The 56,702-nt window shown below is 55.5% G+C and carries 50 protein-coding genes, 1 other RNA gene, 7 pseudogenes and 1 other annotated feature (2 of these 59 only partly in view); of the genes and pseudogenes, 30 read left to right on the top strand and 28 right to left on the bottom strand.

Annotated elements, in window-relative coordinates; translation table 11 throughout:
- On the top strand, positions 1–11 hold the final stretch of the coding sequence (gene ybcJ, locus HA45_RS03445; protein ID WP_034828230.1) for a ribosome-associated protein YbcJ. It extends 202 nt beyond the left edge of the window; the window shows 11 of its 213 coding nt (coding positions 203–213); its start codon lies off the left edge, out of view; its stop codon occupies positions 9–11.
- A 172-nt stretch (positions 12–183) separates the two neighbouring features.
- Here the strand turns inward: ybcJ and cysS are convergent, their stop codons facing one another.
- Entirely contained in the window at positions 184–1,569 is a 1,386-nt protein-coding gene (gene cysS, locus HA45_RS03440) for a cysteine--tRNA ligase (protein WP_100702335.1), read from the bottom strand.
- A gap of 218 nt (positions 1,570–1,787) precedes the next feature.
- Here cysS and ppiB point away from each other — a divergent pair, with 218 nt between their 5' ends.
- The 4 genes and pseudogenes from ppiB to purK all read left to right on the top strand — a co-directional run bounded on the left by ppiB (position 1,788) and on the right by purK (position 4,767).
- Positions 1,788–2,282, top strand: coding sequence for a peptidylprolyl isomerase B (gene ppiB / locus HA45_RS03435; protein WP_100702334.1), 495 nt, complete (start codon positions 1,788–1,790; stop codon positions 2,280–2,282).
- A pseudogene (gene lpxH / locus HA45_RS03430) lies at positions 2,282–2,997 on the top strand (UDP-2,3-diacylglucosamine diphosphatase). The gene ppiB and the pseudogene lpxH overlap by 1 nt, the downstream one beginning before the upstream one ends.
- A gap of 200 nt (positions 2,998–3,197) precedes the next feature.
- A pseudogene (gene purE / locus HA45_RS03425) lies at positions 3,198–3,706 on the top strand (5-(carboxyamino)imidazole ribonucleotide mutase).
- Positions 3,703–4,767 (top strand): 5-(carboxyamino)imidazole ribonucleotide synthase, encoded by a 1,065-nt coding sequence (purK, locus tag HA45_RS03420; RefSeq protein WP_100702332.1) that lies wholly within the window; start codon positions 3,703–3,705, stop codon positions 4,765–4,767. Before purE ends, purK begins: the two are co-directional and overlap by 4 nt.
- 43 nt (positions 4,768–4,810) lie before the next feature.
- Here the strand turns inward: purK and ybbP are convergent, their stop codons facing one another.
- Positions 4,811–7,228, bottom strand: coding sequence for a putative ABC transporter permease subunit YbbP (ybbP, locus tag HA45_RS03415; RefSeq protein WP_100702331.1), 2,418 nt, complete (start codon positions 7,226–7,228; stop codon positions 4,811–4,813).
- Positions 7,225–7,911 (bottom strand): putative ABC transporter ATP-binding protein YbbA, encoded by a 687-nt coding sequence (gene ybbA / locus HA45_RS03410; protein ID WP_100702330.1) that lies wholly within the window; start codon positions 7,909–7,911, stop codon positions 7,225–7,227. Before ybbA ends, ybbP begins: the two co-directional genes overlap by 4 nt.
- On the opposite strand from ybbA, the gene tesA reads away from it, so the two are divergent.
- The 5 genes from tesA to HA45_RS03385 all read left to right on the top strand — a co-directional run bounded on the left by tesA (position 7,879) and on the right by HA45_RS03385 (position 11,679).
- Entirely contained in the window at positions 7,879–8,505 is a 627-nt protein-coding gene (tesA, locus tag HA45_RS03405) for a multifunctional acyl-CoA thioesterase I/protease I/lysophospholipase L1 (protein WP_240629229.1), read from the top strand. The genes ybbA and tesA overlap by 33 nt on opposite strands.
- Before the next feature lie 42 nt (positions 8,506–8,547).
- On the top strand, positions 8,548–9,309 hold the full coding sequence (locus HA45_RS03400) for an SDR family oxidoreductase (protein WP_128598881.1): 762 nt from the start codon (positions 8,548–8,550) through the stop codon (positions 9,307–9,309).
- 79 nt (positions 9,310–9,388) lie between these two features.
- On the top strand, positions 9,389–10,243 hold the full coding sequence (locus HA45_RS03395) for a co-chaperone YbbN (RefSeq protein WP_100702328.1): 855 nt from the start codon (positions 9,389–9,391) through the stop codon (positions 10,241–10,243).
- Positions 10,244–10,306: 63 nt separating this feature from the next.
- Positions 10,307–11,221 carry an SPFH domain-containing protein gene (locus HA45_RS03390; protein WP_100702327.1) on the top strand — a complete coding sequence of 305 codons (915 nt, stop codon included), beginning with the start codon at positions 10,307–10,309 and terminating at the stop codon, positions 11,219–11,221.
- The gene (locus HA45_RS03385; RefSeq protein ID WP_100702716.1) at positions 11,221–11,679 is read left to right on the top strand and encodes an NfeD family protein; all 459 of its coding nucleotides are present in this window, start codon (positions 11,221–11,223) and stop codon (positions 11,677–11,679) included. Before HA45_RS03390 ends, HA45_RS03385 begins: the two co-directional genes overlap by 1 nt.
- Here the strand turns inward: HA45_RS03385 and cueR are convergent.
- Positions 11,655–12,071 (bottom strand): Cu(I)-responsive transcriptional regulator, encoded by a 417-nt coding sequence (cueR, locus tag HA45_RS03380; RefSeq protein WP_100702326.1) that lies wholly within the window; start codon positions 12,069–12,071, stop codon positions 11,655–11,657. The genes HA45_RS03385 and cueR overlap by 25 nt on opposite strands.
- A gap of 96 nt (positions 12,072–12,167) precedes the next feature.
- On the opposite strand from cueR, the gene copA reads away from it, so the two are divergent.
- From copA to ybaK, 3 genes are all read left to right on the top strand, one after another.
- Entirely contained in the window at positions 12,168–14,666 is a 2,499-nt protein-coding gene (gene copA / locus HA45_RS03375) for a copper-exporting P-type ATPase CopA (protein WP_100702325.1), read from the top strand.
- A gap of 71 nt (positions 14,667–14,737) precedes the next feature.
- Positions 14,738–15,550 carry a TraB/GumN family protein gene (locus HA45_RS03370; RefSeq protein ID WP_100702324.1) on the top strand — a complete coding sequence of 271 codons (813 nt, stop codon included), beginning with the start codon at positions 14,738–14,740 and terminating at the stop codon, positions 15,548–15,550.
- Between the two features lie 259 nt (positions 15,551–15,809).
- A complete protein-coding gene (gene ybaK / locus HA45_RS03365; RefSeq protein WP_100702323.1) occupies positions 15,810–16,289 on the top strand; it encodes a Cys-tRNA(Pro)/Cys-tRNA(Cys) deacylase YbaK in 480 nt (159 codons plus the stop codon).
- A gap of 90 nt (positions 16,290–16,379) precedes the next feature.
- On the opposite strand, the gene HA45_RS03360 is transcribed toward ybaK, so the two are convergent.
- Positions 16,380–17,249 (bottom strand): LysR family transcriptional regulator, encoded by an 870-nt coding sequence (locus HA45_RS03360; protein WP_100702322.1) that lies wholly within the window; start codon positions 17,247–17,249, stop codon positions 16,380–16,382.
- Between the two features lie 90 nt (positions 17,250–17,339).
- Here HA45_RS03360 and HA45_RS03355 point away from each other — a divergent pair, with 90 nt between their 5' ends.
- Positions 17,340–17,771 (top strand): multidrug/biocide efflux PACE transporter, encoded by a 432-nt coding sequence (locus tag HA45_RS03355; protein ID WP_100702321.1) that lies wholly within the window; start codon positions 17,340–17,342, stop codon positions 17,769–17,771.
- Positions 17,772–17,798: 27 nt separating this feature from the next.
- Here HA45_RS03355 and ushA read toward each other — a convergent pair whose 3' ends face one another.
- Positions 17,799–19,508 (bottom strand): bifunctional UDP-sugar hydrolase/5'-nucleotidase UshA, encoded by a 1,710-nt coding sequence (gene ushA, locus HA45_RS03350; RefSeq protein WP_495524937.1) that lies wholly within the window; start codon positions 19,506–19,508, stop codon positions 17,799–17,801.
- Positions 19,509–19,713: 205 nt separating this feature from the next.
- Here ushA and HA45_RS03345 point away from each other — a divergent pair, with 205 nt between their 5' ends.
- Entirely contained in the window at positions 19,714–20,910 is a 1,197-nt protein-coding gene (locus HA45_RS03345; RefSeq protein ID WP_100702319.1) for an MFS transporter, read from the top strand.
- A gap of 221 nt (positions 20,911–21,131) precedes the next feature.
- A complete protein-coding gene (ybaL, locus tag HA45_RS03340; protein ID WP_100702318.1) occupies positions 21,132–22,820 on the top strand; it encodes a YbaL family putative K(+) efflux transporter in 1,689 nt (562 codons plus the stop codon).
- Positions 22,821–23,369: 549 nt separating this feature from the next.
- Here the strand turns inward: ybaL and HA45_RS03330 are convergent.
- The 4 genes and pseudogenes from HA45_RS03330 to HA45_RS03315 all read right to left on the bottom strand — a co-directional run bounded on the left by HA45_RS03330 (position 23,370) and on the right by HA45_RS03315 (position 27,504).
- Positions 23,370–24,671, bottom strand: coding sequence for an inosine/guanosine kinase (locus HA45_RS03330; RefSeq protein WP_100702316.1), 1,302 nt, complete (start codon positions 24,669–24,671; stop codon positions 23,370–23,372).
- A gap of 57 nt (positions 24,672–24,728) precedes the next feature.
- Positions 24,729–25,687 (bottom strand): annotated as a pseudogene (gene hemH, locus HA45_RS03325) (ferrochelatase).
- Between the two features lie 191 nt (positions 25,688–25,878).
- The gene (gene adk / locus HA45_RS03320; RefSeq protein WP_100702314.1) at positions 25,879–26,523 is read right to left on the bottom strand and encodes an adenylate kinase; all 645 of its coding nucleotides are present in this window, start codon (positions 26,521–26,523) and stop codon (positions 25,879–25,881) included.
- 150 nt (positions 26,524–26,673) lie between these two features.
- Positions 26,674–27,504 (bottom strand): DUF6024 family protein, encoded by an 831-nt coding sequence (locus HA45_RS03315; protein ID WP_100702313.1) that lies wholly within the window; start codon positions 27,502–27,504, stop codon positions 26,674–26,676.
- 189 nt (positions 27,505–27,693) lie between these two features.
- Here HA45_RS03315 and HA45_RS03310 point away from each other — a divergent pair, with 189 nt between their 5' ends.
- The gene (locus tag HA45_RS03310; RefSeq protein WP_100702312.1) at positions 27,694–28,563 is read left to right on the top strand and encodes a LysR substrate-binding domain-containing protein; all 870 of its coding nucleotides are present in this window, start codon (positions 27,694–27,696) and stop codon (positions 28,561–28,563) included.
- Positions 28,564–28,611: 48 nt separating this feature from the next.
- Here the strand turns inward: HA45_RS03310 and htpG are convergent.
- From htpG to HA45_RS03275, 6 genes and pseudogenes are all read right to left on the bottom strand, one after another.
- Positions 28,612–30,479: pseudogene (gene htpG / locus HA45_RS03305) on the bottom strand (molecular chaperone HtpG).
- Positions 30,480–30,709: 230 nt separating this feature from the next.
- Entirely contained in the window at positions 30,710–31,315 is a 606-nt protein-coding gene (gene recR / locus HA45_RS03295; protein ID WP_100702309.1) for a recombination mediator RecR, read from the bottom strand.
- Positions 31,315–31,644 carry a YbaB/EbfC family nucleoid-associated protein gene (locus HA45_RS03290; protein WP_031377860.1) on the bottom strand — a complete coding sequence of 110 codons (330 nt, stop codon included), beginning with the start codon at positions 31,642–31,644 and terminating at the stop codon, positions 31,315–31,317. The genes recR and HA45_RS03290 overlap by 1 nt, the downstream gene beginning before the upstream one ends.
- Positions 31,645–31,696: 52 nt before the next feature.
- Positions 31,697–33,789 (bottom strand): annotated as a pseudogene (gene dnaX, locus HA45_RS03285) (DNA polymerase III subunit gamma/tau).
- Positions 32,294–32,354: a sequence feature (DnaX frameshifting element), on the bottom strand. It overlaps the preceding pseudogene by 61 nt.
- A gap of 237 nt (positions 33,790–34,026) precedes the next feature.
- The gene (gene apt / locus HA45_RS03280; RefSeq protein ID WP_058962246.1) at positions 34,027–34,578 is read right to left on the bottom strand and encodes an adenine phosphoribosyltransferase; all 552 of its coding nucleotides are present in this window, start codon (positions 34,576–34,578) and stop codon (positions 34,027–34,029) included.
- 152 nt (positions 34,579–34,730) lie between these two features.
- Complete coding sequence (locus HA45_RS03275; protein WP_100702307.1) at positions 34,731–35,111, bottom strand: DUF454 family protein; 381 nt, start codon at positions 35,109–35,111, stop codon at positions 34,731–34,733.
- A gap of 57 nt (positions 35,112–35,168) precedes the next feature.
- Between HA45_RS03275 and priC the strand changes: the two are divergent.
- The 3 genes and pseudogenes from priC (at position 35,169) to rsmS (ending at position 36,141) form a co-directional block, all read left to right on the top strand.
- Positions 35,169–35,680 (top strand): annotated as a pseudogene (gene priC / locus HA45_RS03270) (primosomal replication protein PriC).
- Positions 35,681–35,731: 51 nt separating this feature from the next.
- Positions 35,732–35,977, top strand: a complete 246-nt coding sequence (locus HA45_RS03265; RefSeq protein ID WP_100702305.1) for a GlsB/YeaQ/YmgE family stress response membrane protein — start codon at positions 35,732–35,734, stop codon at positions 35,975–35,977.
- A gap of 8 nt (positions 35,978–35,985) precedes the next feature.
- A complete protein-coding gene (rsmS, locus tag HA45_RS03260; RefSeq protein ID WP_100702304.1) occupies positions 35,986–36,141 on the top strand; it encodes a pleiotropic regulatory protein RsmS in 156 nt (51 codons plus the stop codon).
- Here the strand turns inward: rsmS and acrR are convergent.
- Entirely contained in the window at positions 36,138–36,776 is a 639-nt protein-coding gene (acrR, locus tag HA45_RS03255) for a multidrug efflux transporter transcriptional repressor AcrR (RefSeq protein ID WP_100702303.1), read from the bottom strand. The two genes, rsmS and acrR, sit on opposite strands and share 4 nt — an antisense overlap.
- Before the next feature lie 142 nt (positions 36,777–36,918).
- Here acrR and HA45_RS03250 point away from each other — a divergent pair, with 142 nt between their 5' ends.
- The 4 genes from HA45_RS03250 (at position 36,919) to ykgO (ending at position 41,831) form a co-directional block, all read left to right on the top strand.
- A complete protein-coding gene (locus tag HA45_RS03250; RefSeq protein ID WP_100702302.1) occupies positions 36,919–38,109 on the top strand; it encodes an efflux RND transporter periplasmic adaptor subunit in 1,191 nt (396 codons plus the stop codon).
- 17 nt (positions 38,110–38,126) lie between these two features.
- Positions 38,127–41,276 (top strand): multidrug efflux RND transporter permease subunit AcrB, encoded by a 3,150-nt coding sequence (locus tag HA45_RS03245; RefSeq protein WP_100702301.1) that lies wholly within the window; start codon positions 38,127–38,129, stop codon positions 41,274–41,276.
- Positions 41,277–41,418: 142 nt separating this feature from the next.
- Positions 41,419–41,676, top strand: coding sequence for a type B 50S ribosomal protein L31 (locus HA45_RS03240; protein WP_038648520.1), 258 nt, complete (start codon positions 41,419–41,421; stop codon positions 41,674–41,676).
- Between the two features lie 14 nt (positions 41,677–41,690).
- The gene (gene ykgO / locus HA45_RS03235; RefSeq protein ID WP_008103894.1) at positions 41,691–41,831 is read left to right on the top strand and encodes a type B 50S ribosomal protein L36; all 141 of its coding nucleotides are present in this window, start codon (positions 41,691–41,693) and stop codon (positions 41,829–41,831) included.
- Positions 41,832–41,875: 44 nt separating this feature from the next.
- Here ykgO and HA45_RS03230 read toward each other — a convergent pair whose 3' ends face one another.
- Genes HA45_RS03230 through HA45_RS03220 form a run of 3 tightly spaced genes read right to left on the bottom strand, consistent with a single transcriptional unit; the run spans position 41,876 to position 44,268 of the window.
- Complete coding sequence (locus tag HA45_RS03230; RefSeq protein WP_100702300.1) at positions 41,876–42,754, bottom strand: metal ABC transporter substrate-binding protein; 879 nt, start codon at positions 42,752–42,754, stop codon at positions 41,876–41,878.
- Positions 42,755–42,775: 21 nt separating this feature from the next.
- Entirely contained in the window at positions 42,776–43,615 is an 840-nt protein-coding gene (locus tag HA45_RS03225; RefSeq protein ID WP_100702299.1) for a metal ABC transporter permease, read from the bottom strand.
- On the bottom strand, positions 43,612–44,268 hold the full coding sequence (locus HA45_RS03220; protein WP_100702298.1) for a metal ABC transporter ATP-binding protein: 657 nt from the start codon (positions 44,266–44,268) through the stop codon (positions 43,612–43,614). Before HA45_RS03220 ends, HA45_RS03225 begins: the two co-directional genes overlap by 4 nt.
- A gap of 340 nt (positions 44,269–44,608) precedes the next feature.
- Between HA45_RS03220 and HA45_RS03215 the strand changes: the two genes are divergently transcribed.
- The 3 genes from HA45_RS03215 (at position 44,609) to hha (ending at position 45,729) form a co-directional block, all read left to right on the top strand.
- The gene (locus HA45_RS03215) at positions 44,609–44,962 is read left to right on the top strand and encodes a hypothetical protein (protein ID WP_100702297.1); all 354 of its coding nucleotides are present in this window, start codon (positions 44,609–44,611) and stop codon (positions 44,960–44,962) included.
- Between the two features lie 146 nt (positions 44,963–45,108).
- The gene (gene tomB, locus HA45_RS03210; RefSeq protein WP_034828139.1) at positions 45,109–45,486 is read left to right on the top strand and encodes an Hha toxicity modulator TomB; all 378 of its coding nucleotides are present in this window, start codon (positions 45,109–45,111) and stop codon (positions 45,484–45,486) included.
- Positions 45,487–45,510: 24 nt separating this feature from the next.
- Positions 45,511–45,729: a hemolysin expression-modulating protein Hha gene (gene hha, locus HA45_RS03205; RefSeq protein WP_007886938.1), complete on the top strand. Its 219-nt coding sequence runs from the start codon at positions 45,511–45,513 to the stop codon at positions 45,727–45,729.
- Between the two features lie 130 nt (positions 45,730–45,859).
- Here the strand turns inward: hha and ffs are convergent.
- Positions 45,860–45,956, bottom strand: an RNA gene (gene ffs / locus HA45_RS03200) — signal recognition particle sRNA small type.
- 176 nt (positions 45,957–46,132) lie between these two features.
- On the opposite strand from ffs, the gene HA45_RS03195 reads away from it, so the two are divergent.
- Positions 46,133–46,444 (top strand): MGMT family protein, encoded by a 312-nt coding sequence (locus tag HA45_RS03195; protein ID WP_100702296.1) that lies wholly within the window; start codon positions 46,133–46,135, stop codon positions 46,442–46,444.
- Between the two features lie 496 nt (positions 46,445–46,940).
- Here HA45_RS03195 and HA45_RS03190 read toward each other — a convergent pair whose 3' ends face one another.
- The gene (locus HA45_RS03190; protein WP_100702295.1) at positions 46,941–47,498 is read right to left on the bottom strand and encodes a YbaY family lipoprotein; all 558 of its coding nucleotides are present in this window, start codon (positions 47,496–47,498) and stop codon (positions 46,941–46,943) included.
- A 204-nt stretch (positions 47,499–47,702) separates the two neighbouring features.
- Here HA45_RS03190 and tesB point away from each other — a divergent pair, with 204 nt between their 5' ends.
- Complete coding sequence (gene tesB, locus HA45_RS03185; RefSeq protein WP_100702294.1) at positions 47,703–48,566, top strand: acyl-CoA thioesterase II; 864 nt, start codon at positions 47,703–47,705, stop codon at positions 48,564–48,566.
- A 69-nt stretch (positions 48,567–48,635) separates the two neighbouring features.
- Here tesB and amtB read toward each other — a convergent pair whose 3' ends face one another.
- The 5 genes and pseudogenes from amtB to HA45_RS03160 all read right to left on the bottom strand — a co-directional run bounded on the left by amtB (position 48,636) and on the right by HA45_RS03160 (position 54,579).
- Positions 48,636–49,925, bottom strand: coding sequence for an ammonium transporter AmtB (gene amtB, locus HA45_RS03180; RefSeq protein WP_100702293.1), 1,290 nt, complete (start codon positions 49,923–49,925; stop codon positions 48,636–48,638).
- A gap of 33 nt (positions 49,926–49,958) precedes the next feature.
- Positions 49,959–50,297 carry a P-II family nitrogen regulator gene (gene glnK, locus HA45_RS03175; protein WP_100702292.1) on the bottom strand — a complete coding sequence of 113 codons (339 nt, stop codon included), beginning with the start codon at positions 50,295–50,297 and terminating at the stop codon, positions 49,959–49,961.
- A 259-nt stretch (positions 50,298–50,556) separates the two neighbouring features.
- Positions 50,557–52,332, bottom strand: a complete 1,776-nt coding sequence (locus tag HA45_RS03170; protein WP_100702291.1) for a SmdB family multidrug efflux ABC transporter permease/ATP-binding protein — start codon at positions 52,330–52,332, stop codon at positions 50,557–50,559.
- A pseudogene (locus tag HA45_RS03165) lies at positions 52,325–54,093 on the bottom strand (SmdA family multidrug ABC transporter permease/ATP-binding protein). Before HA45_RS03165 ends, HA45_RS03170 begins: the two are co-directional and overlap by 8 nt.
- Before the next feature lie 24 nt (positions 54,094–54,117).
- Positions 54,118–54,579, bottom strand: coding sequence for an Lrp/AsnC family transcriptional regulator (locus tag HA45_RS03160; RefSeq protein ID WP_100702289.1), 462 nt, complete (start codon positions 54,577–54,579; stop codon positions 54,118–54,120).
- A gap of 115 nt (positions 54,580–54,694) precedes the next feature.
- On the opposite strand from HA45_RS03160, the gene HA45_RS03155 reads away from it, so the two are divergent.
- Entirely contained in the window at positions 54,695–55,735 is a 1,041-nt protein-coding gene (locus tag HA45_RS03155; protein WP_100702288.1) for a PLP-dependent cysteine synthase family protein, read from the top strand.
- A gap of 153 nt (positions 55,736–55,888) precedes the next feature.
- Here the strand turns inward: HA45_RS03155 and cof are convergent, their stop codons facing one another.
- Positions 55,889–56,702, bottom strand: the 3' portion of a protein-coding gene (gene cof / locus HA45_RS03150) for an HMP-PP phosphatase (protein WP_100702287.1). Its footprint extends 8 nt past the window's final position; 814 of the gene's 822 nt are visible here — the last part of the coding sequence; its start codon lies off the right edge, out of view — the gene reads right to left on this strand; the stop codon is at positions 55,889–55,891.

Genomic DNA, 56,702 nt, shown 5'->3' with positions numbered 1-56,702 from the left:
TTGTAGCTTAAGCATTCAGGCAATGAAAAAGGGGCGAACTGCGGTTCGTCCCTTTTGCTATTCTGCGGCTGGTAAATTCAGGTACGCATAAGCGTGAACCCTGCAACCTGAGAATTCGGGTGCTGATGACAGCGCACCCTTCAATCTGCCTATTTGGGTGCCAATAACGCGCACCCGACGATATTACTTACGACGCCAGCTCGAACCCTGCGGACCATCTTCGACAATCACGCCCAGCTCATTCAGCTTGTCACGCGCCACATCCGCCTGTGCCCAATCTTTTGCGGCACGCGCATCAGAACGCGCTTTGACCCAATGCTCGATCTCTGCCACTTCGTCATCATTCACTTGCGCACTGCTCTGCAGGAACTGCTCTGGATCCTGTTGCAGGATGCCGAGCACGTTCGCCAGCTGACGCAGTTTCGCGGCCAGTGCATCAGAGGCGGCTTTGTCTTCAGTTTTCAGGCGATTGACTTCACGCGCCATGTCGAAGAACACCGAGTAGGCTTCCGGCGTGTTGAAGTCGTCATCCATCGCGGTGCGGAAGCGCGCTTCAAACTCTTCGCCACCTGCAGGCGTAGCGCTGGCATCGGTGTGACGCAGCGCGGTATAGAGACGCTCCAGCGCCGCACGTGCCTGATTGAGGTTATCTTCGCCGTAGTTAAGCTGGCTGCGATAGTGGCCAGACATCAGGAAGTAACGCACGGTTTCGGCATCGTAATGCGCCAGTACATCGCGCACGGTGAAGAAGTTGCCGAGTGATTTCGACATCTTCTCGCGATCGATCATCACCATGCCGGAGTGCATCCAGTAGTTGACGTAATCGCCGTCGTGCGCACAGGTTGACTGCGCCACTTCGTTTTCATGGTGCGGGAACATCAGATCCGATCCGCCGCCGTGGATATCGAAGTGGTTGCCGAGCTGTTTGCAGTTCATCGCAGAACACTCGATGTGCCAGCCCGGACGACCGTTGCCCCACGGCGAATTCCACGCGGGCTCATCCGGCTTAGACATTTTCCACAACACGAAGTCCATCGGGTTGCGTTTGATTTCGGTGATTTCAACGCGCGCACCGGCCTGTAGCTGATTCAGATCCTGACGCGACAGCACGCCATAACCTTTGTCGCTCAGCACATCAAACATCACGTCGCCGTTGTCCGCCACATAAGCGTGCTTACGTTCGATTAAGCGCTCAACCAGTTCGATGATTTCAGGGATATGGCGCGTGGCACGCGGCTCCAGATCCGGCGGCAGGATACCCAGTGCGTCAAAATCTTTGTGCATTTCAGCGATCATACGGTTGGTCAGCGTTTCAATGCTCTCACCGTTTTCGTTGGCACGTTTGATGATCTTGTCATCAATATCGGTGATGTTACGCACATACTTGAGCTGATAGCCCACATAGCGCAGATAACGTGACACCACATCAAATGCAACGAAGGTACGCCCATGACCGATATGACAGAGGTCGTAAACCGTAATCCCACAGACGTACATGCCGATCTGACCAGCGTGGATCGGTTTGAATTCCTCTTTCTGACGGCTCAGGGTGTTATAGATCTTCAGCATTGAACGATTCCGTTATTAACGTTTGCGGGATACGCCTTTCCAGCGTAGCTGGGTATTGTGCCGTATTTTTCTCAGTTGTGCATCGCTCGCTTACCTTCTGTGGCTGCCTTACTGACGAGGCATCGGAATTTGTGATATAAGAGGCGTCTACAAAAATGCCCCGCCGCTTAGCAGGCGCGGCAGTTGATACTGACGACACCCGTAACAGGACGAATATAATGGTCACTTTCCAGACGAACCATGGCGACATCGTAATCAAAACCTTCGATGACAAAGCGCCGGCTACCGTGAAAAACTTCCTGGACTACTGCCGTGAAGGTTTCTACGACAACACCATCTTCCACCGTGTTATCAACGGTTTCATGGTCCAGGGCGGCGGTTTCGAGCCTGGCATGAAGCAGAAAGACACCAAAGAAGACATTCGTAACGAAGCCAACAACGGCGTGAAAAACACCAAAGGTACGCTGGCAATGGCCCGTACTCAGGCGCCACACTCCGCGACTGCACAGTTCTTCATCAACGTAGCAGACAACGACTTCCTGAACTTCCGTGACGAAAGCCTGCAGGGCTGGGGTTACTGCGTGTTCGCCGAAGTGGTTGAAGGCATGGACGTGGTTGAGAAAATCAAAGCGGTGAAAACGGGCCGCAGCGGCATGCATCAGGACGTTCCGGTTGACGACGTTGTCATCCAGAAAGTGACTGTTAGCGTGTAATGTCGCGCACGCTGTTTATCGCAGATTTGCATCTGTGCACAGAAGAACCGGCAATTACTGCCGGTTTTCTGCATTTTTGCAGGGTGAAGCGCGCGATTGTGATGCGCTTTACATCCTCGGCGATCTGTTTGAAGCCTGGATTGGCGACGACGATCCCAATCCGCTGCATGGCGAAATCGCCGCAGCACTGCAAGCCCTGCCAATCCCCAAATTCTTTATCCATGGCAATCGAGACTTCCTGCTTGGTAAGCGTTTTGCGCGTGAAAGCGGGATGACGTTGCTGCCGGAAGAGCAAGTGCTCAGCCTGTACGGCCATCGCGTGCTGATTATGCATGGCGATACCTTATGTACTGACGATGAAGGCTATCTTCGCTTCCGCGCCAAAGTGCATCAGCGCTGGTTGCAGCGTCTGTTCCTCGCCCTGCCGCTACGCATCCGCATGCGCATCGCCGCACGTATGCGCGCCGACAGCAAGCAAGCCAATCAGCACAAGTCGATGAGCATCATGGATGTTAATCAGCAAGCCGTGATCGATACGATGACGCGCCAGCAGGTGCGGATTCTGATTCATGGGCATACTCACCGTCCGGCGGTGCATGAGCTGGTTGTGCAAGGTGAAAGCGCCCAGCGCGTGGTGCTCGGTGCCTGGCATGAAAATGGCTCGATGATTCAGGTCGATGCCGATGGCGTGCAGCTGATCGAATTTCCGTTTTAAAATCGATTCCTAATAGTCGGGCGCGCCAGTGCTCGGCACTTAGCGGGATGAAGATTCATCATCTGCCCACCTTCACGCACCATTGCCCGTTTTCCGGCTACGCAACCGTTTTCCTTGCTCTCTTCTCATGCTATTCTCTGTGCCCTTCTTTACCTGCCCGCCCGGCCAGGTTCGTTTGACTATTCACAGGAGTTGACCGCATGTCATCCAACGCCACCCCGGCTCGTATCGCCATCGTCATGGGTTCTAAAAGTGACTGGCTACCATGCAGTTCGCCGAGGAAATTCTTAACAGCCTGGATGTTCCGTTCCACGTTGAAGTGGTCTCTGCTCACCGTACGCCAGACAAACTGTTCAGCTTTGCCGAAACTGCCGCAGATAACGGTTTCCACGTGATCATCGCGGGTGCTGGCGGTGCTGCGCATCTGCCGGGCATGATTGCTGCCAAAACGCTGGTGCCGGTGCTGGGCGTGCCGGTACAAAGCGCCGCGCTGAGCGGTGTGGATAGCCTCTACTCCATCGTGCAGATGCCGCGCGGTATTCCCGTCGGTACATTGGCGATCGGTAAAGCCGGTGCGGCTAACGCTGCGCTGCTGGCGGCACAGATTCTGGCAGTACATGACAAAGAGCTGGCGGCGCGTCTCGCGACCTGGCGTCAAACCCAGACTGATGAAGTGCTGAACAACCCAGATCCGCGGGTGGATGCATGAAACCGGTTTGCGTACTCGGCAACGGTCAGTTAGGCCGTATGCTGCGCCAGGCGGGCGAACCGCTGGGCATCGCGGTGTATCCGGTAGGTCTGGATGCCGAACCTTCTGCCCTGCCGATCGCCGAAAGCGTGATCACCGCAGAGATCGAGCGCTGGCCGGAAACCGCGTTAACGCGCGAGCTGGCGCTGCATCCTGCGTTTGTGAATCGCGATATCTTCCCGCGTCTGGCCGATCGCCTGACGCAGAAACAGCTGCTCGATCAGCTGAACCTGGCAACGGCGCCATGGCAGCTACTGGCGGATAAAAGCGAGTGGTCGCAGGTGTTCAGCTCACTGGGTGAACTGGCGATTGTGAAACGTCGCACCGGCGGTTATGACGGACGTGGTCAGTGGCGTCTGCGCGCCAACGAAACTGATTCGCTGCCGGATGAGTGCTACGGCGAATGCATCGTTGAGCAGGGCATCAACTTCAGCGGTGAAGTGTCGCTGGTCGGTGCGCGCGGTCAGGATGGCACCACGGTGTTCTATCCGCTGACGCACAACCTGCATCAGGACGGCATTCTGCGCACCAGCGTGGCGTTCCCTCAAGCCGATGCCGCGCAACAGCAGCAGGCGGAAGCGATGCTCAGCGCGATCATGCATGAGCTTAAATACGTCGGTGTGATGGCGATGGAGTGTTTCATCACGCCAGAAGGCCTGCTGATCAACGAACTGGCCCCGCGTGTGCACAACAGCGGCCATTGGACGCAGAACGGCGCGTCGATCAGCCAGTTTGAGCTGCATTTGCGTGCGGTGCTGGGTTTGGCGCTACCGAAGCCGGTGGTGTTTGCGCCATCGGTGATGGTGAACCTGATTGGCACCGACGTGAATGCCGACTGGCTGCAACAGCCGCTGGTGCATCTGCACTGGTATGACAAAGAAGTGCGTCCGGGCCGTAAGGTTGGGCACTTAAATCTCACCGACAGCGATCAGGCACGCCTTGCGACGGCGCTGAACGCGCTGGTACCGCTGATGCCAGAAGAGTACGCCAGCGGAATTGCCTGGGCCGTTGAGAAGCTGTAAATGAAAAGGCCGCGAATGCGGCCTTTGATTTTTGTGCACAAGATTAAGCCGCTTCGAATCGCCTGAACAGCGCCTTTCCTTTTAGCAATCGCACGCCCAGCCAGCCACCGCACACTGACAACAACAGCGCGCCGCAAATCGGTAATGCAATCCACAGCGTCCAGTCCGGTTCCCACGGGAAATCGAAGATCTTACGTTGTAATCCCCACAGCGCCGCTTCTGCGCCCAGTGCCGCCGCAATCCCCGATACCACGCCAAGCAAGGCAAACTCGCACCACAGCGTACCGCGCAACAGGCGTTTGCTGGCACCCAACGTGCGATACACCACCAGCTCCTGACGGCGTTGACGCATACCCACCTGAATCTGCGCCAGCAACAGCAGCACACCGCACACCGTCACCAATACCACCATGATCTCCAGCGCCTGGCTCACCTGCGCCAGCACCAGACCGATCTGCTTCAGCATGCTGCCGACATCCAGCAAACTCAGCGTCGGGAAGGCGCGATTGAGCTGGGCCAGTAGCGCCGGATTGCTGTCCATGCGGAAACTGGTCAGCCAGGTTTGCGGTTGTTGATCCAACGCGCCCGGCGGGAAGATAAAGAAGAAGTTCGGCCGCAGGCTCTCCCAATCCACTTTACGCAGGCTGGTGACTTTGGCGCTGAACTGTTGCGTATCACCGCTGAAGGTCAGCGTATCGCCGAGCTTCAGACCAAGGCGATCCGCCAGCTCCACTTCCATCGACACTTCACCCGCTTTCGGTGGCCAGCTTCCGGCCAGCAGCGGATTGTGGTCCGGTCGCTCCGATTGCCAGGTCAGATTGAGTTCGCGGTTCAGCGCGTTATCCATCTTCGGATCGGCTTCTTTTCCGTTCAGCTCCGTCAGACGCGCACGCACAATCGGATAGTAGGATTCCGGTTTAACCTGATGCTGATTGAGGAACTCGCGCACCTGCGGCACCTGTTCCTGCGTCATGTTGAGCAGGAAGTAGTTAGGCGCATCCGGCGGCAACTGCTGCTGCCAGCGATCCAGCAGATCGCCGCGCATCACCAGTAATAATGCCAGCAGCATAAAGGAGAGTGAAAACGCCGCCAGCTGGCTCAGCGTCATCACCGGCTGTCGCAGCAGACGATTGATTGCCAGACGCATCGCCAGATTGCGCACCACCAGCTTACGCAGCAGCAACAGCGTGCCCCAGCCGAGCAGTGACAGCAGCAGCGCCAGCATTACTACACCCGCCAGCAGCGCCCACAACATTTTGCTGCCGCCCATCAATAACGCCAGCAGGCCAACTACCACCAGCGCCATCGCGGGCAGATAAATGCGTAGCGGCCAGACATTGGCTACCGCATCGCGCCGGAGCACACGCAGCGGCTGCGTCGCCATCAGCAGGCGATATGGACGCAATCCCACCAGCAGCGAAATCACAAACATCGCGCCGATCGCCCACAGCCACGGCCAGAAACTGGCGGCAGGCAAAGCAGCGGGCAGCACCGGTTTGAGCATCGCCAGCAGAATGATCTCAATCCCCTGCCCCAGCACGCTGCCCGCGATGGCCGCCAGCAGCAATACCGCCAGCCACTGCCCGATGATCAACCGTTGCAAGGCGTTGCGTGTGGCACCCAGCGTTTTCAGCACTGCCACTAAATCGTAGCGACTGCGGCAGTAATGGCTCATCGCCACCGCCACGGCGGCAATCGCCAGCATCAGCGTCAGCAGTGCCGATAAGAGGAGGAATTGCTGTGCACGTTGCATCGACCGACCCAGCGCATCTTCAGAGTTCTCGACGCTGATCCAGCGCTCACCGGCTTTTAACTGCGGCTGGATCCAGCTGTCATAACGCGCCAGCGGAGCCGGATTGCCAGAGAATTTGTAGCGCCAGCTAAGTCGACTGCCGGGCTGAATCGCACCGGTTTTATCGACATCCGCGAGATTCATCAGCAGACGCGGCGCCGTCTGGAACGGATTAAAGCCGCCATCTGGCTCCTGAATCACTTCGCCCGCAATGCGCAGCGTGGTGTCACCAACATCAACGTTATCGCCAACTTTCAGATTCAGCAGCGCCAGCAAGCGTGGCGCGGCCAGCACTGTACCCGCCTGCGGTTTTAATCCCGGCGGATCGGTCTGCAACGTACCGAACATCGGATAGGCATCGTCCACCGCTTTCACATCCGCCAGCTGCGGGGTTTGATCGGCGAAGGTCATGGTCATAAAGCTCAGCTGACGACTGACGGAAAGCCCTTCATCGCGTGCTTTGTTCAGCCAGGCGTCAGGCGCGGGCGCGCTGCTGCGCAGGGTACGATCGCCCGCCATAAAATCACGGCTCTGCTGACTCAGCCCTTTTTCCATGCGATCGCTGATAGAGCCCAGCGCCAGCACGCAGGCCACCGCCAGCGTTAACGCCAGCCAGACGATCAGCAGCGACGGCGAGCGCCATTCACGCCAGAACCAGCGCCAAATCATGTTTCCTCCCACAGCTTGCCGTCGCGCAGGCGTAACCGACGATCGCAGCGCGCCGCCAGTTGCTCATCGTGTGTCACCAGAATCAGCGTGGTGGCGAAGTCGCGGTTGAGGGAGAAAAGTAAGTCGGCGATGCGGTCGCCAGTTTTGCGGTCCAGGTTGCCGGTCGGTTCATCGGCGAACAGCAAACCGGGACGGCCGCTAAAGGCACGCGCCAGCGCCACACGTTGCTGTTCCCCGCCGGAAAGCTGCGCGGGCAGATGATGCAGACGATCTTTCAGGCCGAGCTGAGTGAGCAGATCCATAGATTGGGCGCGGCTGTCACGATCGCTGTCACCGCGCAGCAAGGCAGGCAACTGCACGTTCTCCAGCGCATTGAGCGTCGGCACCAGCATAAAGGACTGGAACACAAAGCCCACTTCGCGCGCGCGCAACGCGGCACGTTGCTCTTCGTTCATGTTATGCAGCGGCTGGCCGAGCAGATTGACCTCGCCGCTGCTGCCATCGTCCAGCCCGGCCAGAATGCCCAGTAATGTGGATTTGCCGGAACCCGATTCGCCAATCAGCGCGATGGTCTCAGCTGGTTTGACAACCAGCTCAACTCCGGTAAGGATGGTCAGCTGATGCTCTCCCTGACCGACGGACTTAGTAAGATGATGAACTGCAACAATGTTTTCCGCTGGCATTATCCCTTCCTGTTGTTATTGCTTCTGCTGGTGTCCCGCATCGCCGCCGCCGATACCTTGCTGGTACTGGGCGACAGCCTGAGCGCCGGGTATCGCATGTCCGCTACCGCGGCATGGCCCAGCCTGCTCAATAAAACCTGGCAACAGCAGCCCCAGATTATTAACGCCAGCATCAGCGGTGATACCGCCGGACAAGGGCTGGCGCGTTTGCCTGGCCTATTAAAACAGCATCAACCCCGTTGGGTGTTAATCGAATTGGGCGGTAACGATGGCTTACGCGGCTTCGCGCCCGCCACTATCGCGCAGGATCTCAGTAAAGTGATCGACGAAGTCAAAGCCGCCAAAGCCCAGCCGCTGCTGATGCAAATTCGTTTACCCGCTAATTATGGACGTCGTTATACGGAGGCGTTTAGCGCGATTTATCCGCAGCTGGCACAGCAGTACAACATTCCTCTGGTGCCCTTCTTTATGGAGCAGGTCTATCTGAAGCCGGAATGGATGCAGCAGGACGGTATTCACCCCAATCCGGATGCGCAGCCGTTTATAGCTAACCTGATGGCCAACGAACTGGCTCCGCTAGTAAAGCAGAATTAAAGCAGGCGTGTGATTTTAAACAGGTAAAGAAATGCAAAAACAATCGTCATCACCGGCTGCTCCAGCGGCATTGGCTTAGCGGCCGCCAACGATCTACAGTCTCGCGGCTATCGCGTGATTGCCGCCTGCCGTCGTCCGGACGATGTGGCGCGCATGGAGGCGCTAGGGTTTACTGGCGTGCAACTCGATCTCGACGATGCGGACAGCGTCGATACCGCTGCCGACCGCATTCTGCAATTGTGCGAGCATCGCCTGCACGGCCTGTTTAACAACGGCGGCTTTGGTCAGTATGGACCGCTGGTCAGCGTGTCTCGTGCGCAGCTGGAAAAACAGTTCTCCACCAACCTGTTTGGCACCCATCAACTGACGATGCGCCTGCTGCCTGCGCTGCAAGCCAGCGGTAATGGGCGTATTATTAACACCAGCTCGGTGCTGGGGCTGATCTCCACGCCCGGACGCGGCGCCTATGCCGCCAGCAAATGGGCGCTGGAAGCCTGGAGTGATGCGCTGCGCATGGAAGTGCGCGATGCCGGCGTGCGCGTGAGTTTGATCGAGCCGGGGCCTATTGCCACGCGTTTCACCGACAATGTGCATCAGGGCGAGCAGGACAAACCGGTGCGTAATCCGGGTATTGCCGCGCGCTTTACCCTGCCGCCGGAAGCCATTTTACCCAAGCTGCGCCACGCGCTGGAAAGCAAACATCCGCGCCTGCGCTATCCAGTGACACTGGTCGCATGGATGATGAGCCTGCTGAAACGCCTGTTACCGGGCTGGATGCTGGATCGCATCTTGCGCAGCAACTGATCGACAAGCTAGATTTGAACTTGAAGCGGGGCAGCTTGCCCCCATATTCTCAACACACTTTCTGCAAAGAGACGTATTCATGTCACACGCTTTGATTATCGACATCAACGAATCCAACCTGCACCAGACGCTGGAACAATCCACGCAGATGCCGGTGCTGTTCTATTTCTGGTCCGAACGCAGCCAACACTGCCAGGAGCTGACGCCGGTGCTGGATCGTCTGGCACAGGAATATGCCGGTCAGTTTATTTTGGCCAAACTGGATTGCGATAAAGAGCAGATGGTGGCATCGCAGTTTGGTCTGCGCTCGATTCCAACCGTGTATCTGTTCCAGAACGGTCAGCCGGTTGATGGCTTCCAGGGTCCACAGCCGGAAGAAGCGATCCGTGCACTGCTGCAAAAAGTGCTGCCGCGTGAAGAAGAGATTAAAACCCATCAGGCGATGCAGCTGATGGAAGAAGGCAAACCGCTGGATGCGCTGCCGCTGCTGAAAGATGCCTGGACACTGAGCAACCAGAACAGTGAAATTGGTTTCCTGCTGGCGGAGGTGTTGATTACCCTGAGCCGCAGCGAAGAAGCAGAAGCGGTGCTGGCGGTGGTGCCATTGCAGGATCAGGATACCCGTTATCAAAGCCTGGTATCGCAGATCGACCTGCTGAAACAAGCCGCGGATACCCCTGAAATCCAGCAATTGCAGGAACAACTGGCAGGCGAACCCGCGAATGCCGAGCTGGCTGCTAAACTTGCGTTACAGCTGCATCAGGTCGGTCGTAATGAAGAAGCGCTGGACCTGCTGTTCAGCTTCCTTAAAAGCGATCTCAGTGCCGGTGAAGGTCAGGTGCGTAAGATGTTCCAGGAGATTTTGGCTGCGCTGGGTACTGGTGATCCACTCGCCACCCGCTATCGCCGCCAGCTGTACTCGCTGCTGTACTAAACGGTACCGCGCGCAAAACGGGCCGAACGACTCGGCCCGACAATCTGACAACCAGGAGGTTATATGTTGACTGTGATTCCCGTCATTATCGTGCTCGCGCTCGTTACGGTGTGGGCCGGTGTAAAAATCGTGCCACAAGGTTATCAGTGGACGGTGGAACGCTTTGGTCGTTATACCAAAACGCTATCGCCAGGCCTGAGTTTGATCGTACCGTTCATGGATCGTGTGGGTCGCAAGATCAATATGATGGAACAGGTACTCGATATTCCCTCGCAAGAAATCATTTCCAAAGATAACGCTAACGTCACCATTGATGCCGTGTGCTTCATTCAGGTGGTTGATCCTGCGCGCGCGGCCTATGAAGTCAGCAATCTTGAGCTGTCGATCCTCAATCTGACCATGACCAACATCCGTACGGTGCTCGGTAGCATGGAATTAGATGAGATGCTGTCGCAGCGCGATAACATCAACACCCGCTTACTGCACATCGTTGATGAAGCCACCAATCCGTGGGGCGTGAAAATTACTCGTATCGAAATTCGCGATGTGCGTCCGCCGCAGGAGTTGATCGCGGCGATGAATGCGCAGATGAAAGCCGAACGTACCAAGCGTGCTGACATCCTTACCGCAGAAGGCGTGCGTCAGGCGGCAATACTGCGTGCCGAAGGGGATAAGCAGTCACAGATTCTGAAAGCCGAAGGTGAGCGAACCTCCGCCTTCTTACAAGCTGAAGCGCGTGAACGTCAGGCGCAGGCAGAAGCCAACGCCACACGCGCAGTGTCAGAAGCGATTGCCGCAGGCGACATTCAGGCGGTGAACTACTTCGTGGCGCAGAAATACACCGATGCACTGCAGAAGATTGGTGAATCCCATAACAGCAAAGTGGTGATGATGCCGCTGGATGCCAGCAGTTTGCTGGGTTCCATTGCAGGGATCGGGGAATTGCTGAAGGAGAGCCGTCAGGAGCGTAAACCGTGATCCTGATGGAACTGATTGCCCATCCACACTGGTTCTGGCTGACGCTGGGCGGACTGCTGCTGGCCGCTGAAATGCTTGGCACCAGCGGTTATCTGTTGTGGAGCGGTTTGGCCGCAGTGCTGGTCGGCCTGATTGAGTGGTGCTTCCCCTTCTCATGGACCAGCCAGGGCGTGCTGTTTGCGGTGCTCACGCTGCTGTGCGTGTTTTTCTGGTATCGCTGGATGCGTTATCGCGAATCTTCGCAGCAACCCAATACGCTAAATCAGCGCGGTTCGCAGTTGATTGGCATGCATCTGACGTTAGAGAGCACGCTCAAAGATGGCTTAGGTCACGTTCGCATTGGCGACAGTAGCTGGCGGGTTCAGGCCACAGAGGATTTGCCCGCCGGAACCCAAGTCATCGTCACCGGCGTGGTGGGCATTACGCTGATGATTCAGCCGCGTTTTCCTTCGGTATGACGGCAGCAGCCGGCCAGATGGTTGATGATTGGGCATTCGGCACTGTCATCGCCGGGGCAGGCTTCAGCCAGTTCCAATAGTCGCGTGCGCATAGCGTGCAGTTCTTCGATATGCGCGGCGATTTCATCCGCCTTCTGCAAGGTCCGGGCTTTTACATCCGCGCTATGGCGCGCAGGGTTGTTAAACAGGGTGACTAACTCGCGACACTCGTCCAGCGTAAAGCCCACCTGACGCGCCTGACGCAAAAGATTCAGCTCATCAATATGATGCGCGGCATAGCTGCGATAACCATTATCACTGCGTAACGGTGGCGTCACCACGCCCTTCTCTTCATAAAAGCGGATCGCTTTGCTGGTCAGACCGGTCTTTTTTGCCACATCGCTGATGTTCATGTCTCTGCCTCTTGACCTTCCCCTGAATGGAAGGTTTAGGCTCTATAACTAATGCAAAGTTTGCAGACAGTCAAACCTCTCGTTAAGGAGTTTACAATGTCACACACACAATTACTGGCGCTGGACGGTTTGTCCTGTGGTCACTGTGTTAAACGCGTCAAAGAAGCGCTGGAGCAGCGTGACGATGTGGAACAAGCGGAAGTCACCCAGCAGGAAGCGCGCGTTACCGGCGCTGCCAGCGCCAGCGATTTGATTGCCACTGTGGAACAGGCCGGTTATCACGCGGCGGTGAAAGACAGCCCAAAGCCTGAGCCGTTGACAGCAACAGAGCCGCCGCCGGAGGCGCTGACAACGGAGTCGCAACCGGCAGAAGAGAACTTTCCCGTTCACCACCTGCTGATTGGCGGCATGAGCTGCGCCAGCTGTGTCAGTCGCGTTGAGCAGGCGTTACAGAAGGTGCCCGGCGTGAGTCAGGCACGCGTTAACCTCGGTGAGCGCAGCGCGCTAGTATTGGGCGATGTGCCTGCTGAGGCGCTGATTGGCGCGGTGGACCAGGCGGGTTATTCCGCTGAAGCAATCGACGATGAACAAACGCGGCGCGAACGCCAGCAAGTCAGCGCACAGCAGGCGATGCGCCGCTTTAGCTGGCAGGCCGGGATAGCGCTGCTGCTGGGTGTACCGATGATGATCTGGGGCATGCTCGGCGACAATATGATGCTGAGTGAGGCCAACCAAACGTTATGGCGATCGCTCGGCGTTATCACCTTGCTGGTGATGGTGATCGCCGGCGGCCACTTCTATCGCAGTGCGTGGCGCAGCTTACAGCACGGCACCGCCACCATGGACACCTTAGTCGCGCTGGGAACCGGTGCGGCGTGGCTCTACTCGATGAGCGTGGCGCTGTGGCCAGAATTTTTCCCGATGCAGGCGCGGCATCTCTATTTTGAAGCCAGCGTGATGATCGTTGGTTTAATCAACCTTGGTCATGCGCTGGAGCAGCGAGCACGCCAGCGGGCATCCAAAGCCCTCGAACGGCTGCTGGATCTCACGCCCGCTCAAGCGCGCGTGATTGGCGATCAGGGTGAAACATTGCTGCCGTTGAGCGAAGTGCAGCCCGGCATGCTGTTAAAACTGGTGACCGGCGATCGCGTGCCGGTGGATGGCGAAGTCGAGAGCGGTGAAGCCTGGTTTGATGAAGCGATGCTGACCGGTGAAGCGGTGCCGCAGGCGAAACAGCCGGGCGATAAGATCTACGCCGGAACGCTGGTGCAGGATGGCACGCTGCGCTTCGTGGCACGCGCCACCGGCAGTCACACCACGCTGGCGCGCATCATCAATCTGGTACGCCAGGCGCAGAGCAGTAAACCTGATATTGGCCGCCTGGCGGATCGCATCTCAGCGGTGTTTGTACCGGTGGTGGTGGCGATTGCACTGTTGGCGGGTTTGGTGTGGTATCTGGTCGGCCCGCAGCCGCAGTTGGCTTATACGCTGGTGATTGTCACCACGGTGCTGATTATCGCCTGCCCTTGCGCACTGGGGCTGGCGACGCCGATGTCAGTGATTGCGGGAGTGGGACGTGCAGCAGAACTGGGCGTGTTGGTGCGTGATGCAGATGCGCTGCAGCGTGCCAGTGAAGTCGATACCATCGTGTTTGATAAAACCGGCACGCTGACGCGCGGCACCCCGCAGGTCAGTGATGTGCTGGTGTACGGTGACTGGAATCAACAGCAGGTGTTGAGCGCCTCGGCACAGCTGGAACAAGGTTCGAACCATCCGCTGGCGAAAGCGATTCTGGCGGCAGCGCCGGATCTCAGCGACGATCCGATTAAGCAATTTCGTACAATACGCGGCAAAGGCGTGAGCTCTAAAGTGGCAGGCAGAACGCTGCTGCTCGGCAATCAGGCATTGCTGGATGAGCACCAGATTGATTACCGCGCCGCACAACAAGATATCGACCGTTTCGCCGCGCAAGGCACCACGCCGGTACTGCTGGCCGATCAGCGCCAATTACTGGGCCTGATCGCCCTACGTGACAGCCTGCGTCCGGAAAGCACGGAGGCGTTACAGCGCCTGCACCAGTTGGGATATCGGTTAATCATGCTGACCGGCGATCATCAGAAAACCGCGCAGGTGATTGCTGCCGAAGCCGGTATTGATGAAGTGATTGCGGGCGTGCTGCCCGAAGGCAAAGCGCAGGCGATAGCGCAATTGCAGCAGCAGGGGCGCAAAGTGGTGATGGTTGGCGATGGCATCAACGATGCGCCCGCGCTGGCGCAGGCTGATGTCGGGATTGCGATGGGCGGTGGCAGCGATGTGGCAGTAGAAACCGCCGCCATGACGCTGATGCGTAACGATCTGCACTGCGTTGCCGATGCGCTGGCCATTGCAGGCGCGACGCTGCGCAATATGCGTCAGAATTTGCTCGGTGCTTTTGTTTATAACAGCCTGGGCATTCCGATTGCGGCGGGCGTGCTCTATCCGTTCACCGGCCTGCTGCTCAGCCCGATTGTGGCGGGTGCAGCGATGGCGCTGTCATCAATTACCGTGGTGAGCAACGCGAATCGTTTGCTGCGCTTTAAGCCGGCAAAACGCTAATCGCCCTCTCTGCCCTGTTTTTCAGTGACCGAAATCGCTAGCATGGATTTTTGACTTCAAAAGGACAGGGCATGAGACGCAGTCTGTGGCAAAGCTTCCAGCAACTGGCCGCTACCCTCTTCCCGGCACGTTACACCTGGCCGGCTATGGATATTACTTTAGGTAACCGCCGTCTGCATCTGGCAGGCAGCATTCACATGGGCACGCGCGATATGCAGCCGCTGCCCGCCGGATTATTGCGCCAGCTCAGCAAAGCCGATGCGCTAATTGTCGAAGCGGATATCACTCAAGGCGCATCGCCTTTTGGCCATGACGATGCATCTCCCCCGCTGGCGATGCGACTGGATGCAGAGGTACTGCAGCGGCTGAATACCCTGTGCGATGAGCTTTCGCTTTCCATGGCGGTGTTCGACACGCTGCCGTTCTGGCAAATCGCCTTGATGCTGCAGGCGCAACAGGCGCAGCGTCTGGGGTTACGGCCGCAATATGGCATTGATTACCAGCTGCTGATGGCGGCAAAAGCCGCCAATAAGCGCATTATTGAACTGGAAGGCCCGGAAACTCAGATCGCGCTACTGAAGTCGTTGCCGCAAGAGGGTTTATCGCTGCTGCTGGATACGCTGGAGCATTGGCACACCAACGCCCGCCTGCTGCAAACCATGATCAGCTGGTGGCTGGATGCGCCGCCCACGCAGCAGCCGGTGGCGCTACCGACGACGTTCAGCAACGAGCTGAATGACACCCTGATGCGAAATCGTAACCAACACTGGCGCGAGTTATTGCAGGCGTTGCCAAAGGGACGCTATGTGGTGGCCGTGGGTGCGCTGCATCTGTATGGCGATGATAATCTGCCGGGATTGTTGAAGTCGCAAAGCGCGCGATAACCGTGAAACATGATGCATCTTCGATCCCTGGTACAATGCAATGCGTTTCGATTGCGCGGAGAAGTGGTTGGGTGAATGAACGGCGGATGGCAGGCAAAAAGAAGGCCAATAATACTATTGGCCCGTCAAAGAGGAATTTGTTTATGATTTTGGTTATCACCAGCATTGCTGGCGCCGGCCAATTTTCGCGCAAAGTTCAGAATTTCGCCAGTATTATTCATCAAATCTGAAATAAGAATTTTCGTAGCAAGGACAGAATATGACACCCGCCGTAAAACTGCTGGAAAAACAAAAGGTCACTTTCACGCTGCATCCGTACGACCACGACAGCCATGAAACAAATTTTGGTGATGAGGCGGTGCGTAAGCTCAATCTCGATGCGCGTCAGGTGTTCAAAACCCTGTTAGTGGCGCTAAACGGTGATGCTAAAGCACTGGCGGTGGCGGTAACGCCGGTCTCTTCGCAGCTTGATCTGAAAAAAGTGGCCAAGGCGCTGGGTGCAAAAAAAGCTGACATGGCCGATCCGCAACTGGCGCAGCGCGTGACTGGTTATCTGGTGGGTGGCATCAGTCCGCTGGGGCAGAAAAAGCGCCTGCCGACGGTGATCGACCAACAGGCGGCGGAATTTGCCACCATCTTTATCTCCGGCGGCAAGCGCGGGCTGGATATTGAACTGGCGGCGCAGGATTTGGCGCGGCTGCTGGACGCTGCACTGGCGGACGTGGCGCGCCGCGATTAATTCGGCTGCTGGATGTCGCACTGGCCGTCGTGGCACGCCGCGATTAATCCGGCTGCTGGACGCCGCACTGGCCGACGTGGCGCGCCGCGATTAATCCGGCTGCTGGGCGCAGAGTTGGTCAATCATCCAGCGCCCGGCGGGGCCCGGCGGATTGCGTCGCGACCAGATCACATCCACAGCAATGTGCTGCGGCCAGCCCGGCACCGGCAGCTCTTTCAGCACCTGATGACCAAACTGCTCCACCAGCCAGCGCGGCAACACGCTCCAGCCAAATCCCTGCTCCGCCATCTCCAGCAACAGCAAATAGGAAGGCGCCGACCACACGCGTCCGGCGGGCAGCGGCTCACGATTTTGTACCCAGGTGTTGAGCCGCAGATGGCGCAACTCGCCAAGCTGCCCTTCAGTCACCTGCTTCAGCTGCGCAAATTCATGGTCCTGATGCAGATAAATCGCCATTTCAGCCCCAACCTGTAAGCGCGCCACCGCCAGATCCGGTGGCAACTGCGGCTGGGCGCGCACCACGCCAAGATGCACGCGACCAGCCTGCAGCAGATCCAGCGCGTCTGCATCCTCGGCAATCATGCATTCAAATTCGATATCCGGATATCGCGCTTCAAAGCGGTTCAGTAGATTTTCATGGTGATCGGCTTGCCAAAAGTCAGAAATCGCCAGGCTGAGACGTGGTTCAACCCCCTGCGATAGCCGTACCGCCAGTTCATCCAGTCGCTGGCTGGCTGCCAAAATTTGCTGCACCTGCGCCAGGGCGCGCTGGCCTTGCTCGGTTAACACCGGCTGGCGACCGCTGCGATCAAATAGCGTGAAGCCAAGATCGTCTTCCAGATTGGCCACCGCGCTGCTGATAGTCGACTGGCTTTTGGCTAACGCGCGGGCCGCCGCAGAAAACGAGCCGCTGGCTACGGTTTGCACAAAGGCCTCAAGGGATTCCGGGGAGTATTTCATGGTGAACCATCGCTTTTATCGATAGGTAATCATTTTATCTTAGCATTCTGCGGTGAGAAAATGTGTCGCATCACCTATAAGGAGGTTTATATGCGTACCCGTTCGCTGAAAGAACGTTTTTGTCATGCCGCAGGATTTGAAGTGCTGGCGATTCTCACTGTTGCGCCGCTGGCTGCCTGGGCTATGGATAAACCGCTGTTTCAGATGGGCGCATTGGCGATCATGCTGTCGACCGTCGCCATGCTGTGGAACATGATCTATAACACCGGTTTTGATCGCATCTGGCCGCCGCAGGTAAAACGTGGCCTCGGCCTGCGTGCTATCCACGCGCTGGGCTTTGAAGGCGGCTTTATTGTTATCGGTTTGCCGATTGCCGCCTGGATGCTGAAGATCACGCTGCTGGAAGCGTTTGTGCTGGAAGTGGCGTTCTTCCTGTTCTTCCTGCCCTACACCATGGCCTATAACTGGATGTGGGATAAGCTGCGCCAGCGCTGGCTGACGCAGAAATCCTGTCAGGCATAAAATAGCGGCGCCCAACGGCGCCGTTGTTTAATTGTGCAGTGCGCGCGGCCAGATCCACGCCAGAATGGCTTGCGGATAGCTGCGCTTCTTCGGCTTCTCCTGCGCTTTATCGCGCTCCTGCACCTGCGCCTCTGTCAGATGCACAATCCCGGAGGGCACATAGTCGGCGATTTTCAACGGTGAGTGTGCAGTGACATAATCACGTAGCACGTCCGCATCGCGCAGTCCGGAATTACTGAAGCCCGCATGGTTCTCAATCAGCGGATAACCATCGCCTCCGCTGGCGTTAAAACTGTTGGTCGCCATGCGATAGGTTTTGTCTTTCTGCAGCGGCTGGCCGTTGATCTTCACTTCACTCACCGCTTTGCCATCCGCCACCAGGCTGATATTGCTGAACTGCGCAAAACCACCGGAGTTGGTTTTAATATTGGCCACCGTGGCAAGATACTTTAGCAACTCGTCTCCGCTCAGCGTCACCGACACCACCTGGTTACCAAATGGCTGCACCTGCAACAGATCGCGCCAGCTCAGTTTGCCTTCGGCCAGCGAGGTACGAATGCCGCCACCACTGATCACGGCAAAATCCGCCTTAGTCACGGCCATCTGCGCACGCAGGATCAACTGCCCCAGATTGGTTTGTTCGAAGCGCACCTTGTCGCGTTCGCCAACAAACACGCCGTCGCTGCTGCCAACGCTGACGTCGAGTTTCTTAGCGGCCCGCAGCTGGAAGGGCGTCAGCAACTTCATCATGGCGCTGTTCGGCGGGATCGCTTCCTGCCAGGTAAGCCATGAGACGCTGCCATCCAGATTCTTCACTTCATGCTTCAGATTGACCGGGATCAGCTGATAGCTATCCAGCGTTAACTCGCCGTTTCGGAAGGTGAAATCGCCACGACCAACGTATTTGCCCCACTCTTTCGCCTGCATGATCCACACGCCGTTTTGCCGATCGGGCTGGCAAGGCTGGCCGGGCTGATAATTTTTCACGCTGACGTTGTCTTTTTCCATGCACACCGCATCCTGCGAATGGCCGCCAATAATCACATTAATGGTGCCCGGCGGCAGGCTGCGCGCCAGCTCCACATCACCCGGCGCGTTGCTGCCGTGCTGTCCGTCGTCGTAATGCCCCATATGTGTCAGCGCGATGATGACATCAGGCTTTTCGCTGGCACGCAGTTCCGCCACCGCTTTTTCCGTCTCTTTAACCGGATCGCGGATGTCGATGTTGGCGATATTTTCCGGATTAGAGATCTTCAGCGTGTCAGTAGTGGTCAGGCCGATCACCGCGATTTTCAGTCCCATGCGGTTAAAGATCGCCCACGGCTTAAACAAACGCTGATCGCTGCCCTTTTGATAAATATTGGCGGAGAGGAACGGAAATTTGGCCCACTTCTGCTGCTGTTGCAGCACGCTGATCGGCTTGTCGAATTCGTGATTGCCGAGTGCCATCGCATCGTAACCCACCAGGTTCATGCCGCGAATATCGGGTTCGGCATTGAGCAGATCCGATTCCGGAACGCCGGTATTCACATCACCGGCAGACAGAATTAAAGCACCGCCACCTTTAGCCTGCACATCGTAGCGCTGCTTATCCATCAGCGTTTTCTGCGCCGCCAGCCCGTATTCACCCTGAGAGTTAGTCCAGTAGCGACCGTGATGATCGTTGGTGTGCAGAATACTGAATCGATAACTGCGATCCGTTTGCCATGCCTGCGCCAGCATCGGCAACAACAGCATGATCAGCGCCAGCCAGCGCCCTCTCCGCGGGAATAACAACAAAGCCGATCTCCTTATTCTGCGTATTTCCACTGTGCAGTGGACTTAATGTGCTTTATCACGCTTCTGTGTCGCACAGATGGCACTTTAACTCAAGACCAAAGGCTTATAGAGTCGTTCCGGTAATAACAAACTGATAACGATAACCGCACCCTTCAGGATTTTTATGGCAAGTGACATCGCAACCCCGACACGCGCACCGGGACGGACCGCTTTTGGCATTTTAGGTGCCATCAGCTTCGCGCATCTGCTCAACGATATGCTGCAATCGCTGTTACTGGCGATCTATCCGATGCTGCAGAAAGATTTTAGCCTTAACTTCGTGCAGATAGGTCTGATAACGCTGACCTTCCAGGTCACCGCCTCCTTACTGCAACCGCTGATCGGCTATTACACCGACAAATACCCAAAACCCTGGTCGCTGCCGGTGGGAATGGGCTTTACGCTGTGCGGCCTGGTGCTGCTGACGTTTTCGAGTACCTATCCGCAGGTGCTGCTCGCGGCCGCGCTGGTAGGCAGCGGATCATCGGTGTTTCATCCTGAATCCTCACGCGTGGCGCGCATGGCATCCGGTGGACGTCACGGGTTAGCGCAGTCGCTGTTTCAGGTCGGCGGCAACTTTGGCAGCGCGCTCGGACCGCTGCTGGCAGCGATGATCGTCGCGCCTTATGGCAAAGGCCATCTTGGCTGGTTTGTGCTGGCCGCGCTGCTCGGCATCATTGTGCTGCTGCAGGTCAGCCGTTGGTACAGCCATCAGCATCGTGCTAATCAAGCCAAAGCCACGGTGACGCCGGTCAATCCGTTACCGCGTAAAAAAGTGGCGCTGGCGATCAGCATTTTATTGCTGCTGATCTTCTCCAAATACTTCTATCTCACCAGCCTGAGCAGTTATTACACCTTCTATTTAATACAGAAATTTGGACTTTCTGTTCAGGCTTCGCAATTTCACCTGTTTGCCTTCCTCGGCGCGGTGGCTGCGGGCACCATCATTGGCGGGCCAATTGGCGACAAAATTGGGCGTAAATACGTGATTTGGGTGTCGATTCTCGGCGTTGCGCCCTTTACCTTGCTGCTGCCGCACGCCAATTTAATGTGGACCAGCGTACTGAGCATCATCATTGGCCTGATTCTCGCCTCCGCGTTTTCCGCCATTTTGGTGTATGCGCAAGAGCTGATGCCGGGCCGTATCGGTATGGTTTCAGGGCTGTTTTTCGGTTTTGCCTTTGGCATGGGCGGCCTAGGTGCGGCCGTGTTGGGTGTGGTGGCGGACCACACCAGCCTTGAATGGGTCTATCAAATCTGTGCCTGGCTGCCACTTATCGGCCTTTTGACCGCTTTCCTGCCTGATAACCGCCACGCCTGAACCGATTTTGGGGGGCAACTATTTTTCCTCGCCCCCCTTCATTCTGCGGAAACGCTGCCGATAGAGAGAGATAACTGATGAAAATGCTGCTTCAGCTGCGTTTTCTTCTCATTTTTTCAATTTTAATCGCTTTTCACCGCTCAAATGTTTAAACGTGGTTAGCGATTGTGCATTACACTGGGTTGTTACAAGCGGATACATTTGCACACAAGGAGACAGGCATGCATCACACTACACCGTTGATCACCACCATTGTCGGAGGGCTGGTCCTCGCCTTTATCCTTGGAATGATTGCCAACCGCCTGCGTATTTCTCCGCTCGTCGGCTACCTGCTGGCTGGGGTACTCGCCGGGCCCTTTACCCCAGGCTTCGTCGCCGATACCAACCTTGCCCCTGAGCTGGCTGAACTCGGCGTTATCCTGCTGATGTTTGGCGTGGGCCTGCACTTCTCGCTGAAAGATTTGATGTCGGTAAAGTCGATTGCCATTCCCGGCGCTATCGCGCAGATCGCGGTGGCTACGCTGCTGGGAATGGGACTTTCCTGGGCGATGGGCTGGTCGTGGATGACCGGTTTGGTGTTTGGTCTGTGCCTCTCCACCGCCAGTACCGTGGTGCTGCTGCGTGCGCTGGAAGAGCGTCAACTGATTGATAGCCAGCGTGGGCAAATCGCTATCGGCTGGCTGATTGTTGAAGACCTGGTGATGGTCTTGACGCTGGTGCTGCTGCCCGCGATTGCCGGAATGTTACAAGAAGGCAATGCCAGCCCTACCCTGTTGATATGGGATTTGCTGCTGACCATCGGTAAAGTCGTCGCCTTTATGGTGCTGATGATGGTGGTGGGTCGTCGCGTGGTGCCGTGGATTCTGGCAAAAAGCGCCGCCACCGGTTCACGTGAGCTGTTCACCTTATCGGTGTTAGCGCTGGCGCTGGGCATCGCATTCGGTGCCGTTGAATTCTTTGATGTTTCCTTCGCACTCGGCGCCTTCTTTGCCGGTATGGTGCTCAACGAGTCCGAACTCAGCCACCGTGCGGCGCACGATACTTTGCCGCTGCGCGATGCCTTCGCGGTACTGTTCTTTGTCTCGGTCGGCATGCTGTTCGACCCGATGATTTTGATTGAGCAGCCGCTGGCGGTGTTAGGCGCGCTGGCGATTATCGTGCTGGGTAAATCCATCGCGGCGTGGCTGCTGGTGACGATGCTCGGCCACTCACGCCGTACCGCAATGACCATTTCCGTGAGCCTCGCGCAGATTGGTGAGTTCGCCTTTATTCTTGCCGGCCTGGGTATTTCGCTCGGCATGCTGAGCGATGAGGGTCGCAACCTGGTACTGGCAGCGGCAATCCTGTCGATTATGCTCAACCCAATCCTGTTTACCGTGCTAGAACGCTATCTCGATAAAACAGAAACCATCGAAGAGCAGACGCTGGAAGAAGCGATTGAAGAAGAGAAGCAGATCCCGGTGGATATCTGCAATCACGCGGTGATTGTCGGTTACGGACGCGTCGGCAGCCTGCTGGGACAACAGCTGCTGGAAGCAGATGTGCCACTGGTTGTGGTGGAGAATTCCCGTCCGCGCGTGGAAGCGCTGCGCGAGCAAGGCATTAAAGCGGTGCTGGGCAATGCGGCACGCGTTGATACCATGGAATTAGCCCGACTCGATTGTGCCCGCTGGCTGCTGCTGACCATTCCAAACGGTTACGAGGCGGGTGAGATTGTCACCGCCGCACGCGAGAAACGCCCGGATATCGAGATCATTGCCCGCGCGCACTATGACGATGAAGTGAATTACATCATGGAGCGCGGCGCCAATCGCGTGGTGATGGGCGAGCGTGAGATCGCTAACAGCATGCTGAATGTGCTGCAGGAAGAGATCGCGCAGCACCCGATTGTACGCGAGTGCCCTATTTAACTGTTTGAGAAAGATCAGATCGCCATTCATGACGTTATGCTTTTTAAGCCACGGATGATAACGCAGTCTGATGCCGTACCGGGGCTGGCTGTCCTCGCGCCGCTGCGCGGTACCTTCACTTCATTCGTCTGCCTGACGGACCGGCGGGGGATGGCACATCGTGTGCCGCCCCGCCTTTCGCCCGCATCCATGCGGCCTCTCCTGGCAGACTCATTACGTTCAGCGCTGCGAATTGCCAGCCCCGGTACGGCACCAGCCTGCTCTTCAGCTTCAGTGCGCGTTGTTAAAAAGAGCACGATAGTGGAGGCCAGAGCGCCTTTGCTGCTGCAAGGGCTATCCGCAGCGCTGAGGCTTTTACGTTGGGCCAGGAGCCAGGCGCAGGGATGCGACTGGCAGTTCGGGTTGGCCTGGATGGCCTTACCTGAACTGAACCCCTTAACCTTAACTGACCAGCATTACGCCATGAATGTTGACGCTAAAATAGATATATCAGTATTTTAGGCCGTAAATCTTCCAGACATAGCGAAGCGAATACGCACCAGATAGGCTTTACCTGTCCCAGTACGACTCTTCTAAACTGTCTTCCCGCTCAGGCAGGCCGCGCATCAGACGCGGTGAATGCTGATTCAGCACCTGATAGCTCACCCGGTTCGCGTACTTGCACACCTGCGCCAGCGACGAATAGGTGAGGTATCCGCGCGCGTGCTTGCTGGAATTCGGCACTTTCTGGCGGTGGAAATTATTGGCGGTGATATCGTGCAGCAGCGCCGCTAACGCGCCATCACCCGCGCCGTTAGTGTTCATGATCTTCTCAGGGCCGCCCATATAAGGCGCGATGTGCGAGAAGATGCGCAGCGGCTGCTGGCAATCCTGATGACGCATGGCGCGGCTGAACTCATATTGATTGAACTCCGCGATCGCGCCCGGCAGCAGCGGATGGTTGGTGTTGCGCTTGAAGGCATCTTCGGTGAAGCCAGCCATGTACAAACCGGTAGGGCCGGCAGTGCACAGCACCAGATCCACCCAGTCCAGCGCAATATTCGAGGCCAGCAGCGGATCCTGCTCACCCGTCAGCGCGAAGGCCTCTTCTTCGTTCATCGCCACAATCGACACATGATCGCGCAGGAAATCGCGCCAGAACTGGGGATCGTCCTGAATCACATATTTGGTGCCCAGCGTCAGCACCACCGGGACATGATGTTTTTTGGCGTATTCGATGGCGCGCAGCGTGGCGGCGGGCATTGGTTCGCCAGGCTGGCAGCGCACCAGATAGGAAGTGAGTACCAGCGCTGACGCCCCGGCAATCACCTCTTCCGGAATGCTGTCGGCCTGCAGTTGGTTCATCAACCCCGGGCTGATGGCAAAGGTGCGTTCGCCCTGCTCACCAATCAGGGTGAAGCAGCGACCAATCGCGCCATCAACGCCTTGCAGGAAGTTGAGATCCATGCGGCTGGAAGTGTTGCACAGGTAGCGATAGGCGTAGCCGCCAATCTGGATATTGTTGCACATCACGCCGAGCAGCACCGAACGGTCATCGGCCAGCACCGAATAGTTGTGCAACGTATTACCAATGGTGCCACCGGCAAATTGATGGCTGATCAGCCCATCGCGCATCAGCTCGTTATACAACGCTTCAGCTGTAGCATCGTCGATCACCAGGGAGTGACCGGCGCTTAGCCCATAGCGCTGCAGGAAGTCATCATCAACTTTGGCTTCAATGTCCACCAGCGTCTGATCGATGCCCACCACCCAGCTGCCCTCTTCCTGCTCTTGAGGCGTGGCTTGCAGCAGCGGATCGCGCGCGTTAACGGGGAAATAGTGTTTGGATTTGCGTTTGCCGGGAAATTTCATCGTGGCTGCCGTAAGGGAAATCTGACAGAGAATGATATCACACTCTCTGTCAGTGCTTTATCGGCGTGCGTTGACCAGCTGAACCATCATTTCGATGTGCTCGTCATCGGCGTTGAGCGCGGGGATGTACTCGAACTTCTCGCCACCAGCGTGCAGGAAGAACTCGCAGTTCTGCTCGCTGATCTCCTCCAGCGTTTCGAGGCAGTCGGCAGAAAAACCAGGCTCATCACCTGAACATGCTTGATGCCTTTGGCCGGTAAACCTTGCATGGTTTCATCGGTGTACGGCGTCAACCAAGGCTCACGGCCAAAGCGTGACTGGAAAGTCATCATGATCTTGTGCGGTGCAATGCCCAATGCGGCGGCCAGCGCCTCGGTGGTATCTTTGCAGCGCAGCGGGTAATCATCGCCTTCATTGGCAAAGCGCTGCGGGATGCCGTGATACGAAAGCACCAGCAGATCCGGCTCGCCGTGCTGCGCGAACGATCGCTCAACCGAGGCTTTCAGTGCCGCAATATAAGCCGGATGCTCGGCATAATCGCGGATAAAAGCCACTTCCGGCAAGGAGCGCAGCGGTTTGAAGCTGGCGGATAATCCGTCCCAAACGGCAGCCACCGTCGAGCACGAAAACTGCGGATAAAGCGGCAGCACAATCAGTTTGGTGACGCCCTGTGCCAGCAAACGCTGTACCGCGCCATCCAGGCTCGGCTGGCCGTAACTCATGCCCAGCTCTACCGGCATATCAATGCGTTGCGCCAGCGCTTCACGCTGCTGCTTGCTGAACACCATCAGCGGCGAGCCTTCTTTCATCCAGACGGAGGCGTACAGCTTCGAAACGCGTGGCGATCGGAACGGCAGGATGGCGAAATTAAGAATCGGCCACCACAACCAACGCGGCGTGTCGACTACGCGCGGATCGCCAAGAAATTGTTTCAGGTAGCGTTTAACGGCAGGTGTAGTGGGTGCATCTGGTGTGCCTAAATTGACCAGCAAAACCCCGGGCTTTTCTTGCCTCATTGGTATTTCCTTGATGTCGAAACGAATGGGTCAAAAACGAGGGAATTGTAGCGGAAAACGAGGGAGGGGAAAGCAATTGCTGCAAAAGGGCCGGACAACCGACCCTTTCTAACACAACCCTAAATAATTCAAATGGCAGGAAGGCGGCAAACGAGAGCAACCAACGCACCTGCAAATTGAAGTATGACGGGTTAACCGAGGATTTCGGCCAGCTGCGTGCTCACTTCAGCAACCTTACGGGTGCCGTCGATCTTGTGATACTGGGTTTTACCGGCTTCCGCTTCTTTGCTGTAGTAAGCAATCAACGGCGCGGTCAGCTGATGGTATTCCACCAGACGCTTACGCACGGTTTCTTCCTGATCGTCTTTACGCGTGGTCAGCTCTTCGCCGGTCACGTCATCTTTGCCTTCCACTTTTGGTGGGTTGTAAGAGACGTGATACACGCGGCCAGACGGCGCATGCACGCGACGGCCCACAATACGATCCACAATCAATTCGTCCGGTACGGCAAATTCCAGCACGAAGTCCACATTGATGCCCGCGTCTTTCATGGCGTCAGCCTGTGGGATAGTGCGTGGGAAGCCATCGAGCAGGAAACCGTTTTTGCAGTCTTCCTGCGCGATACGCTCTTTAACCAGCGCAATCACCAACTCGTCCGTCACCAGTTTACCGGCATCCATGATGGCTTTCGCCTGTTGGCCCAGTTCGGTGCCTGCTTTAACTGCCGCACGCAACATGTCACCGGTGGAGATTTGCGGAATACCGTATTTCTCCATGATGAATTGAGCCTGAGTGCCTTTACCTGCGCCCGGTGCCCCGAGCAGAATAATACGCATTGCGTAATTCCCCTTGCGAATCGCATTGATCTATCTGAGAAGGCCAAGAACATACCATTATGACCCGCGCACCACAAGGAAACGGGCGCGCTTCCGGTGAAAGGTTTACTTTGACTTGCTTTAGCGCATAACACCAGCAGAGTGCCCGTTTTAAGAATCACGGCTATCGCTCAACACCTCTTTCAGGCGTTTTTTCATGATGGGGGTGACATTTTGATGTTTGTTCACGCCGCCGCGCACGCTGGCATGCAGCCGCAGGCGATGATACCCCGCCAGCAGCTGTGCATCCTGCGGCAGCGCGCTAAGCTTGAGGCTAGCAGGCAGCGGAAGCAGTGCGAACGGCAAACCGTGTTGCTGAATCGATTGCAGCTCAACCGGTGCATCAAGGGTGATATTTTCCACGCTAGCGATGTTAAAGGGACGCCAGTCGCTGTTTTCCATCACTTCCAGTGCCTGCTCCTGCGCCGCACCAAATGCCAGGCCTTGCTCGAACAGGCGTAATTCGCTGCGCACCAGCGTACTAAAATCACAGGTTCTTAATGCGATCAGCACCAGGTCGCGGCTTAACTCCGCATGACGATCGAGGCGCGCGACAAACAGGCGCGCATCGCTGATTAAGCGTTTGTGCAATAAGGTGGCAAAGGATTCTGAGGCATCGGTAACGCCCTGACTTTGACATTCAGCCAGCGAAAGCACTCGCCCTTGCTGCATGTCCACGTGTTCGACCAACGCAATGTTGCCCGCCATCATCGGGACGGCCGGTAACACACTGAGTTCCGTGACGGGATATTGCGTGGCGTAGCGCGTTTGGTTGCGCGCCTGCTCCTGGCGCAAAAATAGCTGTGACAATAGCACCCGAGCAATATGCAAAGAGGGTGCAAAGAACAGGTCGTAATTTTCCAGCCGATAATGACGGGATAGCAAGCCGCGAAGTCGATCGCGCGCCGCCGCCGCCCTGGCAGTAGCATGTTGGTGATCCATCGCGTGAAATTTCTCTAATTATTGGGGTGCTGTGTGGGGTCGCAGGTCGGGGGACATCAGCCGCGTGAAACACAGACAAGTCCTTCCGTCAACCCGCCATAATCTGGGGGAAAGGTTAGGCCAATGCGGCTGGACATTAAAATGATATAAACTGACAATCCCTGTTAGGTTTTTACACAGGGGATGAGTATGACCGCGCTTCCGTCGTTACGTGCACTGCACTATTTTCATCAGGCAGCACTGCACAGCAGTTTTAGCGTGGCGGCCGAGCGTCTGCATGTCACTCACAGCGCCATTAGCCATCAGATCCGACAGCTGGAAAGCTGGATGGGAAAGCCATTGTTCGTGCGCACCAACGGACGTGTCAAATTAACCTCACACGGCGAGCGTCTGCTGGTGAGCTGCCAAAAAGCGTTCAGTGAACTCTCTACCACCTGCGAAAGCATCCGCACCGGTATGCGTCATCACCTCAGCGTCTCTTGTGCCCCCAGTTTTTTATCTCAGTGGCTGATTCCACGCATCAGCAGTTTTTATCAGCGCTATCCCGATATTGAAGTGCAGTTTCAACCGCTGGTGGAGGTCGATCAGTTGCGCAGTGAGCACACTGATGTGCTGATTCTCAGCTATGAACAGTCACCGGATGACGATATTGATGCCACGTTGATCAGCGATGATTACATCGGTCCACTGTGCGCGCCTCAATATGCCGCGCGTTTTCAAAATGAGCAGGACTTGGCCTCACTGCCGCTGTTGCATGCGGATACGCGGCTGCACGCTTGGGCAGAATGGGGCAAAACCAGCGGCGTACGCGGCAATTTCTGGGTGGGGAAACATTTCGATAATCTCACGCTGGGTATTCAGGCGGCGAGAAACGGACTGGGCGTGATCATGGCACCGCGACTGCTGGTGCGGCAGGAGTTGAGTGACGGCACGCTGATTGCGCCATTAGGGTTTGTGCGAGTGGATCGCGCTACGTGGATGATGACCAAGCTGTCACGGCAACATGATGCCGAAGTCACCCTGTTTCGCGATTGGGTGCGCGACCAGGCGCCGCATTAAATAAAAAAGGTCGGCACTAAGGCCGACCTGTTTACTTACCGCGCAGGCTTACGCCGTCAGCAGTTGGTTCATACGACGGATAAACTGGTTCGGATCGTCGAGCGTGCCGCGTTCGGCCAGCAGCGCCTGATCCAGCAGCAGTTCAACCCACTCAGCAAAATGCGCTTCGTCATGGGTGTCCGCCACGCGTTTCACCAGCGTATGCTCCGGGTTGATCTCGAAGATGTACTTCACTTCAGGCACTTCCTGACCGGCAGCAGCAAACAGCTTCGCCATCTGCGTGGTCATTTCATTGGCGTCGGTGGTGACAATCGCTGGGGTGTCGGTCAGACGATGCGTCAGACGCACCTCTTTCACACGCTCGCCCAGCAGGGTTTTCACGCGCTCAACAAACGGCTCCAGCGCTTTTTCCGCTTCCTTCTGCTCTTCGGTTTCTTCATCGGCCAGTTTGCTCAGCGAATCATCCGCTTTGCTCACTGACTGGAAGGTTTTACCGTCGAACTCGGTCAGGTAGCTCATCATCCACTCGTCGATACGATCGGAAAGCAGCAGCACCTCGATGCCTTTCTTGCGGAACAATTCCAGATGCGGGCTGCTCTTTGCGGCGGCATAGCTATCGGCAGTGATGTAGTAAATCTTCTCCTGCCCTTCCACCATGCGGCTCAGGTAATCTTCCAGCGAAATGGTCTGCTCGGCGCCTTCACTCTGGCTGGTGGCAAAACGCAGCAGCTTAGCAATCGCCTGCTGGTTGGCGTTGTCTTCGGCTGGGCCCTCTTTCAGTACCAGACCGAACTCTTTCCAGAACTGCTGATACTTCTCAGCGTCATCCTTCGCCAGTTTTTCCAGCATCTGCAGGCTACGTTTGGTCAGCGCGGCACGCAGGCTCTGGGTGACACGGCTGTCCTGCAGGATTTCACGTGACACGTTCAGCGGCAGATCGTTGGAATCTATCAGGCCACGCACAAAGCGCAGGTAGTTCGGCATGAACTGTTCGGCATCGTCCATGATGAATACGCGCTGCACATACAGCTTCAGGCCGTGTTTGCTGTCGCGGTTGAACATGTCGAACGGCGCACGCTGCGGGATGTACAGCAGGCTGGTGTACTCCTGCTTGCCTTCCACGCGGTTGTGGCTCCAGATCGCCGGGTCGCTGTAATCGTGGGCGATGTGTTTGTAGAACTCGTTGTATTCGTCATCGCTGATTTCAGACTTGTTACGCGTCCACAGCGCCTGGGCTTTGTTGATCTTTTCCCAGCTGGTGGTGTCGTTCTCTTCGTCTTTGGTTTCAATCTCAACCGGCAACGCGATGTGATCGGAATATTTGCTGATCACATTACGCACGCGCCAGGCGTCGAGGAAATCATCTTCGCCTTCACGCAAGTGCAGCGTGATTTCAGTACCGCGATCGGCTTTCTCGATTTCAGCCAGGGTGTAATCACCTTCACCTGCTGATTCCCAGAACACCGCTTCATCGGCTTTAGCGCCAGCGGCGCGGGTGCGCACAGTCACTTTATCAGCAACGATAAACGCCGAGTAGAAGCCCACACCAAACTGACCGATCAGCTGGCTGTCTTTCGCCTGGTCAGAGCCCATGGATTCGAGGAACGACTTGGTGCCCGATTTCGCGATGGTGCCGAGGTTCTCAATCACCTCATCACGACGCATACCGATACCGTTGTCGCTCAAGGTCAGCGTACGATTGTCCTTATCGACCGAGATACGCACGCGCAGGTCGCCATCGCCTTCATACAGATCCGGGGTGGACAGGGCGCGGAAGCGCAGTTTGTCCGCGGCATCAGAGGCGTTGGAAATCAGCTCACGCAGGAAAATCTCTTTGTTTGAATAGAGCGAATGGATCATCAGATGCAGAAGTTGTTTACTTCTGACTGGAAGCCACGCGTCTCTTGTCCTTTCATGGTCATTGCTACCTCAACTAAATCAGGATTGATCATATCCCCTTCATACTTCAAGCCGCAGATGCGTTGGCTGCTCTCGTTCACCCGAATCTCTGACTTAAGTCAGCTCATCGGGATTCTCTCGTTTGCCGCCTTCCTGCAACTTGAATTATTTTGGGTTAAAGTTGAGAGAGAAATGGGGATGATGGCGGGAATTTCAAGCCGATGTCAGTGAAGACATCGGCAAGTGATTAGAATTTAATCTTGTGGCGTCCGGCGAGCGAGTGCGACAGCGTGGTGCCATCAACCATTTCCAGCTCCCCACCAACCGGCACGCCGTGCGCGATGCGGCTGGCATCCACGCCATACTCCGCGCACAAACTGGCGATATAGTTGGCGGTGGCTTCACCTTCCACCGTGGGATTGGTGGCGAGGATCACTTCGGTCAGGGTTTCGCGCTCCAGGCGCTGCTCTAACCGATCCAGACCGATATCCTGCGGGCCAATGCCATCCAGCGGTGACAAATGGCCCATCAGCACAAAGTACCGGCCGCCAAACTGGCCGGTCTGCTCAATGGCGTGGATATCAGCAGGACTTTCCACCACGCAAATCTGGCCGTTTTGTTGACGACGCGGATTGGCGCAGATGGTGCAGATCTCCTGCTCGGTAAAGGTGCGGCAATCGGCACAGTGGCCGATTTCCGACATGGCGCGGGTCAATGCCTGCGCCAGACGCATGCCACCGCTACGATCGCGCTGCAACAGCTGAAAAGCCATACGCTGCGCCGATTTCGGACCTACGCCCGGCAGGCAGCGCAGTGACTCCATCAAAGATTCAAGCAGTGGACTGGTTTGCATCAGAACGGCATCTTGAAGCCAGGTGGCAGCTGCATACCGGAAGAGACGGAAGCCATTTTCTCTTTCTGCGTTTCGTCGATGCGACGTGCAGCATCGTTAAACGCCGCAGCGATCAAATCTTCCAGCATGTCTTTGTCATCTTCCAGCAAGCTTGGATCGACTTCGACACGGCGGCAGTTATGTGCGCCATTAATGGTGACTTTGACCAGGCCAGCGCCCGATTCACCGGTGACTTCCAGCGCAGCGATCTCTTCCTGAACCTTGGCCATTTTGTCTTGCATCTGCTGGGCCTGTTTCATCAGGTTACCCAATCCGCCTTTACCAAACATAGTCTTCTCTCTCTGCTGGGGCTGCACACAAACTCGTTGCGACAGCGGGTGTTCAAACGGGTCGAATACTCTCTTCATCCAGATCGGCATCGAAGAATCGTTGCAAGGTCTGAATGTGAGTATCGCTAGTGATCGACTGGCGCGCCTGCACCAGCTTCTCTTCATAAATGGCCTGACGCCATTCCAGTGGCGTCAATACCGCGGGATTATCGTCTTCAACGATGGTCAGTTCAACCGTTTGTCCGGCTGCCTGACTGAGCGCTTCCATCAGCGCTTGTTTTGCCGACGCCGAATTCAGGTGACGCTGACTGCTACGCAAATGCAGCGTGACGGCGTTCTCGCCCACTTCTTTCCACGCGTTCAGCGCGACTTGCTGCACCAATTTTGGCAACGTCAGCGCGGCAATTTCGGCGGCCCACTCATCGCGTTGTTGGGCCTCTTCCGCCAGGCGTAGCGCCAGCTCAGGCGTTTTCTCATGCTCCAGAGCGGAACGCAAGGCTTTTGGCGTCGCCACCGGTTCAGCTTTCACCTCTACCGTTTGCTGCGCTTTCCAGCGATAGGCTTCCGGTTTCGCCGGCGCTTTTACTGCCGGTTCAGACGCGCGCTGCTGCACGCGTTCCGTGACACTGGCGAGACGTTCCAGCGCCGGGTTCGCCGGCCGCGCGGAACGCGCTGCCGGCTCACTCTTTTTGCCTTGCCGGCTCCCTGACGCAGTAACTGCGTTCGCGCTTGTAATAGCTGGCTGGTGGAGTCGGACAGATGCTCAGGCGCCGGTTGCATATCCGGATAATCATCGGCCATCGGCGGTGCATCCTGCATCGGCGGCGCCATTTGTGGCTGCGCAGCAGAAGTGGGGCGATGTGCCGAAGGTGACGTTACAGGCGCGGCGGCATTATCTGAGGCCGCTGGCATTGCAGGTGCGGCGGCACGAGCTGAAACTGCTGGCGTTGCTGGCACAGTAGCTTGAACGCCGGACGCTGGCGCAGCAGTGCCAGCAGGAGCTTGCGGTGCTGCCTGCGGGATCAGGCTTGGACGTGCAACCGGCTCAGCGATGGTCGCCTGCGGATGAAACGCCAGCGCACGCAGCAGCGTCATCTCAACGCCTAAGCGACGATCCGGTGCCAGCGGCAGATCTTTGCGCCCCATCAGCAGGGTTTGGTAATAGAGTTGCACATCGGCCGGCGGCATCACGCGCGCTAAATCACGCAGACGCTGCGCCTGGTTAACGTCATCTTCGCCTAACGAACTCGGCAGCAGTTGCACCATCGCCACGCGATGCAGCAAACGCAGCATCTCGACCAGCAGCGCTTCCCACTCCACGCCACGCGATGCCGCCTGATTCAGCAGCGCCATCACCTGTTCGCCATGACCGTCCACCAGCGCTTCAATCAGCGCCAGCGGCTGTTCATCATCCAGCGTGCCCAGCATTTGCGCCACGGTTTCACGCGTCACGCTGCCCTGCCCCATAGCGATGGCCTGGTCAGTGAGGCTCAGCGCATCGCGCATACTGCCGTCAGCGGCGCGCGCCAGCAAATGCAGCGCGCGTGGTTCAGCCGCAATCTGCTCTTGCTGCAACACGTGCACCAGCTGTTGCTGGATTTGCTCGACGTCGAGCGCTTTGAGATGGAACTGCAGGCAACGCGACAGAATGGTCACCGGCAGCTTTTGCGGATCGGTGGTCGCCAGCAGGAATTTGACGTGCGACGGCGGCTCTTCCAGCGTTTTCAACAGCGCATTGAAGCTGTGACGCGAGAGCATGTGCACTTCATCGATCAGGTAAACTTTGAAGCGACCGCGCGCCGGGGCGTACTGCACGTTATCCAGCAGATCGCGCGTGTCTTCGACTTTGGTACGTGAGGCCGCATCGATCTCGATCAGATCGACAAAACGTCCCTGCTCAATTTCACGGCAGTTATCACACTGGCCACAAGGCGTGGAGGTGATGCCGGTTTCGCAGTTAAGACCTTTTGCCAGCAAACGGGCGATCGAGGTTTTCCCCACGCCGCGAGTACCGGAAAAGAGATAAGCATGATGGATTCGTCCCAGTGACAACCCGTTGGCCAGCGCAGTCAGCACATGTTCCTGACCGACTACGTCAGCGAAAGCCTGGGGACGCCATTTTCGCGCAAGTACCTGATAGCTCATGTGGATTCAATCACTGGATTTTATTGAGTTGGCACAGCGGTGCGGCTAAATGAACCGGGTTCCGCCACAAGAAAAAGGGGAAAAATGCAGCTTCGCAAACCCTGTGTATATGGGCAGTAGTCTAACAGCCACAACCGGATATGCCTATACCCGACATACGTCGCGTTGCAGGTAACAAAAATGGCGGTAGAGGCGTTGCAGAGGTTGCGCCCCGCCGTATCGCGGAGCGCACAGGCCTTAGTGGCCGGGGAAATTCACAAGGCTGTAGCAGTCGATGCCGATTGCGTTGAGGCGCGCTTCACCGCTCAGATCAAACAGGTTGATCACAAACGCGGCATCTTTAACTTCACCACCGGCACGGCGGATCAGTTTCACCGTAGCTTCCAGCGTGCCGCCGGTCGCCAGCAGATCGTCAACCACCAGCACCACATCGCCAGGTTTGATCGCATCTTTGTGCAATTCCAGCGCATCAGAACCGTACTCCAGCTCATAGCTTTCGCTGTAGGTTTCACGTGGCAGTTTGCCCGGTTTACGAACTGGCACAAAACCCACGCCCAAACCCAGCGCCACCGGTGCACCAAACAGGAAGCCACGTGCTTCGGTGCCCACCACTTTGGTGATGCCTTTGTCACGATAGCGCTCAACCAGAATGGCAATCGACGCGGCATAGGCCTGCGGATCTTCCATCAAACTGGTGACGTCACGGAACAGAATGCCCGGCTTAGGGTAGTCAGGGATGCTTTTGATGCTGTTTTTGATGAGTTCAAGCTGCTGAGCAGTTGCGGTCATAAGTGTTACGCCTGGAAAAATATCTAATACGCGCGGCTTCTGACAGCGCCAATACCCGGAAACCGGGTTAACGAAGACAGTTAAATAGGGAAGCCACGCACGAAGATGCCCAAATCTATGCAAATACCCGCCTAAATGCAACCCTGCCGCGCTTAATCGCCGCTGTCACTATTTTCTGCCACCACCGGAATGCGCCACATAAACAGCAGTAATGCGCACAGCATCACGCCCAGCATAATGCGCACCCACAGCATATTGACCAGATAGATGGAAACCGCAAAGGTGATGACAATCAGCAACATGGCGCGCCCTTTGGCGCCGGGCGGCATGGCGCGATGCTGCTGCCAGTGACGAATATAGCGGCCAAACGGTGAACGCCACAGCAGCCAGTGGTGAAAACGTGGCGACGATCGGGCAAAGCACCAGGCGGCCAGCAACACAAATGGCGTGGTGGGTAATAAAGGTAATACAATGCCCAGCGTACCCAGCACAATGGCCAGCCAGCCGAGACACAACAGTAAAATTCGTTGCATGCCTGATGCCTGAAAAAATCGGAACTGCGCTACGTTAACACAGTCGGAATCAGAGTGATGCCCCAACAGCCCGCACAACAGCGCCTGCAGATGATCGTTGCACAACTGCGTCAGCAGATCGCGCAGCAGAAAGATGGCGCCTGCCGTCAGCCCCGTTTGATGCACAGCTGTTCCGCTGTAAAGGCACACGACTGGCCGATTATCTCTGCGAGCTGGAACACAATTTGACGCAGTTAAGCGCCGCTGAAACGGATGTGGTGCGCCGCCAATGGCTGGCAGAAAAAGTGCTGGATCAGATTGCCGCGCTGCAACGTGAATGCCAGAGTCAGCAGCTGCGCACGCCGCGTGAACGGCCGCGTGGCGATCCGCGTCAGTCAAAACGCGAGGAGTATCAGGGCTACGAAACACGCCTGCTGGCAATGATTGAACAACGTGAGCAACATCTGGCGCGCGCAGAAACCCTGGTGGTGCAGCAGCAATTAATTCGTGACGTGGAAGTGCTGCATGAGCGTTTGGCACGCTGTCGCAACGCACTGCATAAACTGGAATTATCAGCTCCGGCGCGGTAACCAACGCCCACTTTCCTCTATACTTGCCCAAATGCTAAAAGGAGGAAAATCATGACGCTGATCTTTTGGATTGTGATTGGTCTTGCGGCTGGCGCGGTAAAACGCATGATTTTTCCCGGCCGTCCGGGCGGTTTTGTGCCCACGCTGGTGCTGGCGGTGATTGGTGCGCTGATTGGCGGCTACATTGCCACTTACTTCACCACCGGTGATGTGGCCACCTTACATCCAGCGGGATTCGTGGTCGCGCTGCTGGGTGCACTGTTAATGCTGCTGGTCGCGGCAAAATTACGTATTTAGGAGAGAAAATGTCGCTGGACACCGCACCTGATGAAGTGAAATTAGCGGTCGATTTAATTCAACTGCTGGAAGAGAATCACGTGCCAACGGCCACCGTGCTAGCCGCGCTGGCGATTGTGCAGCGCGATTTTCAGCAAAAGCAGAAAGAGGAAGGCGCGAACTAGCGCGCGCCAGTCATGGTCGGACTAAGCCGCAGCATATCAATAAATGCATCCACCAGCTGCGGCGCATCGGCTGCCAGATCAAACGCCTGCGGGTTAAACAGCCAGTTTTCCATCATGCCATTAATGTAGCCGCACATCAGACGCGCCGACTGTAAGGTATTCAAACCGGGCGGCAACTGCCCCACTTCGATACACTCACGTAGCACCAATTCAATCCGATCGTAACACTCCAACAGTAAACTTTGACGCATGTCCTGTAATGTCGACATTTCGCCAACGAATTCGCATTTATGGAAGATAATCTCCATTAGTGCGCGTCTTTGTGGATCCTTTGCAGTAGCGTCAAGGATATAGATCAACATCGAACGGATAACAGAAAGTGGATCACCCGGGTATTTTGTCTGATACTCAAGTTCCACATCATCAAGCCCAGCGTCACATCGCAGCCAGATTTCATGCAGGAGATCGGCTTTATTTTTGAAATGCCAGTAGATAGCCCCGCGCGTTACGCCGGCCGCTGTTGCGATATCTGCCAGGGATGTGGCAGCCACACCGTGTTCAGAGAAGTGTGCTAAAGCGGCATCCAGAATTTGATGCCGTGTTTCAAGTGCTTGCGCTTTGGTTTTTCGTGCCATAGAGGACTTTTTTTACAAACTGGCAAGTTTACATACATTTGTGAATGTATGTACCATAGCACGACCCGTGATTTAACGCAGCAATGGGTTTATCGGTTTGTGATCCATTGATCATTTGATATCGGACACTAGAGGTTTATTTATGAATAAAAACAGAGGATTAGCGCCTCTGGCGGCCGTCCTGATGCTTTCAGGCAGCTTTTTGTTAACAGGATGTGATGATAATAAATCCCAGCAAGCCGCCCAGCAGCAGCCCCCAGAAGTGGGTGTTGTGACGTTAAAAAACGAGCCTTTGAAGATCACCACCGAATTGCCAGGTCGTACTTCGGCATTCCGCGTGGCAGAAGTACGCCCTCAGGTTTCAGGCATTATTCTGAAGCGTAATTTTGAGGAAGGTACGGATATCAAAGCTGGCGTGTCCCTGTATCAGATCGATCCGGCCACCTATCAAGCGGCTTACGACAGCGCCAAAGGTGATTTAGCACAGGCGCAAGCCAACGCGCACGTCGCACAGTTGACCATCAAGCGTTATAAGCCACTGCTGGGTACTAAGTACATCAGTCAGCAGGACTATGACACGGCTGCGGCAACCGCTGCGCAGACGGCTGCTGCTGTACAAGCAGCGCAGGCTAACGTAGAAACCGCACGCATCAACCTGGCCTATACCAAAGTGACGTCGCCGATCAGCGGTCGCATAGGTAAATCGTCAGTCACTGAAGGCGCTTTGGTCTCCAGCGGTCAAACCACCGCCCTGGCCACCGTGCAACAGCTCGATCCTATGTATGTCGATGTGACCCAATCCAGTGATGATTTCCTGCGTTTGCGCGCAGAGCTGGAATCCGGTCAGCTGAAACAGAATGACGGCAAAGCCAACGTCACGCTGCTGATGCAAAACGGTAACGCATACAGCCAGACAGGCACATTGGAATTCTCTGATGTGACCGTGGATGAAACCACCGGCTCCATCACCCTGCGTGCCATCTTCCCGAACCCAGACCATCGTCTGCTGCCAGGCATGTTCGTGCGTGCGCGTCTGGATGAAGGTACCAATCCAATCGCTCTGCTGGTGCCGCAACAGGGTGTAACCCGTACGCCAACCGGTCAGGCTACCGCGATGGTGGTGGGCGCAAACAATAAAGTTGAAGTTCGTAACATCACCGCAAATCAGGCATTTGGTGACAAATGGCTGGTAACGGACGGCCTTAAAGAAGGCGATCGCGTGATCACCGTCGGTCTTCAGCGCGCCAAGCCAGGTGCGCAGGTGACACCACAAGAAGTCAAAGATGATGCCAAAGCAGCACCGGATTCACAGTCTGCTAAATCATCGTCCTAAACAGGAGCCACTGATACATGGCTAAGTTCTTTATCGATCGCCCCATTTTTGCCTGGGTGCTCGCCATCATCATTATGTTGGCGGGAACTCTAGCGATTATCAGCTTGCCGATTGAGCAATATCCCAATGTTGCGCCGCCGGCAGTTGAAATCCAGGCAACCTATCCGGGTGCTGATGCGAAAACGCTGCAGGATTCGGTAACCCAGGTTATCGAACAAAACATGAACGGCATCGATGGCCTGATGTATATGGCCTCGAGCAGTGACTCGTCCGGTACTTTAACCCTGACGCTGACCTTCCAGTCCGGTACTAACGCAGATATTGCGCAGGTACAGGTACAGAACAAGCTGCAGCTGGCGATGCCACTGCTGCCGCAGGAAGTACAGCAACAAGGTATTCAGGTTAAAAAGTCATCCAGCAGCTTCCTGATGGTAGCGGGCTTTATCAGTGATGACGGCAGCATGACGCAGAATGACATCTCTGATTACGTTGCTTCTAACATCAAAGACCCGATCAGCCGTACGCCTGGCGTGGGTGACACCCAGGTGTTTGGTGCGCAGTACGCCATGCGTATCTGGATGGACCCGCACAAACTGAACAACTATCAGCTGACGCCGGTAGATGTGATCAGTGCGTTGGGCACCCAGAACACCCAGGTGGCCGCCGGTCAATTAGGTGGCACACCGCCGGTTCCAGGCCAGCAGTTGAACGCCTCGATTATTGCGCAGACCCGTCTGACCAATACCGAAGAGTTCGGCAATATCATGCTGAAAGTGAATCAGGACGGTTCACAGGTGCGTTTGCGTGACGTGGCGAAAATTGAACTCGGTGGTGAAAACTACGAGATCATCGCGCGTTACAACGGCAAACCGGCTTCCGGTATTGGTGTGAAACTGGCAACCGGGGCGAATGCGTTGGATACCGCCAAAGCGGTGAAAGATGAGCTGGCAAAACTGCAGCCGTTCTTCCCGTCAGGCATGAAAACCGTTTATCCGTATGACACCACGCCATTCGTGAAGATTTCGATCTTCGAAGTGGTGAAAACGCTGCTTGAAGCCATCGTGCTGGTGTTCCTGGTGATGTATCTGTTCCTGCAGAACTTCCGCGCCACGCTGATTCCAACCATCGCGGTGCCCGTTGTACTGTTGGGGACCTTTGCGATTATCAGTGCCTTTGGCTACTCGATAAACACGCTAACCATGTTCGGGATGGTGCTCGCCATCGGCTTGCTGGTGGATGATGCCATCGTGGTGGTCGAGAACGTGGAACGTGTAATGGCGGAAGAAGGACTACCGCCGAAAGAAGCGACGAAACGTTCGATGGAGCAGATTCAGGGCGCGCTGGTGGGTATCGCACTGGTGCTGTCCGCGGTATTTATCCCGATGGCCTTCTTCGGCGGGTCAACCGGGGTTATCTATCGTCAGTTCTCTATCACCATCGTTTCCGCCATGGCGTTGTCCGTGCTGGTAGCGTTGATTCTGACGCCGGCACTCTGTGCCACCATGCTGAAGCCGGTTAAGAAAGGCGATCACGGTAAAACCACCGGCTTCTTCGGCTGGTTCAACCGCTTGTTCGACAAGAGCACCAATCACTACGTGGATAGCGTGGGTCACATCGTGCGTAGCACCGGTCGTTATCTGGTGATCTACCTGGTGATCGTGGTCGGCATGGCGTATTTGTTCCTGAAATTGCCTACCTCCTTCCTGCCGGAAGAGGATCAGGGTCTGTTACTGGCGCAGGCGCAGTTGCCAGCCGGTGCAACTCAGGAACGTACCCAGAAAGTGCTGGATCAGGTGACGGATTACTTCCTGAACAAAGAGAAAGACAGCGTTAACTCGGTGTTTACCGTTAACGGCTTTGGCTTTGCAGGTCGTGGTCAGAACACCGGTATTGCCTTCGTCAGCCTCAAACCTTGGGATGAGCGTGGCGATGCCAGCCTGAAAGTCCCTGCGATTGCCGGACGCGCCATGCAGGCGTTGGGTCAGATCAAAGATGCAATGGTCTTCCCGTTCAACCTGCCGGCGATTATCGAATTGGGTAACGCCACTGGCTTCGACTTCATGCTGACCGATCAGGGTAACCTGGGGCACGAGAAGTTAACCGCCGCGCGTAACCAGCTGTTTGGCATGATTGCCCAGCATCCGGATACGCTGGTGGGCGTGCGTCCAAACGGTATGGAAGATACGCCACAGTACAAACTGATCATCGATCAGGAAAAAGCGCAGGCATTGGGTGTGTCGCTGTCTGACATCAACACCACGCTGGGCGCGGGCTGGGGTGGTTCCTACGTCAATGACTTCATCGACCGCGGTCGTGTGAAGAAAGTGTACGTGATGGGCCAGGCTGACTCGCGTATGTTGCCAGATGACATCAGCAAATGGTTCGTGCGTAACGGCTCCGGCACCATGGTTCCGTTCTCTGCCTTCTCTTCGGCGAAGTGGCAGTACGGTTCACCGCGTCTGGAACGTTACAACGGCTTACCATCAATGGAGATTCTGGGTCAGGCTGCACCAGGGAAAAGTTCCGGTGATGCCATGAACCTGATGGAAGAGCTGGCGGGTAAACTGCCTGCGGGTATCGGCTACGACTGGACCGGTATGTCCTACCAGGAACGTCTGTCCGGTAACCAGGCCCCTGCCCTGTACGCCATCTCGCTGATTGTGGTGTTCTTGTGTCTGGCCGCGTTGTATGAGAGCTGGTCGATTCCGTTCTCCGTTATGCTGGTGGTTCCGCTGGGTGTGGTCGGTGCGTTGATCTTCACCACTCTGCGCGGACTCAGTAACGACGTTTACTTCGTGGTGGGGCTGCTAACAACCATTGGCTTGTCGGCGAAGAACGCCATCCTGATCGTTGAATTCGCCAAGGATTTGATGGAGAAGGAAGGGAAAGGTTTGGTGGAATCAACACTGGAAGCGGCACGTATGCGTTTGCGTCCCATTCTGATGACCTCACTGGCCTTTATCCTCGGTGTTCTGCCGCTGGCGATCAGTACCGGTGCTGGTTCAGGCGCACAGAACGCCGTAGGTACCGGCGTAATGGGCGGCATGGTAACCGCAACCGCGTTGGCGATCTTCTTCGTTCCGGTGTTCTTCGTGGTGGTACGTCGCCGCTTCGGTAAGAATAAAGCGGATATCGAGCAAGGCCATCCGGTCGAGCACAAGCATTAAGATTGAGTTTTTAACCTCTAAAAAGGCCGCGCAAGCGGCCTTTTTTTATGGCCGCAGATAACCGCATAGCCATCACGGTTGCAATCAATTCTCATCAGGTTCATACTATTGTTATATTATAACATTACATGAGAGTGCAGCTATGAAAGCCAATATCCATCCGCAATACCGTCCCGTGGTGTTCCATGACACCTCTGTCGATGAATACTTCAAAATCGGTTCCACCATTAAAACCGAACGCACCATTGAGTTCGAAGGTGAAGTACTGCCTTACGTGACGCTGGATGTGTCATCTAAATCGCACGTCCATTACACCGGCAAGCAAAAAGATCTCACTAAAGAAGGCAGCGCCGCACGCTTCAACAAGCGTTTCGGCAGCTTCCTGACGCGCGGCAATTAATCAGGAGTTAACGCATGCAGGTTTTAAGTTCATTACGGTCTGCCAAGACCCGTCACAAAGATTGCAAAGTCGTGCGTCGTAAAGGTCGCATTTACGTGATCTGCAAAACCAATCCGCGTTTTAAAGCGGTTCAGGGAAGAAAGAAGAAAAGGTAGGAAAGTGTCGTGATGATTGGCCGGGATGCTCCCCGGCCTTTTTTTTACTTCATGCTTTTGGCAATGGTTTCAACGTTGTGTTTGAACGCATCAACATAGGTTGCCGCTGGGCCATTAGCCTCAGACAGCGCTTCGGGATAGAGTTCACCACCCGGCTGTGCATCGGTTTCACTGGCGATTTGTTTCACCAGACGTGGATCGGTCTGATTCTCCATAAAGTAGGTATGGATGTGCTCGGCTTTCAGCTGTTTGATAATCGAGGCCACATCACTGGCGCTGGCTTCCGCTTCCGTGGAGAAACCGACTGGCGCGAGGAAGCTCACACCATAGCGCTGGCCGAAATAACCAAAGGCATCATGGCTGGTCAGCACTTTACGTTTGCTCTTCGGCACTGAAGCGAACTCTGTTTTCGCCCAGCTATCCAATTTTTCCAACTGCTGAATGTAGCTTTCACCGCTTTTACGGATATCCGCTGCATCTTCTGGATCGGCTTTAATCAGTGCATTCATCACGTTGGTGGCATAGATCACGCCGTTGTGCATGCTGTTCCACGCGTGCGGGTCCGTCACGGTTTTGCCGTCTTCTTCCATTTTGCGCGTGTTGACGCCATTGGAGGCCACCACAATCGTGCCTTTATAACCGGAAGCGCTGATCAGGCGATCCATCCAGCCTTCCATCCCCAAACCACTGACGAATACCACATTGGCTTTTGCTAGCGCCTGGCTGTCCTGTGGTGTCGGTTCAAAGGTGTGCGGATCGCCGTTCGGGCCAACCAGCGATTTCACGTTGACGTGATCGCCGCCCACTTGCTTAACGATATCGGCCAGCACGGTGAAACTCGCCACCACGTCCACGGTTTTCGCCATGGTCAGTGGGCTAATCAACATGGCGCCAATCGCCAGACTCAGCGGTAACTTCTTCATTCGTATCCCCTAATAGTATTGTTATCGACGGCGCAGCAGGCCGCCACACGGTCCGGTTAAAACAGAGAGCAAAAACAGTACGGCCGCACTCAGCACTACCGCCGGTCCGGCGGGCAGTGAGAAGTGCCAGGAAAGGATCAAACCCACCAGCGCGGCGATCATCGCCAGCAGCATGGCAATGCCGAGCATGCAGGCAAGATGGCGACTCCAGAAGCGGGCGCTGGTGGCGGGCAACATCATCAGCCCCACCGACATCAGCGTGCCAAGCACCTGAAAACCGGCCACCAGATTGAGCACCACCAGCATCAGGAAGATGCCGTGCACCATCGGCGCGCTCCATTTGCCTTGCGCACGCAGGAAATCAGGATCGAACGCATCGATCACCAGCGGACGGAAAATCACGGCCAGCATCAGCAAGGTAAAAGCTGCGATGCCGCCCACCAGCATAATGGCCGCGTTATCGACTGCCAGCAGTGAACCGAACAGCACGTGCAACAGATCGACGCTCGATCCGCGCAGAGAAACCAGCGTGACGCCCAGCGCCAGCGAGCCGAGATAGAAGCCTGAAAAACTGGCGTCCTCTTTCAAAGGGGTATAACGACTGACGGCACCGGAAAGCAGCGCAACGGCCAAACCTGCAATCAGTCCGCCGATCCCCATCGCCACCAGCGATAAACCGGAAACCAGATAGCCAATCGCCGCACCAGGCAGCACCGCGTGAGAGAGCGCATCGCCCACCAGACTCATGCGGCGCAGTGAAAGGAATACGCCAAGCGGCGTGGCGCTCAGCGCTAACGCCACGCAAGCCACCAACGCGCGGCGCATAAAACCAAATTCGATAAACGGTTGAATCAATGTCACGAGGCCACCCTGCGCAGCAGTGGAGTTTGAGCGGAATCAGCATCGTCAAGAGACAACACATCTTTGAAATAGCGAGCGACCAGCGGGCGATCGTGCAACACCACTAATAAGGTGGTGCCGGCCTGCTGCTGCTGTTCAAGGATCGACATCAGTAACGTGACCGTCTGGGTATCAATGCCGTTGAAGGGTTCATCCAGCAGCCAGACTTTGCTGTGCTGTAACATCAGGCGCGCAAATAACACACGCTGCAGCTGACCACCTGAAAGCATGGAAGGCTGCGCATCGGCAAATTCGCGCATATGCACCGCATCCAGTGCAGCATCAATCTCCTGACGCATGGCGCGATTAATACCGCCAAACCAACCGCAGCGTGGCCAGCATCCCATGGCAACCAACTCATAAACGGTCAGCGGGAAGCGCGTTTCCAGTTCACTACGCTGTGGTAACCAGCCGAGGGCTTTACGTGACACCTTTAATTCGCAGGTGCCCGAAATTGGCGGCAACAGACCGGCGATGGTTTTAAGCAAGGTCGATTTTCCCGTGCCGTTCGCACCGATTAGCGCAGTCATGCTGCCTGTAGCCAGCTCACCCGTGACGATTGGCGTCACAGCTTGTCCCTGATAGCCGCCCTGTAAGCGATTGAAGTGCATCATTTTTGCATGCCCCAATATATAGCCAGCGCCAGGAACACGATAAGCAGTAGCGCGACCATCAGGCGGCCACTGAGCGAAAGGAGTAAACCACTGTGATTCATGGAGGGAAACCAAAATGTTATAACATAACAATTATATTACCCGATCTCGGCTGCCTTTTACCCGGAGAAAGTGTTTCAAAAGTTAACCACTCGCCGCGCGCTTTGTGGCGAACACGGGATCTGAATCGATTGAGCGATAAACCCCATCGCAACGATTACGTATTCTGCAGAGAGTTAACTTGCAATATTTGGCCAGAACCCCAATGATAGATTCATCCTCCTTTTTTACCGGACGCGAAATGCAGTCTATTATTCATTGTGATATTGCTGTGGATGAGGACGATTGCGAGAAGTTGCAGGCTATTATCCAGGGGAATATTCTCAAAATAGCCGAAGCCCTGGCAAGTGATTTACAGTGGTATTCTCAAAACGCGCAATTAGTTCCTGACAGTTTTAAGATTATTTCCATTCAACCGCTCGATAACAATCGATTTAAAATGCTTTACGATTTTAAGTGGGATTTATTTAATCCTTGCCTGGATTTAAATGAAACAACGACTCAACGCGAAGAAGTTTTGTTCCAGACAGTACCGGGTGCACTGGTTTTTTCAGTGATTGACAATACCCGCCCCTCGCCTGCCGACGAATTGTAATATTTGGTAATCGAGGTGAGCAAAGCTAATGATTGTGGATTATATTTAAAGCGTCGCTGAATGCTAAATATTCGAGATCGCTTCCTGATAGCTTTTCCAAATCACACCGCCCTGCGGTCACCGTGCAAGCTCTGGAGGGGAAAAAGATGGACGAATACTCACCAAAACGGCATGATATTGCCCAGCTTAAATTCCTGTGTGAGAACCTGTTTGACGAAAGTATGGCGACGCTAACTGACAGCCACCACGGCTGGGTTAATGACCCTACTGCGGAAAGCAATTTACAGCTCAACGATTTGATTGAGCATATCGCGTCTTTCACGATGAATTACAAAATTAAGCACGTTGAAGATGAAGCGCTGATTACGCAAATCGATGAATATCTTGACGATACCTTTATGCTGTTTAGCAGTTATGGAATCAATACTCAGGATCTTCAACGGTGGCAACGTTCAGCAAGACGCTTATTTAATCTGTTTGCCGAAGAGTGCGCTTTTCTCCAACAACCCAGCCATTCCTTTTAGCATCAGAGTGAGACCGGTTTATTTATGAGCAACCAAGCCTTAACCAAAACAGACTATTTGATGCGACTCCGTCGTTGTCGCTCAATTGACACCCTTGAACGGGTGATTGAAAAAAACAAGTACGAATTACCTGACAACGAACTCGCGGTATTTTATTCAGCGGCCGATCATCGTCTGGCCGAACTGACCATGAATAAGCTTTACGACAAAGTGCCGGTTTCAGTCTGGAAGTTCGTTCGCTAACTCTTTCTTACCAGCCGTTTCGTTACACCATCTTTATCGTTCAGGGAATGACCCACAGGCAAAGGAGTGCCAGCGTTACGCTGTGTGCTGATTTCTTGGGGATTTTTTCGGAGAGTAGAATTGGTGGAGGCCCTGCCAGCTACATCCCGGCACACGCGTCGCCTGCTGCGGCTGCTTCCTTCCGGATCTGACCGAGTTCACAAGTTAGCGTTGCGGGAGAACCAACAGGGCCCCCATTGACGAGCTCTCTCTCGAGAGCGCAGGCATTATCAAGTAACCCCCTGGCAATTGCAAGCGTAGGCCGGGTGACCGTTGTTTTCTTGAACAGCTAGCCCGTAAAACCCTGATTCTCACCCTTTGTGCATGCTAAAGTCGGCGTTTATTCGCTGAATCAGGTGCGTGCATGAACGACACAAGCAATTTTTCCGAGCGCGTCTGGCAAATTATTGCCGCAATCCCCAAAGGCAAAGTCACTACCTACGGCGATATCGCCCTGCTTGCCGGTTCTCCGCGTGCCGCTCGGCAAGTCGGCGGCGTATTGCGTCGCCTACCCGAAGGCAGCAAATTGCCGTGGTTCCGCGTCATCAATCGTCATGGCCGCATTTCACTGCAGGGTGACGATCTGTTTCGACAGCGCGATGCGCTAGAGGCTGAAGGGATAGAAGTCAGTGATGCCGGTGAGATTGAACTAGAAAAGTATCGCTGGAAGTATTAAAAGCCCCCATGTTGAGGTGCGGCAGACAACACAGCTTCCCCCGCCAAAGATGAAAGGGACAAGCAATCAGCGACAATCCGCCGATGTTATTAACAGACTCGCACCCATGCTGAGGTGCGGGCAGGCAACACTGTGGAGTAAAGCGTTACACACCAAAGATGAAAGTAACGAGCAATCAGTGACAATCCGCCGATGTGACTAACAGACTCGCACCCATGCTGAGGTGCGGGCAGGCACCACAGCGTCCCACGCCAAAGATGAAAGTGACAAGCATTCAGCGACAATCCGCCGATGTCACTAACAGATTCGCACCCATGCTGAGGTGCGGGCAGGCAACACTGTGGAGTAAAGCGTTACACGCCAGGGATGGCGTGTGCCGAGCGATCAGGGACGAGACAGCGGCTTTACGCAACAGTGTTGCCTGCCCGCAGACTCCCCCGCCCCTGTTTTTCACATGCTTCCCAAGCAGTGCACCCAGACTAGCACCGAGTGATTATTACATATTCGTCGGCGCAGGCACCGAAGCGGATGGCACTACCTGCGTTGGCGATGTTGACGGCACCGTCGTCGCCGCACCTGGCGTAGTCTGCATCGCCATATTGGTCACTGGCACCAGCAACAGTTCCGCTTTAGTACCACCCTGATTGATCACCGGCTTCACAGTATCGGTAATGAACGCCAGTTTGCCGTCAATAGAGATAGCAGCACTCAGCAGAATCCGCGCATTAGGCTGGATATCGGACGGGTTAAACGGCAGCACAAACTGGAACGGCGCCTGTTTCCCTTCGGTGCGCACAACATGCTGCGCCAGCACTTTCGATGGCGCGTCAGCCAGTGAAGCGTCAGACAGCGTAACAGTCAGCACCGCATCCGGCGGCAACGCAATGCGCTGACGGATATACACCGAACCACTAACGTTAGGCTGCGTAATCGCGGCCTGCTGTCCTGCAACGGCGGAGCCTAACGTTGGGGTGGCTACCGGCTTACTGTGATCGGCACAGCCAGCCAGCGCTGCCGCCAGCGTCACACCGCTAATAACATGCCAGAGTTTCATCGATGTCGTCTCCTTGTGAACACTATGATTGTCGGCGGACAATTTGTTGGGTAGCTTTTCAACCGCCGAATGCCCTTAATTCTGGCACAAAAATCCGGATTGCGCCCAAAAGCACCGCCAGCCCGCTGAAATCACGGCAAAATCATTGACGGAAACTGGTCGGATCTTTCACACTGACGCGATTGCCCCCCTGAGGAATCTGCTATGAGCCAGGCATTGCATAACCTGCTTAATCTACTCAATCTCGAAAAACTCGAAGAAGGCCTGTTTCGCGGCCAAAGTGAAGATCTTGGCCTGCGCCAGGTGTTTGGTGGCCAGGTCGTCGGCCAGGCACTGTATGCGGCGAAACAAACTGTGCCGGAAGAACGCATCATCCACTCTTTCCATAGCTACTTTCTGCGTCCCGGCGACAGCCAAAAAGCCATCATTTATGATGTCGAAACCCTGCGTGATGGCAAAAGCTTCAGCGCCCGTCGCGTTAGTGCGGTGCAAAATGGGCAGCCGATCTTCTACATGACCGCCTCATTCCAGGCACCGGAAAGCGGATTTGAGCATCAGAACACCATGCCGCCAGTGCCGGGCCCGGACAATCTTCCCTCGGAGCAAGATCTGGCGCAAAAACTGGCGGCGCATTTACCGCTCAAACTCAAAGAAAAGTTTCTCGCCGAACGTCCGCTGGATATCCGACCGGTGCAAATTCATAACCCGCTCAAAGGCCGTGTGGATGAACCGATGCGTCAGGTGTGGATTCGTGCCAACGGCAAACTGCCGGACGACCGCCGCATTCATCAATATCTGCTGGGCTATGCTTCCGATCTCAACTTCCTGCCTGTGGCGCTACAGCCGCACGGGAAAGGCTTTTTGGAACCCGACATGCAGGTGGCGACCATTGACCACTCCATGTGGTTCCACCGCCCGTTCGACCTCTCAGAATGGCTGCTTTACAGCGTGGTAAGCACCTCGGCATCAAGCGCGCGGGGTTTTGTACGCGGAGAGTTTTATACTCAGGACGGGACGCTGGTGGCGACTACGGTACAAGAAGGGGTCATGCGTCAGCGCGACGCATAAAAAAGGGGCGATATCATCGCCCCTTTCGATTTTTATTGTTTTAGCGCACTGCTCTTCTACAGCCCGGGCTTACTGGTTGTAAGCGTTCTCGCCGTGGCTGTTCACATCCAGACCTTCACGTTCCTGATCTTCTGGAACACGCAGGCCAACAATCATATCCGCCAGTTTGAAGCCGATGAAGGCCACGACGCCAGACCAAACGATGGTCACACCGCAACTGAACAGCTGAATCCAAACCTGATGGCCCATGGTCACGCCTTCTGCGTAGCCCACGCCGCCCAGTGAAGAGGACGCGAACACACCCGTCAGCACACAACCCAGGATACCGCACACGCCGTGCACACCGAACACATCACATGGGTCATCAACGCGCAGCCATTTCTTCAGCGTTGTCACACCCCAGATACCTGCCAGGCCACCGGCCAGACCGATAATCAGCGCGCCGCCGACACCGACATAACCACACGCTGGGGTGATCGCCACCAGACCTGCGATGAAACCAGAACACGCACCCAGCAAAGAAGGCTTGCCACGCATTGCCCACTCACCGAACACCCATGACAGCACTGCGCCAGCAGTTGCCACAACGGTATTCAGGAAGGCCAGCGCAGCGATTTCGTTAGCTGATGAAGCAGAACCGGCGTTGAAACCGAACCAGCCCACATACAGAATCGCTGTACCCATGAACACCATTGGCAGGTTGTGCGGTTTAAATGCTTCTTTACCGAAGCCAGCACGTTTGCCCACCAGGTAAGCACCCACCAGACCGGCCACTGCGGCGTTGATGTGAACAACCGTACCGCCTGCGAAGTCCAGCGCGCCATCTTGCGCCAGCAGACCGCCCGCCCACACCATGTGTGCGATAGGCAGATAAGACAGCGTCAGCCACACCACCACGAAAATCAGTACTGCGGAGAAGCGAATACGCTCCGCCAGCGCACCGACAATCAGGCCCACGGTGATACAGGCGAATGAAGCCTGGAATGCAACGTGGATATACTGATAGAAGCTGCCCATCAAGGCTTTCAGCTCAATATTCTTCAGCATCGCCCACTGGAAGTTACCGAAGAAGGCGTTGCCCTCGCTGAAGGCCAGCGAATAACCGTAAATCACCCACAGAACGCAGACTAACGCGAAGGTCACTGCAACCTGAGTCAGCATCGACAGCACGTTTTTACCGCGAATTAAACCGCCGTAAAACAGTGCGATGCCAGGAATAGACATAAACAGTACCAAAGCGGTACAGATCATCATAAAGGCGTTATCGGCTTTATCCGCAACGGCAGGAGCTGCCGCCATGGCCAGAGACGGTAACAGTGCCAGGCTGGTGAGGCCTAACTTAGTCATCAGTTTATTCATTTCTTTCCATCCCATCACAATTCAGAGCCCCAGTTACAGTGCTGCTTCGTCGGTCTCGCCTGTACGAATACGAATAACGCGCTGCAGTTCTGCGACGAAGATTTTACCGTCGCCAATTTTGCCGGTATAAGCGGCTTTACTGATGATATCCACCACTTCATCGAGTTGATCGTCCGCTATCGCGATATCAATTTTTACTTTTGGCAGGAAGTTCACGCTGTACTCGGCACCGCGGTAAAGCTCTGCGTGACCTTTCTGGCGACCAAAACCCTTCACTTCGGTAACAGTCAGTCCCTGAATGCCAATGGAGGATAAGGCTTCACGCACGTCCTCCAGCTTAAATGGTTTGATTACCACGGTAACCAGCTTCATACGTTCCCCTCCGGATAATAAATTGAGTGAGTCTCGCGGACACGTAGGGATATAAGCAAACGCTGTGCCATAAATTAAAAAAGAGTCAAAGTCAGGGGCATAGACGCGCTAAATCGCGCTTCGTTATGTGATGTCGGGCGCAGTATGAGGAATGGCGGGAAGGATGGTGTTGCAATATTGCACTCCTTTGGTGCTGACAGCCTCAAAGGAGTGCATCAATACAGAACAATCTGATAAATCTGCGCAAAAAAGGTGCAATTCACCCTTCAGCTTGTGCGGGGATGCTCGCCGCGAGTTCATCACCCGCCTGCTGCAGCTGATACATCTGCCAATAACGGCCTTGCAGCGCCAGTAACTGCGCATGTGTACCCTGCTCTGCCACCTGACCACGATGCAAAACCAGAATCTGGTCTGCTTCGGTGATGGTGGAGAGACGGTGAGCAATTACCACCAAGGTACTGTGCTGTCGCAGTGCGCGCAGCGCATGCTGAATGGCCTGCTCGGTCCCTGAGTCGATATTAGCGGTTGCCTCATCAAGAATTAATATCTGCGGCAAGGACACCAATACCCGCGCCAGTGCCAGCAACTGTTTCTGGCCAACCGACAGATTGTTACCCTGCTCACCCAATCGGGTATGAATGCCCTCTGACATCGAACGCGCGAGATCGGCGAGCTGCACTTTTTCCAGCGCCTGCCACACCTGTTCTTCAGGGATGTCACGCCCAAGGCGCACGTTCGCTAACAGCGTATCCGCCAACACCACCGGATCTTGCTGCACCATGGCAACGCTTTGCCGCAACGCTTCATGCGTCAGCTGGGGTAACGGGCGGCCATCAAGCTCGATAGTGCCGCGCGTGACCGGATAATAGCCCATCAGCAAATTTGCCAGAGTGCTCTTGCCGCTGCCCGTATGTCCCACCAGTGCCACAAAACCACGGGCTGGCACCTCCAGATTAATATGGCTCAGCACATCACGATTATCGCGATAGGCAAAGCTGACGTCGCGCAAGGTAATGCGCCCTGAGGCCAGCGGTTTATTATCCGCTCCGTATCCCTGCTGCGTAGCGTCCATCAGCTCGAAAATACGTTCGCCAGACACCACCGCCTGTTGCAGCATTGATTGCTGCGTCGTCAGTTCGATTAAGGGTTCATTCAGGCGTCCGAGATAGGTAATAAAGGCGTAAAGCACACCAACCTCAAACACACCCGGCGTGGCGAAGCTGAACAACATCAGCAAGCCACACAAAATCATCGCGGAAAACAGGCTGAGCAGCGGACGCAGCAGGAAGCCATCCAGCCGCAGGGTTTCCATGCGGGCCAAATAGTGTGAGCGGCTGGCTTCGCCCATACGTTCGCCAAAGCGCGCCTGCTGGCGAAACTGCTGGATCACGCTCATGCCGTTGATCACTTCATTGAAGCCGTTGTTGATGTCAGCCAGATAACTGCGCACCCGACGCGCAATCGGGGTGCTGTAACGCTGGTAAATCAACATCACTGTCAGCACCAACGGGAAGATGACAATCGCCACCAGCGCCATACGCCAGTCAAGCCAGAACATCGCGACCAGCATCGCGCCAATCAGTGCCGCACTGCGCAGTACCGTGGCCACCACCGTGACATACAGATCTTTAATCACTTCGGTATCGTTGGTGACGCGCGAAATGATCTGCCCCACCGGCTGAGTATCAAAGGCGCTGAGCGGCTGACGCAGCGCGGCGTTCATCACATCCACCCGCAGTTGCTGCACGACTCCAATCGCCGCGCGGTTAAACAGCAGCGCCTGGAAATAGTGCAAACCAGCAGCCAGCAGCTGCAGCAGAATAAAGCACACCAGCAAACCCATGGCGATCGCCCATGGCATCTGATGTTTAGCCACCAGATTATCAATGAAGTAGCTGACCAGCACCGGGCCGGTCACTTCCGCCACTGCCGCAATCCACAGCATGCCGACCGCCAGCCACAGCGATTTCCGCCAGGGTTTACCGTAAGCCAGCAGGCGTTTAAGGGTTGGCCATAAACGTTGTGATTTAGCCATGGTTGGCCTCCGCTGCGGTTTCATCTTCATCCAGCGCGGCTTCCAGCTGCTGATAACGGTACATATCGCGATACCATCCCTCTTTCGCCACCAGGCTGTCGTGATCGCCGCGCTGGGTGACGGCACCTAGTTGCAGCACCAAAATTTCGCTGGCTTCCGTTAACGCTGACAAGCGATGTGCGCTGATAATCAAGGTGCGACCTTTGCCCCACTGGCGCAGGTTATGCAGAATTTCATACTCAGTGCGGCCGTCAACGGCTGACAGCGCATCATCGAGGATCAGGATTTCCGCATTGAGCAACAGCGCACGGGCAATCGCGATACGTTGTTTTTGTCCACCGGAAAGCATCACACCGCGCTCGCCCACTTCGGTGTCGTAACCTTGTGGCAGCCGCAGAATGTCATCGTGTACGCAGGCCATCTGCGCCACGCGCTCGATCTCCTGCTGGGTGGCATTCGGCCGCCCCAGCGCCAGGTTATTGGCAACAGTATCGGAGAACAAAAACGGCGTCTGGCTCACGACGGCCAATTTGCTGCGCCAGCTGTCGAGTCGCAGCTGCGTGAGCGGAATGTTGTGATAACGAATGTCACCCTGATCGATGTCAAAGTGGCGCTGAATCAAGCTTAACAGCGTACTTTTACCGCAACCCGTTGGACCGCACAGCCCCAACATTTGCCCCGGCTTCAATTGAAAATTCAGATGGCTGAGCACCGCGCCTGAGCTGGCCGGATAGCGGAACTCGCGGATAGCGACCTGTAAAACACCGGCATCGGCTGGCAATACTTTCTGCCCATCCTCTACCGCGGGCGCTTCCGCCAGCAGTGCACCAATACGGCTCCACGCGGCGCTTCCGCGTTCGACGATATTGATCATCCACGCCAGCGCCAGCATCGGCCAAATCATCAACCCGAGGTACATGACAAAGCTGGTGAGCTGACCCAGCGTCAAACTGCCGTGCCACACCATCCAGCCGCCGCCAGCGATCGCCAGCAAGTTTGAAAACCCACCGCGATATAGATGATGGGATCAAAACGTGCGTCAACACGCGCCACGTGCAGGTTCTTCTTACCAGTGTCACGGGCGATATCAGCAAACTGTTGCGACTGGTGGTCTTCCAGGCCAAAGGCTTTAATCATGCGGATGCTGGTGAGGCTTTCCTGGGTTTGATCGTTGAGACTGGAGAAGGCCGCCTGCGCCACTTTAAAGCGCTGATGTAAACGCGAGCCATCTTTTTGAATGGCAATCGCCATCAGCGGCATCGGGATCAACGCTAACAGCGTCAACTCCCAGCTGATCTGTACGCTCATCACCACCAGCACCACCAACCCCATCACCAGCGAATCCACCAGCGTCAACACTCCTTCGCCGGCGGCAAACACCACGCGATCGACATCATTGGTGGCGCGCGCGATCAGATCGCCGGTGCGATGGCGTAAATAGAATGCCGGATGCTGACGACTGAGTTGACGATAGAAATCCTCACGGAGTTCCACGGCCAATTGATAGGAGGCGCCAAACAGCAGCACGCGCCACACATAGCGCAGCAGATAGACGATCGCCGCCGTCACCAGCATCACACCAATCCACATAAAGATTTTGCCGCTGCTTAACGTGTGCTGTGTGACGCCATCAACAATCACGCCCACCACATGCGGCGGTATGAGCTGTAGCAGTGCAATGATGATCAGCAAACTGACGGCACCCAGATATCGCCGCCACTCGCGCAGGAAATACCAACTTAACTGGCTAAATAATCGCACAAGACACTCTCTTTCTGTGCCCGCTCAGGGCGCTACCGGCAACGCGGTGGTGTATTTTATCTCTTCCATGGCGAAACTGGAGGTCACATCCATCAGGCCCGGTACGCCATTCACCAGACGCTTATAAAATCGATCGTAACTTTTCATATCAGCCACCTGGATGCGCAGCAAATAATCGTATTCACCCGCCATACGATAAAACGCCATCACTTCCGGCATCTGCTGCACCACAGCAACAAATTGTTGAAACCATTCGCTGCTGTGCTGCTGGGTTTTAACGAACATAAAGGCGGTCAGCGAAAGCCCGATCTTTTCGCCATCCAATAGCGCCACGCGCGCACGAATAATGCCATCATCTTCCAGCTTTTTCAGGCGTTTCCAGCACGGCGTGGTGGTGAGATTAACGGCTTCAGCCAGCGCCTGCAGTGACAAGGTGCAATCCTGTTGCAGCATTGACAGCAGCGTGCGGTCAGTTTTATCTAACATTCGGCGCTCCGGGAGAAAAATTTTCTCTTATTCCGGCATTATAACCGGATTAAAGCAACCTAATTTTCCTGCCAGTGCCTTACACTGTGCGCAATCATTATTACGGATTCGCCACATGCAAACGCCCTGGGTTCGCCACGCCATCAATGAAATTAACGCCGATTTTCAACGGTCTGCGGATACGCACCTCATTCGCTTTGCGCTGGATGATTTTCCTGGCATTCGCTTCTATCTCAAAGATGAAAGCACTCATCCCAGTGGCAGCCTAAAGCACCGCCTGGCGCGTTCGCTGTTCCTGTATGGTTTGGCCAATGGCTGGATCCGCGAGAATACACCGATCATCGAAGCCTCTTCTGGCAGCACGGCGGTATCCGAAGCCTATTTCGCACGTTTGCTGGGCCTGCCATTTATTGCCGTGATGCCCGCCAGCACCGCAAAACGCAAAATCGAAATGATCCGTTTTTATGGCGGTGAGTGCCATTTCGTCGCCGATCCCTGCCAGTTATACAGCGAATCAGAGCGTCTGGCGCGGGAACTCAACGGCCACTTTATGGATCAGTTTACCTATGCCGAGCGCGCCACTGATTGGCGTGGCAACAATAATATCGCGGAAAGTATTTATCGTCAGATGGCACTTGAACCCTTCCCGGTGCCGCATACGGTGATCATGAGTGCCGGCACCGGCGGTACTTCGGCCACGCTGGGCCGCTATATCCGTTATCAAGGTCACGATACGCGCCTGTTGGTCGTCGATCCGCAGCATTCGGTGTTTTTTGATTTCTGGCATAGCCGTGATGGCGAATTGCGTAGCGATCGTGGCAGCATGATTGAAGGCATCGGGCGTCCGCGTGTAGAACCGTCATTTTTACCGGATGTGATCGATGAGATGATCAAGGTGCCCGATGGCGCAACGGTAGCAGCTATGCTGCATCTGGAGAAGATTCTGGGTCGCCGACCTGGCGCCTCAACCGGTACCAACTTCTGGGGCATGTTGCAGGTGGCAAAACGCATGCGCGAAAACGATGAGCAGGGTTCACTGGTTACGCTGCTATGCGACAGCGGCGAACGCTATCCAGACACCTATTACAATCCAGAGTGGGTGGCGCAGAATATCGGGGATATTCAGCCGTGGCTACGTGAGTTTCACCTTAAATAATTCGAATTGCAGGCAGGAGGCAAACGAGAGCATCCCGATGAGCTTACTGGAGTAAGTGATTCGGGTAAACGAGTGCAGCCAACGCACCTGTAATTCGAAGTGTGACGGGTATGCAATAAAAAACAGGACATCCTGTCCGGTTCACTGTAAGCCTCAGCATTCGGGGGAATAATCGAGGTGTGGTGTGGTCATCCAGTGATTTAAGTAATGAGACACTGCCTGTGTCTCGCAATGTCCAATGATCGGTAAATGGGGCAGCGATGATTTAAGTTGATTCATGGCGTTGCCCATAATGAAACCCTTGCCAACGCGCTCCAGCATTTCACGGTCGTTCATCGCGTCGCCAAACGCCATGCAATCCGCCATCGTTAATGTGAGATGCTGACACAAACGCGCCAGCGCCGCGCCTTTATGGCAATCCAGCGGCAGCACTTCCAGACAATCCCATGCTGAAAAACAGATATTGGCCCGGTCACCCAACGCTTGTTGCAGTTCGATTTTGAGTTCGAGCAGCATTTCATGAGGCGCGATAAAGCAGATCTTTGTCACCTCATGCGCAGGCATCTGACGTAAATCGCGCAGCTGATAATGGAAGCCGCTCATCACATGCGCCTCCATCACTCCGAGCAACGGTTTGTCGGTAAACCAGCCTTCATCGTTGAAGATGTGAATCGACGCCGGCGTTTTCCAATGGGTATGAATCACTTCTTCCGCGACGGAAGAAGGCAGATCGCAACCGAACAACAGCTGCCCTTCGAGATCGTGGATGCGGGTGCCATTTCCGGTAATCAGCCAGGCCGGTAAAGTGATTTGCTCGCGCACCTTTTGAACATCCATCAGATGGCGTCCGGTGGCAAAAGTGATTGTGATATCACGCTGATGCAGCGCATGCAGACTGTCGATGGTCTCTTTCCCTAACCGGTGTGTCGGCAATAACAGCGTGCCGTCCATATCAAATGCCGCGAGG

Origin of the sequence: Pantoea rodasii, from assembly GCF_002095465.1 — a bacterium.
Lineage (GTDB): Bacteria > Pseudomonadota > Gammaproteobacteria > Enterobacterales > Enterobacteriaceae > Pantoea > Pantoea rodasii.
Note: the sequence above shows the minus strand (reverse complement) of the source record. Positions and strands in the feature narration are given on the sequence as shown.

What these genes read in the sequence shown, in the direction of transcription:
- HA45_RS03195 (WP_100702296.1), top strand. Translation starts at nt 46,133, where the DNA reads ATGAACGACACAAGCAATTTTTCCGAGCGCGTCTGGCAAATTATTGCC.
- HA45_RS03155 (WP_100702288.1), top strand. Translation starts at nt 54,695, where the DNA reads ATGCAAACGCCCTGGGTTCGCCACGCCATCAATGAAATTAACGCCGAT.
- HA45_RS03215 (WP_100702297.1), top strand. Translation starts at nt 44,609, where the DNA reads ATGCAGTCTATTATTCATTGTGATATTGCTGTGGATGAGGACGATTGC.
- amtB (WP_100702293.1), bottom strand. Translation starts at nt 49,925, where the DNA reads ATGAATAAACTGATGACTAAGTTAGGCCTCACCAGCCTGGCACTGTTA.
- HA45_RS03275 (WP_100702307.1), bottom strand. Translation starts at nt 35,111, where the DNA reads ATGCAACGAATTTTACTGTTGTGTCTCGGCTGGCTGGCCATTGTGCTG.
- HA45_RS03265 (WP_100702305.1), top strand. Translation starts at nt 35,732, where the DNA reads ATGACGCTGATCTTTTGGATTGTGATTGGTCTTGCGGCTGGCGCGGTA.
- purK (WP_100702332.1), top strand. Translation starts at nt 3,703, where the DNA reads ATGAAACCGGTTTGCGTACTCGGCAACGGTCAGTTAGGCCGTATGCTG.
- HA45_RS03220 (WP_100702298.1), bottom strand. Translation starts at nt 44,268, where the DNA reads ATGATGCACTTCAATCGCTTACAGGGCGGCTATCAGGGACAAGCTGTG.
- HA45_RS03370 (WP_100702324.1), top strand. Translation starts at nt 14,738, where the DNA reads ATGAGACGCAGTCTGTGGCAAAGCTTCCAGCAACTGGCCGCTACCCTC.
- cueR (WP_100702326.1), bottom strand. Translation starts at nt 12,071, where the DNA reads ATGAACATCAGCGATGTGGCAAAAAAGACCGGTCTGACCAGCAAAGCG.
- HA45_RS03160 (WP_100702289.1), bottom strand. Translation starts at nt 54,579, where the DNA reads ATGTTAGATAAAACTGACCGCACGCTGCTGTCAATGCTGCAACAGGAT.
- rsmS (WP_100702304.1), top strand. Translation starts at nt 35,986, where the DNA reads ATGTCGCTGGACACCGCACCTGATGAAGTGAAATTAGCGGTCGATTTA.
- HA45_RS03310 (WP_100702312.1), top strand. Translation starts at nt 27,694, where the DNA reads ATGACCGCGCTTCCGTCGTTACGTGCACTGCACTATTTTCATCAGGCA.
- HA45_RS03190 (WP_100702295.1), bottom strand. Translation starts at nt 47,498, where the DNA reads ATGAAACTCTGGCATGTTATTAGCGGTGTGACGCTGGCGGCAGCGCTG.
- acrR (WP_100702303.1), bottom strand. Translation starts at nt 36,776, where the DNA reads ATGGCACGAAAAACCAAAGCGCAAGCACTTGAAACACGGCATCAAATT.
- ybbP (WP_100702331.1), bottom strand. Translation starts at nt 7,228, where the DNA reads ATGATTTGGCGCTGGTTCTGGCGTGAATGGCGCTCGCCGTCGCTGCTG.
- adk (WP_100702314.1), bottom strand. Translation starts at nt 26,523, where the DNA reads ATGCGTATTATTCTGCTCGGGGCACCGGGCGCAGGTAAAGGCACTCAG.
- apt (WP_058962246.1), bottom strand. Translation starts at nt 34,578, where the DNA reads ATGACCGCAACTGCTCAGCAGCTTGAACTCATCAAAAACAGCATCAAA.
- ppiB (WP_100702334.1), top strand. Translation starts at nt 1,788, where the DNA reads ATGGTCACTTTCCAGACGAACCATGGCGACATCGTAATCAAAACCTTC.
- HA45_RS03240 (WP_038648520.1), top strand. Translation starts at nt 41,419, where the DNA reads ATGAAAGCCAATATCCATCCGCAATACCGTCCCGTGGTGTTCCATGAC.
- HA45_RS03390 (WP_100702327.1), top strand. Translation starts at nt 10,307, where the DNA reads ATGTTGACTGTGATTCCCGTCATTATCGTGCTCGCGCTCGTTACGGTG.
- HA45_RS03230 (WP_100702300.1), bottom strand. Translation starts at nt 42,754, where the DNA reads ATGAAGAAGTTACCGCTGAGTCTGGCGATTGGCGCCATGTTGATTAGC.
- ybaK (WP_100702323.1), top strand. Translation starts at nt 15,810, where the DNA reads ATGACACCCGCCGTAAAACTGCTGGAAAAACAAAAGGTCACTTTCACG.
- glnK (WP_100702292.1), bottom strand. Translation starts at nt 50,297, where the DNA reads ATGAAGCTGGTTACCGTGGTAATCAAACCATTTAAGCTGGAGGACGTG.
- cysS (WP_100702335.1), bottom strand. Translation starts at nt 1,569, where the DNA reads ATGCTGAAGATCTATAACACCCTGAGCCGTCAGAAAGAGGAATTCAAA.
- hha (WP_007886938.1), top strand. Translation starts at nt 45,511, where the DNA reads ATGAGCAACCAAGCCTTAACCAAAACAGACTATTTGATGCGACTCCGT.
- HA45_RS03315 (WP_100702313.1), bottom strand. Translation starts at nt 27,504, where the DNA reads ATGGATCACCAACATGCTACTGCCAGGGCGGCGGCGGCGCGCGATCGA.
- recR (WP_100702309.1), bottom strand. Translation starts at nt 31,315, where the DNA reads ATGCAAACCAGTCCACTGCTTGAATCTTTGATGGAGTCACTGCGCTGC.
- ushA (WP_495524937.1), bottom strand. Translation starts at nt 19,508, where the DNA reads ATGCTGTTGTTGCCGATGCTGGCGCAGGCATGGCAAACGGATCGCAGT.
- HA45_RS03170 (WP_100702291.1), bottom strand. Translation starts at nt 52,332, where the DNA reads ATGGCTAAATCACAACGTTTATGGCCAACCCTTAAACGCCTGCTGGCT.
- HA45_RS03355 (WP_100702321.1), top strand. Translation starts at nt 17,340, where the DNA reads ATGCGTACCCGTTCGCTGAAAGAACGTTTTTGTCATGCCGCAGGATTT.
- HA45_RS03250 (WP_100702302.1), top strand. Translation starts at nt 36,919, where the DNA reads ATGAATAAAAACAGAGGATTAGCGCCTCTGGCGGCCGTCCTGATGCTT.
- tesA (WP_240629229.1), top strand. Translation starts at nt 7,879, where the DNA reads ATGATGAACTGCAACAATGTTTTCCGCTGGCATTATCCCTTCCTGTTG.
- tesB (WP_100702294.1), top strand. Translation starts at nt 47,703, where the DNA reads ATGAGCCAGGCATTGCATAACCTGCTTAATCTACTCAATCTCGAAAAA.
- HA45_RS03360 (WP_100702322.1), bottom strand. Translation starts at nt 17,249, where the DNA reads ATGAAATACTCCCCGGAATCCCTTGAGGCCTTTGTGCAAACCGTAGCC.
- HA45_RS03245 (WP_100702301.1), top strand. Translation starts at nt 38,127, where the DNA reads ATGGCTAAGTTCTTTATCGATCGCCCCATTTTTGCCTGGGTGCTCGCC.
- copA (WP_100702325.1), top strand. Translation starts at nt 12,168, where the DNA reads ATGTCACACACACAATTACTGGCGCTGGACGGTTTGTCCTGTGGTCAC.
- HA45_RS03290 (WP_031377860.1), bottom strand. Translation starts at nt 31,644, where the DNA reads ATGTTTGGTAAAGGCGGATTGGGTAACCTGATGAAACAGGCCCAGCAG.
- tomB (WP_034828139.1), top strand. Translation starts at nt 45,109, where the DNA reads ATGGACGAATACTCACCAAAACGGCATGATATTGCCCAGCTTAAATTC.
- HA45_RS03345 (WP_100702319.1), top strand. Translation starts at nt 19,714, where the DNA reads ATGGCAAGTGACATCGCAACCCCGACACGCGCACCGGGACGGACCGCT.
- ykgO (WP_008103894.1), top strand. Translation starts at nt 41,691, where the DNA reads ATGCAGGTTTTAAGTTCATTACGGTCTGCCAAGACCCGTCACAAAGAT.
- HA45_RS03395 (WP_100702328.1), top strand. Translation starts at nt 9,389, where the DNA reads ATGTCACACGCTTTGATTATCGACATCAACGAATCCAACCTGCACCAG.
- ybaL (WP_100702318.1), top strand. Translation starts at nt 21,132, where the DNA reads ATGCATCACACTACACCGTTGATCACCACCATTGTCGGAGGGCTGGTC.
- ybbA (WP_100702330.1), bottom strand. Translation starts at nt 7,911, where the DNA reads ATGCCAGCGGAAAACATTGTTGCAGTTCATCATCTTACTAAGTCCGTC.
- HA45_RS03330 (WP_100702316.1), bottom strand. Translation starts at nt 24,671, where the DNA reads ATGAAATTTCCCGGCAAACGCAAATCCAAACACTATTTCCCCGTTAAC.